Genomic DNA, 57,671 nt, shown 5'->3' with positions numbered 1-57,671 from the left:
TGGGAAGGTAGACAACGCTGAAATAGATTTTATTGCCGTTAAACAGGGAAACAAACTATACATCCAAGTAGCACAGGAGATCGGTTCCCCTGAGACAGAACGACGAGAGTACGGTAGACTGCTTGATATCCGGGACAACTACCCTAAATATGTGTTGCGCACAGACGTATTTGCAGGAGGTAATTACGAGGGAATCAAGACCATGCACATTGCAGATTTCTTGCTAAATGATGAGTATTGAAGAAATGAGCTGAACTTATGTATATTTCAAAAGTGATGATACGCAATTTTAGGATTTTTGACTATGTGGGTATTACAGCTTCATTTAAAAAGGGTATTAATGCAATTATTAGTGGAAGCAACTGTGGAAAAGGGGAATCATTTGATGCCACACTACTGATTGTTGACAATACCAAATCTTAACTCTGCTCCATTGGATAATGAACTTATGCGAATTGCTTATGTTGCTATGACAAGGCTAAGAAAAATTTTAATGGTTTCTATACCTAAACAAAAATCTACAGATAAATTGAGCAGATTTCCGTCTGACTTATGGGAGTATCAAGAATATAGGATTCCTGTTTAAAAGTTAAAAAGTCCCCTTACATAGACGACTGTCTTTGCGGTCAATCCAAGCTATGGAAAGGGGGCTTTATTTTCAGGATTGTCTGCGCAGGGTCAGAGCCAGCTGGGAAAGCATCACTTCATGTTTTTGTATAAACGCCTGATAGCCGCAGAACTGATCATCGAAGTAACAAACGTTCATCCGCCGGCATTGCCCATGGCAGATTCGCGCGTAGCGGCAGGTTTTGCATAGCGGCGTCGTCCGATGCGGTTCATGTAAAAACTGGGGCAGCGTTGGGGATTTCATCAGCTCGTTCAGTGATAAATCGCGCAGATTTCCCAGCTTGTACTGATCTAGGACATAGAAGTCGCAGGGATAGACGCTGCCGTCGCTTTCAACCACAAACTGCATGCTGCAAAAGCCAAGATAACCGCACTGCTGCGGCGGAACACCCGCAAATAGTGGAATCAGATTATCAAACAGCGTCACGCTGATATAGTGATTCTGTTTCAGCTCTTCCAGCCACAGCGTAAAGAATTCATCATAGAAATGAAAGAAAGCCTGCGGCGTCAGCGAATAGGCGTCGTTGAGTTCTTCAAACGGCGGCAGGCACGGAATAATCTGGATATAATCAAAATGATGATGCAGATAGAAATCAAACAGTTCCTTAGGATGCTGAGCCAGCTGTCGGGTTAATACCGTCAGAATGTTGAATTCTATTTTGGCCCGGCGCATTTTTTCAATGTTCTCCATAATCCGTGAAAAGGTCCCCTGACCTTCGGCGTCCGGCCGCATCGCGTCATGCTGCGCGGCATAGCCGTCTAACGAAACCCCAACCAGAAAACGATTCTGTTTCATAAAGGCAATCCATTCATCATTCAGTAAGGTGGCATTGGTCTGTAAGGCATATTGGAAATGATGAAAACGCTTCTTTTTAAGATGGACCCGGCGGATAAATCGGCGGAAATAATCCAGTCCTGCCACGGTAGGCTCTCCCCCCTGAAAGGCAAAGGTGATCGTGACTTCCTCATGGAAGAAGCCCAGCGTTTTGTCGATGAGTAAATTCATGGTTGCTTCATCCATGATTCCATATGTTGGAATTTTCCGGTTTTTGGCGACGTCGCAGTAAAAACAATATTGACAGCGCAGATTGCAGGCGCTGGAAGCCGGTTTGATCAACATCGAAAAGTATTTCATGAATGACGACTCTCTTTCTGTTTCTTAGCGTTTGCTTTTAAGGTATTATAGCATGTTCTAAGTAAAATGGCAGAAAACGCCGTCCTCAGCGAAGAAACTAAAAAAACAGGACGGGCGCCAACTTCTGCGGAAGCGGGATTCAGCGGCTGAGCTTGCAGAAAAAATGAAGATTACGCTGGCGATATTCCTCGAACGTTTTGCATTGCCGCTAGATCCATCCCGAATCGGCGGATCCGGCAAAAGCAGGATTAAAGACGCATAGTATTCATATAATGGGAACTTCTCAGAAACGTGAAGGACAAACGATAAAAAAGCTATTTAGGCAGCCGTGTATTCCAACGTTCTACTTGATTATAAAATTGTTCACTTTCCGGGCTTTGCTTCTGCAGATAAGCGTCAGTAAAGGAATGCAGGAAACGGAAGAAGACCTGAGTGTAATGAATAGGGGTCGCCGGGTCATTGCGATGCCGAAGAATCTGAAGAAGAATCCCGCCGAAAAGGATATCGGCAGCTGCAATTAAGCTGTCTACATCCTCAGCTCGGAAATAACCATCTTCAACGCAGGGAAGCAGAATATTCTGATTCTTTTTTATAAAATCAGTTTCCTGAATTTGAGCGGAAAGTTTAGGGTTAAGCTGTTCCTGGATTTCAGGAAAAACCGCAAAATAATCCGGAATGCACTGATAAATCTTGGTTTTGTCCTCCATCTGAAAAAAATACAGGAAAAGACGCGGATGCTGAAATGACTCACGGCATTGTGCCAGCCATTGTCCAAGATAGTGATATAGTGAACTGTCGCATTTTGTCTGCAGCTGGGAAGCTTCAACCCAGATCCGGCTCATCCGGTCAATCAAGGTGAAAGCGATCAGCTGATTCATATTCTGAAAATAGTTATACAGCGTTGCGCTGTTATAGCCGGCTGCATCCGCGACCTGTCTTAGCGTGATCGCATCGACAGACAGGGTATCAGCAAGAGAGATTACAGCATCGATGAAGTAGCGGTTCATTCGGGATTTTTTTAATTGGGCATTACGTTCATTCATGGTCGCGTCCTCTTTGCCTGTCATTATAGCACAAATTCATAGTTAAGAAAATTAATTGGACAATTGTAAAAATAATCAATTGATTGTTGAAAAATGGACAAAGCCTGATACAATGAAAGGGACGAGGGAGGATTTAGAAATGAAAAAGGAAATATCACGTCGAAATTTCATTAAAGGCACTGCCGCTTTAACCGCCGGAGCAGCATTAATGGGCTTGGCAGGGTGCGCCCAGGAAGAAGCGCCGACAACCCCGGAAGCACCAAAATCGAAACATGTAAAGGTTGCGGTTTTTTCACCAACGGAAGGAACGAAGAATGCGGCTGCGATGTTGGCTGCGAAGTTCTCGGATGATGTTGAATTCACTGACCTGACCAACGCCGCATCTCGGACTGAGGAAGTCACGTTTACCGCAGAGGATCTGGCGATTGTAGCCGCGCCGTCCTATGGCGGACAGATTCCAATGATCGAAGGTCTGTTTACTAATTTAAAAGGAGATAATACACCTTGCGTAGTTGTTTGTGCTTTTGGCAACCGAGCCGCGGAAAACGTCTATGCCAACATTGCCAACATTGTGTCGGCTCAGGGGTTTGTGGTTGTCGGAGCGATCGGTCTGGTTACGCCGCATGTTTTCTCCAGCAACGCCAAAGCAGGCCACAGCCGGCCCAATGTTGAGGACAATCAGACCATGGCGGAATTTGCGAAGAAAGTCATGGATAAGCTGAACAGCGGTACGATTGAGGCGATGAAGCTGGAAGGTTCCGCGGAAGTTGATTTCGCTAAGGAAATCTCCGTAGCACCGAAAGAATTCAAAGCGGAAAACTGCGTAAAGTGCGGAGCTTGTGCTACGAATTGTTCTACAGGAGCGATTGATCCGCAGACTTTAGAAATTGATGAATCAAAATGCATCAACTGCATGCGCTGTTCCTTTGTCTGTGAATTCAATGCCCGTTCTTATGACACGGCTGTTAAGCGTGAATTCATTGAAGGAAAACTGTCAACAAAGAAACCTGTTGAATATTTTGTTTAATTAGACAATAAAGAAATTGGAATTGGGTCATACAGACCATTAAAAGCCGCAGATCACCTGCGGTTTTTAAATGTTTCATTTCAAATATTTACTTTGATAGAACTGAAAAAAAGGATTAAGCTTAAAGAAAGGAAACAGCATACGAATTGTGTGGGGGTCATGATGAAATATAAAACAAACTGGTTGGGAATTATTCTTATTTCTATGGCATTGCTCGTTTTAGGCGTTGTTTTTATCTTGAATCTTGGTTGTGAAGAACAAGAATTCAGGGGATTAAAAACACTTTCGGTTTTCCAATTTGGTAATGATGTCGATGATGTGAAGCCGCAGGGAAGAATGGAACTGGAAAGTACTGTTGATTTTCTTGTGCTGGAATTGAATGGACAGACCTGCCGGATTGCTAAGCCGGAAGGTTTGGTTGGGGCATATCCAGGCGGACCTTATTTTTGTGAAAGTGATGTTTTGTGGGCAATCTATTTTGGGAAGCATTATGATACGATTGGAATTGCTGAACTGACTCATGTCTTAATTCAAGGCGATCAACGCAGTTTCCAGTATACAGGAAGCTATTTTCTATGCTTTATTCAAAATGAATCCGATAAGCAGAACAAACAAGAATGTATCCGGCGCTTTAAAAAATTAACCTCTGCTTTTGCCCTATGGGATTAAACAAAAAAAGCATAAGAAAATCCGGCAAACATAGACTCGCCGGATTATTCAATTCAATTAAAGCTCAGCCAATTCGCGGCCTAACAAATAGGACAATGTGCAGCAGACAGCCCCTAAGTTCTGTCCAGGCATAACGAAGTTGTACGAGTTGGCATAGAAATCGCCGACCATGATGCCTGTGTTGTACAAGCCCTCAATCGGCTGATCATTCGCGTCACAGACCTGCAGATGATCGTTCGTGCGCAGACCGCCGCAGACGGTTAAGAAAGTTGCGCCTGTGACTTTGGAGCCATAGAACGGAGCGGTGTCGATCGGATAGAGAACTTCCGGATTAACATGATATTCCTCATCCAGGCCAGCCTTGGCATATTCATTGTAGCGCTTGATGCTGGCGAGGGCATTGGCTTTGACTTCATCGCTGTAGCCTTCATACATCTTTTCAACCAATTCCTCTAAGGTATCCGCTTTGAAGTAGTTGGAATTGCTGTTCCACATTTCAATATATTCTTCCGGTGAATAAGCCTTAATTCCGTTTTCTTCATCGACGCAGTGGCCAAACGGTTCCCATTGATCCTGGGTGTAAGCATAGTTGACATCCCAAACCCCGAAAGCAGTCCGTTCCGGCAGCTGCAGGACAGACATGGCGCCATAGGCAAAATTGGTCACTTCATTCTGGTACCGCTGACCGCGGACATCCAGATTCAATCCCCAGAAGTTGGAAATAACCGCATGAGAAGGTCCCGGAACACCGCCGTTGATCATCGGAGCACAAGGATAAGTTTTCTGCCAGGCTGCGCCGACCCACAATCCCATTTTCTGTCCATCGCCCGGCATTAAACCGTTGTAGACTAAACCGGCATCGTAATCAACCTCATCCGACAGTGTATCCTTGAAAATTTCATACGCCCATGGTGAATACTTGGCCATCATATCCTTATTGCGGGAGAAGTCGCCGGTGGCCAGGACAATCGCCTTGCGTCCGACATATTTAACATAGCTGCCGTCTTCTTTCTGCGCGATGACCGCGGATACTCGGCCGGTATTCTCATTTTCGCGAATCAGATATTTTGCGATCGTTTTATAATGAATTTCACCGCCCATGTCAGCGATATGGCTGGCATAAGCCTGAGCCTGCAGCGGGGCGCCGAATAAAGCGCCGAACGGCTGTTCCTCATTCCAGAAATTGTGGGAAGCACTCGGTACAGTCAGGACTCCGTCAGGATCATAATAACCTGGCTCCAGGCATACATGTAAACCTTTGGCTTCCATCTTGTCAATCATCCAGTCTACAGATTCAGCACTGTTGTTGATCCAGCGTTCCCATTTCTTTTTATCCATGAAATAAGTGCCGGAAGTCTGTTCGGTTTTAACGATTTTCCGGGCAATCTCTGGTGAATAATCAATTCCCTTCGCTTTTTGATATTTGGAACCCACGGCATGATTGGAACCGCCGCGGGAATACGGCTGCGAACCGGCGGAGAACATCAGAACGTCAGCTCCCTGTTCCATCGCGGAACACATGGTACATAAACCCGCCATACCGGAACCGATGACAATGATATCATGTTCGATCGTTTCCTTAATCTCTGATTCGGGAATCGGATCAGGGGCAATTTCAAATGACCATTTTGTCTGCGTAAAGGTCTCTGCGGTTAAAACGTTGTTTCCAGCAGGGGCTGATGAAGCTTCCGGCGTTTTGACTTCGTTGTCTGAGGCACATCCGCCCAACATACCGGCTGCGGCTAAGCCGACGGCTCCGGCCGCCGCGCCTTTGATAAAGTCCCGTCGGGAGATTCCAGATGTTGCTTTGTCTGTGTTTTTCATTTCTTTCCTCCTCGTTTTATGAGCTTTGTTCGCTTATGTCAGGATTGACAATAAATGCACAATGCTCTTTAATGGTTATTGTAGGCGTTTTCTGACCAAGTAAAAAGCAGTCTTTTTTTGCGAAGGCGCAAGAGAAAATTACTTTGTTCAGAAATGATCAAGTTTAGTTTCAGTCAGAAAAGACAGGGGGAGTATGGATGGATATCCAGCATCTGCGTTATTTCTTAACCGTCAGCCGAACGCTCAACTATACCAAAGCCGCGGAGGAATTATATATCAGCCGCCAAGCCGTTGCTCAGGCTGTCCGGCAGCTGGAAACTGAGCTGCAGTCACCGTTGTTGATCAATCGCAAAAATACATTGGCACTGACGCCTTTAGGGAAAGTGTTTCAGAAGGAAGCCAGTAAAGTTGTGCGGTCATTCGGCCAGTTTGAGGCGGCAATGCTGAAACAGGCAGAGGATAAGAAAAACGAATTACGGATAGTCATGGGCGCGGGAATTGTCTTAAATCTTTCAGCGGAGATGTTTGCGAACTTTTCCACTGCGTATACTTCGATTCTATTGTCCACAAAAGAAGAAGACAATGAAGCGATTCTGCGCCATGTTGAAGAAGGCGAGGCGGACCTGGGGTTAATCGGAACAACCCCAGCGTATATTCAAGGCTTTCGTTCGTGCTTAATCAAGAAGAGTGATCTGCATGTCTGCCTGCACGTTGATCATCCCTTAGCGAAAAAGGAATCGTTGACCTTTCAGGATTTAAAAGGCGTACCGATGGTCGGCTTTGGGGAAAAGTATGATCTGCATCGCTATTATGTTCAGAAGTGTCATGAAAATGGCTTTGCGCCCACCTTTTCGATCATTACGGCCGATGTGAATATATCCCGCAATCTGGTCCTGGAAAATCGATCGGTCAGTTTCGCTTTTCCGGATTACCGCAAGGACAGCCATCCCTCTGTTTCCAAAGTGAAGGTGCTGCCGTTAAATCTGGGAGAAACCGATGCGTGGGGTATTTATGCCATTACCCGAAGTGACGAAGAGATTACCCTGCCCCAACAGCTGTTCATTGAGTTTATGCAGCGTCAGGCAGGGACGGCCCTGTCCTGTTAGGCTTTAGCGTCGGCTTTAATCTGAGTGCTGCGCTTATTTTCTAAGAGCAGGAACAGGAAGCCTTAAAGGAGCTTTGATTATGCTTCTTTGACCGTCTGACGTCTTTAATTGTGCAGTAAAAGCAGCAGCTAAATTAAAATTTGTCAGGGATTCTGTTCAGCCATCTTGCTTTTCTTGATATAATAGATCCAGAAGAACAGATTTCAGTAGAAATGCAAATGCAAATGTAAATAAATCATCGCGTTGAAAAATTTTACAATTTTTAAGAAAACATTTGTCATCATGCCGCATTTGCGGTATAACTACATTATGAAATCTTAGGGAGGGGCGAGTTTATGGCAAAAGGATTGGTAGTGATTCTCAGCGGCGTCAGCAGTATTGGTAAAGATCAGGTTCGTCAGAAGCTGCTGAATGATCCGGAATTGGGCTTAATGGATATCATATCCCTGACCACACGGCCAAAGAAGGAAACGGAACGGGATGGTTCAGATTATTATTTTGTCAATCATAAGGATTTTGCGGATGCCGTGCGGGATCATCGAATGCTGGAATATACAGAATTCAATGGGTATTATTACGGAACACCGGCAGAACATGTGGAGTTTTTGACAGCTATGGGTAAGCATGTACTGATCTCAGTGGAAGCTCAGGGTGTTGGTCAAATTCGGATTAAACATCCGGATAACAAAGCTTTTTTCCTCGTGCCGACAAGTCTGGCCGTATTGGAAAAACAGATCCGACAGCGGTATCATTCGGATGAGGCAAGTATTAATCTGCGTATGAACAAAGCGAAAACGGAATTAGAGCTGGCGAATATCTTTGGGACGTGTGTACCGCTGACCTCGGATGAAGAAGTTTTCAGCATCATTAAAAAGGAATTGTTGGAAGAATTGAAAAATCGCGAACAGAATTCATAAGAGCTGGCAGCTGCCGGCTTTTTTGTATTGCCAGACAAGCAAGGTGGATAGAAACCGGACATTTAATCCTTATTCATGGATGTAAAAATCAGCTGAATGCAGGAATGATTCTGAAGTTTAAGAATGGAGAATGGAAGGATGTTCATCATCATGGCCAGCTTAATCATAATCTATCTGGGATGGTTTATCTTTTCCAAACCGGAAAAAATGTGGGAAATGCGGTATCAGTTCTTTGTCAAAGGCGGAGAACCTACGCGGTACGCTATTTTCTGCATCAGACTCCCGGGTATTATTTTGCTTCTTGCAGGAGCGATGTTAACTGCGCTCTATATCCTTGAAATCATCAGCAATGTTTCTTCAAAAGGTTGAAATACTGCCTAAGAAGTTTCGGAAAATGAAAGTGAAGATCACGGAGAACACAGCGATCGGTTTCTGGGTGGAATCGCCGTTATGATGGCGCTGCTGTTCTTTTCTTATTCCATTTAGGAATAAAAAAGAAAGAAACAGGAGAAACACTTACAGTGAACTTAAGGTTTTCTGACTTTCCCCGTATTTTAAATAGAATATGATATTCTAACAGGGGAAAGGCAGGTGACGAAGATGAACAGAAAAAGAATTTTAATCATTTTAGGAGGCCTTTGCTTGGGGTATGCCTGCCTGACATGGATTACGGTTTCACTGCAGTTCGGCAATGCTTTTTTTCTAATTCTGGGCATGATGCTGATTGGTGAGGCCCTCATTCATGAAAAGCTGGGAAAACGCGGTCAACGGCGAGTAAATTGTCTGGGGCTGATCGGCAGCGGTATGGCTCTTATTTTAATTGTCCTGATGATCAGTGCGGCCCATGTTCGTTTCTTTTCTGCGGATGATCAGGGGTCCACTGTCATCGTCCTGGGCGCGAAGATCAATGAAGATCGTCCCAGCCTGATTCTGCAGCGTCGTCTGCAGGCCGCTTTAACGTATGCTCAGGAACATCCTGAGAGTCAGATCATTGTGACAGGCGGACAGGGCGAAGGCGAAACCTATACAGAAAGTGCTGTAATGAAAAAGTGGCTGACGGATAACGGACTGGAAGCCGAACGGATTCTTGAGGAAAATCAGGCGCGGAACACAGGCGAAAATTTGAAGTATTCGCTTAAAGTGTTAAGACAAAACGAACTGAGTGAAAAGGTTGTGATTGTTACGGACAGCTTCCATCAGCTGCGGGCGTCAATTCTGGCTAAACAGTTGGGGATCGAACAAATTGAAGCCGTGAACTCGGATACTCCGCCTTCGCTGATTCCGATGTATACCGTAAGAGAATGGTTCGGATTGGTGAAAGCCTTGGTTCTTCAAAGATAAGCAGATAAGATTTCTTGGCGAATGTCTGAGAAATCTTTTTGCAATTTCGGGGAGCATTTCCGCCTTCCGGTGAAAGAGAATTAAGAAAGAGCTTTGAAAAGCCTAAAATTTCAGCTCGCGGATAAAGTTAGAATAAGAATTAAAAACGAGAAATTAAGAATTAAAATGAAAACTTGTTTTAACCTTTAGTCAACATGGAAATTCCAGATATAATCGCGATTTATTTCGCTGAACGTCGTAAAGTTAGATTCTGTATTCTTCAATAACACTTGTATAAAAGACTTTCAACGATATATAAGTATAATTTATAGATTAGTAAATATTACTTATGGATTGGAAATGCTTATTGGACAAGCTTCTTTTCCCATGCTAAATTGAAAACGTGATAACGCTTACAAACTTTTTCTTATTTCTTTATCCGACTGCGGATAATTAAGGAATGAAAAGGGGCGGAAGCAGGGGAAGAGAGGAAAGTAAGATGAAAAAACTGTTCAGTTTTCTGGCAGCCATTGTCACAGCATTGACTGTGATCGTTCCAAGTCAGGCTGTCCCGATCTTGGCTGAGCCGACAGCGTCGCCGGTGACCCTTCGTGTCGGAACCTGGAATATTGCGGCGGGTAAATATTCCAGTCTTGGCGAAATGTCCGGTGTGATTGCGGAAAACAGCCTGGAGGTTGTTGCGGTTCAGGAAGTCGATATGTTCAATAACCGTAATAATGTGGATATGTTGGCAGGCTTAACGAGTTCCGAATTATCGCATACGGACTTTGCGAAATTCCGCAATTATGAGGGTGGGGAATTTGGGATCGGATTTGTTTCGCATTATCCGATTCTGCAATCTTCCGCAAGTCCTCTGGAAACTTACGAGTTAGAAGCAACCAAGGTTGCTCAGCGGATCGTAATTGAAAAAGAAGGCAAACAGATTGCGCTGTACAATGTCCATCTGAGCGCACAGACGCCAAAACAAATGACCGCCAGGGAACTGCGTCAGGTGCAGTTTCTGCAGCTGGCCAACATGATTGCGAAGGATCCGATCGAATACAAAGTGATCATGGGTGATTTCAATGCGGATCAGGATACCTATGAGTTTTCCCGCATGCTGGATTTCTTCAATATGGCGAATGGCCGCAATGATCAGTGGCAAAGAACTTACTGGCCTGACGATGATCCGGCAATGAAAGTGTTTGCTGTGGATAATATTCTGGCGACGAAAAATATCCAGATCGACAATTTTGAAGTGGTTCAGAATCAGCTTTCCGATCATTATCTGCTGTGTGCGGATCTGACGCTTTCCGAAGAAAAAGCTCCGGATCTGCGTAAGAATTTAGCCCTGGGAGCTGCTGTTGAGGTAAGCTCCAGTGATGAAGGGACCTCAGCCTTCAGCCTAGTTGATTATCAATATGGAAAAGGCTGGACTTCGACCGAGGCCAGTGCTGAAATTACCGTGCAGCTGGATCATGCGGTTGAAAATGCCCAGGTGAAGCTGCATTGGGGAGAGCAGAAACCATCGCATTATACGCTCAGCACTTCTATTTCAGGGAAGACCTGGACAAAAGTGGCAGAAGTGAATCAGCCGCAGGTTATGGATTCGCTTTCCGCAGGCAATGCCCGTTACATCAAGCTGGAGCTGATGGAGAAAACGACAGATCTTTACGATCTGCGGGAAATCGAAGTGTTTGGTCAGTTCAATGCGGCTTTGGATGCAACCAACGAGAATATCCTCGACAACAGTGGATTTGAAATGTGGGAACCCGTCGTAATTCCGCATCCGCAGCAGCCAGCGAAGACTTGGTGGGATAAAGATATCTGGGAAAATGATCTGAAGACCCAGCCATGGATTTATCAAATCTATGATGGCAATCAAGCCTTAACTCAATATTACATGGCTTATCAGGATAAGCAGGATAAGCATGAAGGCGAATGTTCCGTGCGTGTTGAAAAACGCGTTGGTGCGACCAATGAAGCGTATTTCAAACTTCAGAATTATCCGTTTGTCGAAGGCCAGACCTACAAGATTTCATTTTGGTACAAGACTGCAGATATGAGCTCTGAGAGCTTAAATTTGAAAATCTTTAACGTAGATCACCCGATCAAAAACAATACCGAGTGGACGCATTTTGAAGGTGAATACAAAGCGGATAAACCGACATCGTTAGTCAATCTTTACTTAAAATCTGGAAAAAGTACCGGTACTTTCTGGATTGATGATTTCCAGATCATTCCGGTATCTACATCTGAACCGCTTCCAGTTTACGCACAGTCACTGGAAGTCCAGATGAATGTTTCTCGATTAGCGGTGAATGACACAGCCCAGGCAGCAGTTCAGGTTATTCCGGAGGAGGCTGAGGATCAGGATGTCATTTGGTCTTCATCCAACTCTAAGGCAGCGACGGTTGATAAAAATGGGAAAGTAAGTGCTGTCGGGCGAGGTAAGACGTTGATTACAGCCACCTCAACATCCAATTCCTTGATGAGAGCTTCGGTTCCGCTGACAGTTTACAGCGATAAGATTGAGATTCAGGCTTTGGAAGAAGCAATTTCTGAAGCTGAAACCTTGTCTTCTGAGAATTATACGCAGGGAAGCTGGGCTCGTTTGGAAACAGCATTGACTGAAGCCAAGGCACTGCTCAGTTCATCAGAGCTGGATCAGGATGCGGTCGATGCGGCGCTGGAGTCTATAAAGCAGGCGATGAAATACCTGGTCGAAACCAGTGAAATCGATACGGCTTATGAAAAGATCATGAATTACTGGGTGAATGAATTAGTCGGTGATTCCTCAGGAACCTTCCAGGATCCTGTTTATCTGGAGAATGTTCAAAGTCTGGATCAGAAATCCCGGAATTATCTGGATACGATGAAAGATCCGATGTCCCCGGATACCAGCGAATTGTGGACAGACAAAGCGATGAATGATGCGGAAATGGGGGCAAAGGTAACGGAAGCCCTGGATCGCCTGAAGATGATCGCGACCCAGTATCAGACACCGCAGTCCGCTTTGTATCAGAAGGATGCGGTAAGAATTCAGATTTTAGAAGCCATGGAATTCATTTTGGCCAATAAATATGGACCGAATACCAAAAAAGGCTCGTCAAACTGGTGGGATTGGGAAATCGGCAGCCCGCGTTCAATGATGGATGTTTCCTTCCTGATGCGCGATGAAATGCCGGCAACGATGAAACAGTCTGTTGTGGCAACCATCGACCGGTTTGTTCCGAAAGCTGATTATCGGCTCAACAGCAGTCTGAAAGAAACCGGCGCCAATCTGATTGATAAAGTTTCCATCGTGATCAAGCGCGCCGCCTTTGAAGGCAGCAGCAGCCGTCTTGAGCATGCTCAGTCCTGCATGGCGCCGCTGTTTACTTATGTCACCTCCGGCGACGGCTTCTACAAGGACGGCAGCTTCATCCAGCATACTTCCATTCCTTATAATGGCTCCTATGGCTTTGTCCTGTTGGATGAGCTGACGAACTGCATCATCATGCTGAACTTTACCGAGCAGGCCGTCAGTCCGGAAAACGTCGCCCTGTATGAAACATTCCTGAATGATTCCTTTATCCCATTCTTATCCTACGGCGGCAACGTTCTGGATTTAGTCCGCGGCCGTGCGGTATCCCGAATGGCTCAGCAGGGCGATACCATGGGCATGAAGATGATGGGAACGATTCTGCAGTATGCGGAAACTGTCGATACGGAATCGGCAGCCCAGATCCGTGCAAAACTGAAAACAATTGCCCAGGAGAAATTCAGTCAGACGCAAACCCAGGATTTCTCATTGGTTCCTTACAGTGATTACATTCGCGTTCAGGTACTGCGGAATACTGAGGATGTCGAGGCTGCGACCCGTCAGAGCAGTTATAACGTTTACTCCTATATGGACAGAACAGTGGTTCATCGTGAAGATTTCACCTTCACCGTTTCCAACTCATCCAAGCGGATGTACAACACCGAGCAGGGAAATAATGAAAACAACAAAGGCCGTTATCAGGGAATGGGACATACCCAGATCTATACCTCCGATATCAGTCAGTATAACGACCATTACTTTGCGACTGTGGATAACTACCGTGTCAGCGGCGTGACCACGGCCCATCAGGATATCAGCTTTAACACCAGCGGTCAGTCTGCCTGGGCGGGCGGCGTCACGCTGGATGGCGTCAATGGGGTCAGCGGTCTGATTCTGACCGGCGATAAACCGTTCAGTAAGCCGAGTGCCAGCGGAACCGGGAATGATTCCAATGTCAGCGGCAGCCGTTCCGGCATCAGCGCTTATAAATCCTACTTTGTCTTTGGCGATCAGCTGATTTTCTTAGGCACAGGGATTACGAACGACGGCAGCGACCCGAAGGTTGCCACCGTTGAAACGATTGTGGATAACCGCAAGATCAAAGCGGATGGATCCAATACTTTAATTGTGGATGGAAACGCTTATCTCAATGCTAATGGCGAAGAAGTGCTGAGCAATCCTGGCTATGCCTGGCTGGAAGGCAATGCCGATGATGCCATCGGGTATGTCTTCCTGGATTCCGCGGATGTCCTGATTAAAAAGGAAACACGAACAGGAACCTGGAATGACGTCAACAAGCTTGCCAAATTTACGGATTATACAGAAAGAACCAACAACTTCTTATCGCTTGCGGTTCAGCATGGTCAAAAACCAACAGACAGCCAGTATGCTTACATCGTTCTGCCGCAGGCAAGTCAGGAAGAAACAGCCAGCTATCGTGCGGATGAACACATTGCCATTATCAAGCAGGAAGGCGGAGTTCATGCCCTGAAAGATTTGGCCAGCGGTCAGATCGCCATGAATTTCTTTGTCGCCGGTACAGCGGGGGATGTCACCGTTGACAAGCCGTCCGCTGTGATTCTGGATAAGGCGGACAATGCAGAAACGCTGCGTCTGGCTGTCAGTGATCCTACGCGGTCATTGAGTGAAATCACAATTACGATTGACAATGTCAATCCGCAGCATTTAAGCATCCTGAGCGGCGATGCTCAGATCATCCGGGCGGAAGGCAATTCTGTTTCGCTGAAGGTTCGTTTTGACATCAAGGATGGTCAGCCAAGAGGGATTGAACTCGGAACTTCCTATGACAATCAGTCGATCAACTATGCTTCGCAGGCTAACGGTGCGCATGCTGCAACGGGAACTTCACAAGTAGGTGAAAACCGTGCCCCGGCTTTCGCTAATGATGGCGATTCCTCAACCCGCTGGGCATCAAATTATACCAAAGGCAATGACGAACAGGGCAGCAATCTTGATGCGGAAACCAAAGCGAGAGAAAACGACCAGTGGCTGGATATCAACCTTGGACAAAAGCGCACGATTTCCCAAGTCGTCATTACCTGGGAAGCCGGCAACGCCCGCGAATATCTGCTGCAGGGATCCTTGGATGGGGAAACATATTTTGATCTGTACCATGCGGTCATTGCCAATGCGGGCAAGACCCCGCGTAACGATACCCTGAGCTTTGACGCCGCAGAAACACAGTATCTGCGGATGCAGGGAATTGAACGTTCGCATTATCAGGGCGGATATTCGATCTTCGAGATTGAGGCCTATGAAAAGGTTTCGTTAAGTGCCTCGATGGATAAAGCAAAAACGTTATTGGAACAGTACGGTGATGCTTCAGCATTTGTTTCAGAAGCCGTGTACAATCAACTCAGAGAAAAGGTGGAAGAAGCGCTGGCAGCCGCGGAAGCCTTAATAAAATTGGGTGCCGCCTATGAGGATGCCGAATTGGCAAGAATCGTCAATGAGTTGGAAATGGCTAGCCGTGATTTCAACGCTGCGGTACTGCACGTTGAGCAAGTGATCATCAGCGAAGGTGATTCGTACTTATTAGGCAAGAATGAAGGCGTGCAGCTGCATGCGTCGATCCTGCCGGCGAATGCCTACAATTCAGCAATTCGATGGGAAAGCAGTGATCCTGCAGTCGCTGCTGTGAATGAGAGCGGCTATGTTCAGGCAGTCAATGGCGGAACAGCTGTGATCAAGGCGATTGCTCTGGATAACGAAGTCAGTGCCCAAATTGAGATTACGGTTGAATCGAAGGTTACAGGCATCTCATTAAATCAGACAGAAGTGAAAGTGATGCGCGGGGAAACGGTGACGCTTCAGGCCAACGTTGAACCGGCAGACGCCAACAATAAGAATGTAACATGGACTTCTTCGGATGAAAGCGTAGCGACAGTCGATGAAAACGGCGTCGTGACCACCCATGCCATTGGTATCGCGACGATTACCGCGGCTGCGGAAGAGGGTGGCTATCAAGCAACTTGTACAATCAAGGCAGACGTTGATATCAAGGGTACCGAAAATCTGATGGTAGGTGCGGCGGCAACCGCTTCGTCCACTGTTAATCGGCCAAGCGCAAATCCACCGATAACACCAGCTGGCGCAGTCGATCAGAATACTAAGACCCGCTGGGCATCGAATTATGAAGGAATCACGGATGCGGAAGCTGAGGATCAATGGCTGTTGATGGAGCTGCCGGAAGCCCGGACCATCAATGAAGTTCGGATTACCTGGTTCTCAGAAACGGTTTACGGCAAAGAATATCAGATTCTGGGTTCCATGGACGGCATAAACTTTGAAGTCATGGCGGATATTACCGACGGTCAGAATCGACAGTTCGTCATCAACTGCAATGAAATGACAGTCAAATTCGTCAAATTCCAGGGAATTAAGCGCACAGCAACCAACGGCGGTTACGGCATTGTTGAATTTGAAGCGTATTACAATCCGGAAATTGTGGATCAGCTGATTGAAGCCAAAGTGCTGGCAAGCCGTTACAGTGAAGATTTGGTCGGCAGCTATGCTGGTTATCAGCAGCTGAAAAATGCCATCGCTGAAACAGAAGCGCTGATTGACAGAGAGTTCACCGGTGCTGAAATTCAACAGATGCGTGAAGCTCTGATCGCAGGCATGGAAGCCTATCGTGCGGAGATTGTTGAAGTCACAGGCGTTCAAGTATCCCAGCCGGAAATGACATTGGAGATTCAGATTCAGGCTCAGATTGAAGCTTCCGTCACGCCGGAAAAGGCAACGGATAAGCAGTTAATCTATACGTCAGGCAATGATTCTATTGCAGAAGTAGACGCGGCGGGTTTGATTACGGCGAAACAGAAAGGTCAGGCTGTGATTACCGTGACTTCCCGCGACGGCGGACATCAGGCAACGGTGAATGTGACAGTCACGGCCTTCACAGATAATCCGCCGGTGATCACCGCCAACAATGTCGCGATTGCGTTGGGAAGTGAGTTCAATCCGCTTGATTACGCTATCATCAGCGATGCGGAAGATCAGGAACTTACTCTGACTTCTGAGCATGTCATCGCCAATGATGTCGATACCACGGTTGCCGGAGTTTATCATGTCACCTACAAGGTCACGGATTCCGCCGGCAATGAAGCTGAAAAGACCATTACGGTGACTGTAATGCCGAACCCGGAAGAAATGACGCTGATCAGTGAACAGGGAATTAAAGTTATCGGCTTGTTTACCGATACGGACTCGCTGGAAGTTAAGGATGTGACTGCTGATCATGAAAACTTCGACCGTCAGGAAATTGTCAAGGCTTGGCAGTTGAAAATGGGCAGTTCCAGAAGCCGCGGCTTAACGCGGTATGAAGTCCGCATTCCATTTGCAGGAAAGAAAGACGGAATTCATTTGGTTCGTTATCATGTTTCTTATCAGCCGATCTCCGATTTCAAATTTGAAGGCGATGAGCTCGTATTCCATACGACGGTGCTCGACGGCGTCTATGTGATTACCCGCAGCCTGCCGGACCCTGTTCCCAACCCGCCGTCAGATTCCTCAGATGAGGTGAATTCCGCGAATCCGGCCGTACCGGCAGCTCCGGAAAAACCAAAATCCACCGGCAGCTTCTGGAGTTCCTTGTTTGGAAACAAGCAGCAAACAGAAGAAGAATCGACATCCGTTGAAGAATCAGAGTCCCAGGTTCAGAATGAACCGCAGCCGGAAACTGCTGCGCCAACAGCTCAGCCGGAAAAGACACCGGAAGTGAAGCCGGAAGAAAAATCCGCATCTTCCCCATGGATGTTGATCGGCGGCGCTGTTGTGATCGTGGCCGTGGGTGCAGCCTTATGGATGCTGAAGAAAAGAAAATAATCAGTGATTCAGGATTTTCTAACGCTGAAACACAAATACCAGAAAAGCAGACTTCAAAGTGAGGCCTGCTTTTCTGTTTGTTTTTATCAGCTTTCATTTTTTATGCTCAGCCGCGGTGGAGGATTGGCTGTTAAAATAGCGGCCAATGCTTCGCTGCTTTGCTTAAAGCAAAGATTTCAGGAGGTCTTCCCGGATCTCTTTTTTGTTTTTTTAGACTCTGAAATTCAGCTTGGATAGAGAGTATCTACGATGTTTCGTTCATTATAGTCAACGATCTGTTCAAAGAATTTCCGCTTAAAGCGGAATTAAGGAATGATTTCTGTTTCTGTCTGGATGCTAGAATAGGCACAGAAAGGAGAATTTTGATGAATATTCTGAACTATCGTGTGGACGACCGCCTAGTGCATGGCTGTGTCGCTACAATGTGGGTGCCGAAGCTTCACATTGAACGGGTGATTTGCATCGACGACGAAAGCGCCAATAATCCAATGCTGAAAAATGCCTTGCGCATGGCGACGCCCAACGGCGTCTTCCTGTCTGTTTTAACGCACGAAAAAGCCATTGAAAACCTCAAAGCCGACCGTTATCAAAATCAATCCGTCATGATCGTGGCCAAAAGCCCCAAAACTTTCCTTAAACTGGTGGAAAACGGAATTGCTGTGCCGCTGTTAACCATGGGGAATCTTGGAAACATTGACAAGACTGCAGATTCGGTGGCGATCAGCCGCTACATCACGGTCAACGACGAGGAAGCCGAAGTTTTAAAGCAGCTGCATGAAAAAGGGGTAGAGCTGGAGGCTAAACTGCAGCCGACGGATGATTCGATTTCCAATTTCTATCAGGTGATGATGGAAAAGCGGAAATAATGGAGAGAGGAGAGAATTGAATGTTTAACCCGATACAGATCATTTTACTGATTTTAGCCTGTCATATCATCGGAACTTTAGGTCAAAATGTTCAGTTGGTCGCAAAGTTCGGCGGTCAGCAGGTATTCCGCGGCTTGATTGCCGGCGCGATTATGGGGGACGTGAAAACCGGCCTGCTGATCGGCGGTACCTTCCAGCTGATGGCAATGGGACTCGCTGCTTACGGCGGAGCCTCCATCCCTAACTTCAATACCGCTTTGTGGATTTCCGTACCGTTTGCGATTGCCTCCGGTACCGACGCTCCGCTGGAGCTGGCGATGGCCGTCGGTGTTCCGGTCGCCACGCTGGGCATCCAGCTGGACGTCATTGCCAAGACGGTTAATTCCTATTGGTATCACCGTGCGGAAAAACATGTCGAGAAACGGGAATACAAGAAATTATACCGCGATATCCTGATTGGCGAATACGGTTTCGGCCGCGCCGCGTTAGGTCAGACCTTGCCGGTCATCATCTTCTTACTGTTCGGCGAACCGATTGTTCAGCTGATTATCAACTATATGCCGGCCTGGCTGACGACGGCGTTGGGAACGGTATCCGGGGTTCTTCCGGCTTTGGGCATGGCGCTGTTAATGCTGTACATGCCGGTGAAGGAAAACTTCCATTATCTGATTCTTGGGTTTGTTCTCTATGTCTTCTTCGGGCAGTCCATCCTGGCGATTACCTTGGTAGGCGCCGTGATCGCGGTCGTCTTGTTTAAGCGAATGGAAAAAGAATCCAAGGCGCAGGCCAATGCGTATTTGAATGTGGATGCAGGAGGAATTGGTGATGAGTGAAAATAATCAGAAATTGACAAAAAAAGAACTGCGGAAATTCTCGCTGCGCTATGCGATTACCGCTCAGGCCAGTCAGAGCTACGAAGCGATGCAGGGAATTGCCTGCGTCTATTCCATGGGGCCTTTCTTTGAAAAATGGTTTGCGGATGATCCTGACTTAATGCAGAAAAAGTTTCAGAACAACCTGAAATTCTTCAACTGTCAGACTTATTTCGGCGCCGCGATTACCGCAGCCGCTTTGGCGATTGAACAAGATCGAGATCCATCCTCGCTGCAGTTGGCAGCCTCATTAAAGACATCCTTGATGGGCCCGTTTTCGGGGATCGGCGATGCTCTGTTCAACACGATTCCGAAAGTGGTTATGGGCGCCATGACGGCCTATGCCGCGATTGAAGGCAACTGGATTACCTGTATTATCATGATTGCGATTTTTACGCCGCTGATCACCTGGGTTCGTCAGAAACTGATTGAAATCGGGTATTACGGCGGAGCGGAGCTGATCACTTCGCGCAAGGATCAGCTGAACAATATCCGCGATGCGGTTTCGGTCTTGGGCGTTATTGTCATCGGTGCGCTGATTCCATCCTTAGTTAAGGTAACAACACCGGTGGCAATCACCATCGGCGATGCTTCACAGACCATTCAATCCATTCTGGATGGAATCCTGCCGGCTCTGCTTCCATGTATCGTCACGGCTGTCACCTATTTTGGGCTGACGAAGGTCAAAGGCATGAATACGGTCAAGATGGTCTGGATTATGATCGTGGCTACGATTCTTCTGTCTTACTTCGGCATCCTGGCTTAAAAGGACGGAACTTAGTTCCATTTGAGCGAATGAGGACGTCAATGTCAAAAATCCGGCTGGCCGCTTTCGATTTCGATGGTACGTTAGTCCCCAAAGATATTCCCAACCTTGATCTGGAAACGGACATTGTGGCGCTGCTGCAGAAGCTGCGGCAGCAGGGTGTTTACATCACGGTTGCGACCGGCCGGCATCCTTCCTATATTCTTAAACGTATCCATCGATTTACCTTCGATGCGATTGTCGGCTATTCCGGCAATGTCACGCTGATTGCCAATCAGCTGCAGGCTTTTATCTTTGACCCCGCCGTTGTTCGGCAGATTGCAGCCTATGCCGGGCAGCTGCCCCAGCTGGACGTCACGGCCTATACAAGGGAAGGGATTGCCTGCTGCGGCAGCCGGAAGCATCAGGCTGAACTGAAAGCCCGGCTGGCTCAGACAGAACGCATCTGTGATCTCAACGGTGTAACCGAATTTCTGCTTTCTGAGGAGTCTTCCGTGCCGGCGATGAGGGTAAGCCGGATTTGTCTGCACTATGCTGATTCCGCGCAGGCCTCCGCAATCCAGACGGCTTTTCCAAAACAGTTTCATGATTATCGGTTGGTCAGAACCGGAAACCGGCAGATGGAAGTCCTGCATGCCGGCCGCTCTAAAGCAACGGAAACGCTGAAGCTTGCCGCCCGCTTTCAAGTAAGGGCGGATCAGGTTGCCGCCGTGGGAGATGATGAAAACGATCTGGAAATGCTGCAGCGGTTTCATCCCAGCTACTATGTCGGTTCCCATCATCCGCTTCTGCAGCAGGCCGCGACTTATACGGCTGCCAGCTGCCGCGATGTCTTAGCCGCATTGACCAACAAAGAGGGAGAAAGGAATGCTTAAAATCTTATTAGCCAGTCATGGCAATCTGTGCCTGGGTATGTTGGAAACGCTCCAGCTTTTTACCCAGGAAACTCATCACATTCAGGCGATTCCATTTTATACGGAAGACCCTGAGCGCAATCCGGAAGCGGAATTGGAGGATTTCATCCGCAGGCTTCAGGAAACCGATACCGCGATTGTCTTGACCGATATCCTGTGGGGAAGCGTGAATCAGCAGCTGATGATGAAGCTGAACGACAAACCGCAGGTTCATCTGATCACAGGGCTGAATCTGCCCCTGCTGCTGGAGCTGGTCACAATGAATCCGGAATCGATCAATCCGGAAACAATCGCTGAAAAAGTGAATGCCTGCCGTGACTCGATTGTTTATATGCGTCAATATGCCATTGAAAATCTGGATGGCGATGAATAGGAGGACTTTATGGTAAAAGTAACGACAACCACAACCGTGAATATTACGCCGGATCATCCGACCTATATAGCCGGACATGCCATGCGGACGGAGAAGTTCAAAGGAGTTCATGATGAAATTGAAGCAACGTGTTTGGGATTGGAGGTCGATGGAAAACGATTTCTCTGGATTGAAGCCGACATTTCCAATTTTGACAGCAATTTCGTCCGTTTGTTTAAATATCATCTTGTGGAATACGATCATATCCCGTATGATCATATCATTCTGAGTGCTGATCACAGTCATTCCGCTCCGCTGCTTTTGACACGGAATCCGGAAATGCCGCATGATGATGGCTGGCGGAAAGAAGTTCTTGAAAAATTGATCCACGGTGCTGAAGAAACCTTGAACAAAGAGTTCCATGAAGTCGCCCGCGTGCAGTACACGACAGGAGAATCGCAGGGTTTTTACGGCAACCGCAATGCCCGGGATAAATACGGCGATACCCAGATCGTGGTCATCGAATTCAAAGATGCGGCGGAGAAGACGATATCCGCTTTAGTCAATATGTCCTGCCATTCCACTGTATTATCGCCGGAAGAATATCAGATTTCAGGGGATTTATTAGCCGCGGTGCGGCGCGAGCTGATCCCGTATCTGAATGTGACGCCGCTTGTCTGCAACGGCAACGCCGGGGATATGTCCAACCGCCTGTATCGGCAGAACAATGATTTTGCGGAGCTGAAGCGTGTCAGCCGCGGTATTGCTGAGCAGATATCTCAGTTCACTCAGACATGCGATCTGGAATTGGCCAAGCCGGAGGTCCGGAGTTTTGTTTACAAGGTCGAATATGATCCGGACATCGCGGTGCTGAAAGAGCGGCTGGCACAGTCAAAGGCAAAACTAAAACAGGCTGAAGCTTACGATGAACGCAAGTGGCTGATTTCTGAAATCAATGGTTTTGAGCGCAAGATCAAAGCCGGGCATGTGAAACTGGAGCTGGAAACAACGATTATCCGCATGCAGGATCTGGAAATTGTCGTTTTGCCTTGCGAGCTGGTTTCCGCGTTTGGCCGTCAGATCAAGAAAAGCTCTCAGGCCAAGGCCTGCTTCGTCTGGGGTTATGCCAACGGTCAGAACGGATATGTTGTGGAAGCCAGCGAATTCGGCGGCGGTCATGACGGGATTTCCACTCAGATGCCTAAGGGCAAGGCGGAAGAATACGTCGCTCTGATCATTCAGAATTTGTTTGATAATTAAACCATGAAAGAATCCCCGTTGAAAGCGTTCTGCCTTTGATGGGGATTCTTTGTTAGAACAGGAGGGAGCTTATGGTCTACAATTTTACTTCCCGTGAGAAGAATATCCTGCACTATTTGTCAATCAGCGAGACTTATATTTTGGGAAAACAGCTGGCTGCCGTAACCGGGGTGAGCGAGCGGACGATCCGCGATGATATCAAACGCATCAATCAGGTATTGTATTCTGAAGAACTGGATGATGCCTTCAAGCTGGTCAGCTGTCATACCAAAGGTTATAAAGTTCTGATCAAGGATCCCCGGCAGTTTAAGCAGTTTATGAAGGATCTGGATTATGATGTCAACACGATGGAACGGGAGCTGATCAATTTCCGAGAGCGGGAAATCCGGCTTCTGGCGATGCTGATGAAGGACGTCACGCTATACCGGCTGTCACAAATGCTGTATTTCAGCGAATCCACGATCCGCGCACTGATCAAGAAATCCAACAGCACTTCGGTAAAAAGTCATTATACGATGAAGGTTGCCAACGGAAAGCTGAGGGTCAACGGCAATGAGATTTCAATCCGGATCGCAGCCTTGAAAACCATTTATGTCAATCCTGAATATAAAGGCATTCCTGATCATATTTACCGTGAGATTGCCAATCCTGAATTTGAGGGGAATGTGTATTCAGTCCTGCAGACGATATTTAAAAAGACTTCAACGCTGAGCGTTCCGTCGCTGTTGTTTCAGTATCTGTCCAAGTCGCTGTGGATTGCCTACCGGCGCAATCAATTTAAAAAGACTGTGAAATTCACTGAGGATGAGAAGCGGATGCTGGAGGCGTATGATGTTGAATTTGATACGGCTGAAGCCATCGTAAAACTGCTGGATCGCCGATATCATTATGAATTTCTGCGGGAGGATATTTATTTTCTGGCGATGATCCTAATTTCTTTCGGCAACCGCCGGAATTTGATGATTCAGGAAATGGATAATGAATCGTATGCGCTGTGCAAATTTGTCACTGCGGAAATAATGAAGGATTTCTTTGCCGGGAGTCATCCTGAGATGGCGGATTCCCTGATGGAAAACCTGTCTTTGTTTTTCTGGGGTTTCCGTGTGCGCAATCATTTTGACATCAGCCGGCAGACGATGGGCGTGACGCGGGTGAAGCGCAAGCTGATCACGGCGTCCGAATACAGCCGTAAGATTGCGCGCTTGCTGGAAACCAAGATTCAGGCTAAAATCTCAGACAAAGAAATGGTTTTTCTGACCGTGTGCATGGCGGAAGGGTTGGAAGCCAGTAAGGAACGGAAGCGGCAGAGTATTCTTGTGACCAGCAAGTACGGAGTGTGTGAGGCAAAACGCTACGCGGCTCAGCTGCAGCATCATTTCCACAACACCATTCAGCGGATCGGAATCTGTGAGCTGTATGAGATTGAACAGGTCTATGCGGATTATGACGTCATCTTGGTCAATGACCGCAAGCTGGCCAGCCAGGATGAAAAATTTGCTTATTACCGATCGTACAGTACGGTCAACACAATCAGCCGGCAGACCCGCTATCGGATCTGTCAGATTTGCGATGCTTATTGGTTTTATCATCAGCTCAGCGCCGACTGTTTTCTGACGAATTTAAATTTAAAATCCAAGCTTGAAGTCTTCCGATTCATTGCGAAGAAGCTGCTTCCGAAGACGCAGGATCAAAAAGAACAGGTGAATCTTCTGCTGGATAACGATAAACGGCTGACTTGTGAGTGTGGTTATCGGGTTGCGTTGATCGCCTTGGTAGAACCGGAATTTGAAAAGAATGAGATTTATTTCATGATTCTTAAAAACGCAATCTCCTGGAATCAGCGGTTTGTTCAGAATATCATCTTATTAAAAATGAAAAGTGATTTAGATCTGCAGAATGTTGAAATGGGATTGCAGGAAATGTTGATCGATCCGGATAAATGCAGCCTGCTGATCGGAGAACCGAACTTAAATACGCTGCGGAAAATATTGAAAGTGGAGGAATAAGTATGAAAATGAAAGAAGCAGATCATGCCGATGAGAAAAAGGTCAGAATCGGCGCAAAGCCCAAAATATCCTCAATCCTTTCTCTGATCTTCGCGGTGATGATGCTGGGATCCGGCAGTCCCGGATTGATGGGATTGGGGGCTGTTTTCGGCGGGATTTCCCTGATCGTCATCTTTGCGGTCCGAGATGAAATCAAGGCTGAAATTTCCGCCGGCCGCCTGCTTTTCTATCATCAAGCGGGGGAAGTTTTATGCGATGTAGCACTGGATGAGATCGTGGAATGGAATACGCTGAATAAGGGAATCGAGATTCAGACCCGGGATCAACAACGTTATTTCACGGATACCTATGATACGATCAAGGCTCATTATGTGCTGAAGAAGATTCTTCCGCAGCAGGAAACAGCGGCCTTGCTTCAACAGAAGCGTAAGCAGCGGAAGGGGTAAGTCCTGTCTGGCAGGAAAGCAGAAGCGGGAAGAGAAGTTTACAGCTGTTGAATAGGTTAGGAAAGTTTTGTGAGGAGTACGATGAAATAGAATGAACGTTGAAAACAGAAAAACTCTAGAATTGAAATCAGATCCTTTTCACAGAAAAATATATAAAAGTGTGATGAAAATCACGTTATTGTTTATCATTGTGTGATTTAAAGTGCTGAAACTGCATAACCAAGATAAAAAGAGAGCTTTTAATATAGAATCCAACAAGGAAAGAGGCCGCAGAAAGTATGCCGGGATACTGCAGAAGAAAGCGTTAATCCTCTGTATCGGCTCAGAAATAAGTCAGTCTTTTCCATTTGAAAATGGCTGTGGTATAATCAAGCTGAGGAGTATACGGTGATGAATTCTAAGGCCCTGGAGTGTTCAAAATCGATACAAAGCGGGAAATGGCTGCAGATTGAGTATGACAACACCACCGATCAGAAGCGGACATTTTTTTGGATCGCGATCGAAGATATTGAACCGCAGACCCGGAAAATGAAAGTCAAAATGTTCAATCCGGAGAAGTCGATGGATGTTCTGGACGGCACGGTCTATTTTGATAAAATTCAGTCGGCGCGGGTCATTGAAAGTACAACGTTTCCGCTGCAGGAAGCCTTGATCGATAAAATCCGCACCTGTTATCATGATTATGATTTTTTGGAATATACCGGGATTAATGAGCGGGTGCTGGGCTATTACCGCCAATGCTACCTTTTAGATCAGGATACTTCCGTTCATAGCTATTCTTTGGTGGAGGGACTGGATCCGGAGATTCTGAGGAAAAATACGATGCCGTTAGCTCCGCGGCAGTTTGATCAAATGGTGCGCCGGCTGCAGAATGAGCTGCGTTTACAGCGCCGGCGTCAGGCTCCGGCCTGGCTGAAGCTGGCGATCAACGTGCTTTCGCTGCAGCGCCGGGACGGCATGATTCCGATTGTTTACCGGGATCTGCTTTTGGATCTTGTCCACCGCAAACTGATCGTTTCTCCCGATTTGGGTTTCAACATCAAGGTCAGCGATGAGGAAGATCAGCCGCGCTTTCTGCTTCAACGATACCTGGACTGTTCAGCGGCTGAGTTTATTGACCGCTATCCGAGTCAGCCGCAGAGCATGAGCGAACAGATCGCTGTTAACTGCAGCCGTGGAGAAACCGTCGATGAACGCCCATATCTGTTTGAACTTAGACGGCGGATGAAGTTCAACATTGAAACAGAATACAATGAAATTCAGAATCAGATGCAGAATCAGACGCTCTGTGCTCCGTTAAAAGCTTTTTTTGGTATGCCGGAAAAAGCCAGCCGACGCCGGAAGCTGCCGATTCTGACGCTGGGTTCTCAGGTCAATATCAATCAATACCGCGCCATTTATAATGCGGTGAATCAGGATGTCGTCTATGTCCAGGGGCCGCCGGGCACGGGCAAAAGCGCGACGATTGTCAACGTGTTGCTTTCGTGTTTTCTCAATGATCAAACGGCTTTGATCGTTTCCAATAACAACGAAGCGATTGACAACCTTGACCGCAAGCTGAGCTCACTGGAAAGCGAACATCAGCGGATTTCATTTCCGATTCTGCGCTTAGGCTCCAATCAGCGAATTGAAGAAGCGTTCGTTCAAATTAAATTGCTTTGCGATCAAGCCCGTGCGCATCCTCCAACCCGCGAAGAACGGGAAGAACTCAAAGCGTTAACAAAGAAGCTTTCCGGCAGCCGGAAGCAGAAAAATCAACTTTTGGAACAGATCGAAACCCGCCTGGAACTCAATGAACAAATCGAATCTTTGGAAGGGGTGCTGCAGGAGCTGCGCTTAAGCGGAAAGCAGGAACCGAGCGCGCAGATGACGGCCATGGCGATCGAAACACAGCTGGCTGAACTGCAGCGGCAGCGTCAGGCACTCGCCGGCGTGAGTGAAGATGAGATCCAAGCTGCCCAATCCCCGCAGGAAGTTCTGCGTTTTCTCTATTTAAAATCCAAAGTCAGACTGCAGCATCTTCTGTGGGGTAAAAATGAACGCCTTAAAGAAATTGTATCGATGAACAATCAGGAAGATCGGTTCTTGGAATTTCGAGCGCTGATTCAGCAGCGGGAAGGTTTGCAGCAGCTGCTGGATTGTTTCCCGTTCTTGATTTCGACGAATGTTTCCTGCAGCAAGCTGGCCAAAGCGGAACCGATCTTTGATCTGATGATCATGGATGAAGCCGGACAGTGCAGCAATCCGCTCTCCCTGCTGCCGATGGCACGCTGCTGGAGGGCGCTGTTTGTCGGCGATCCCAGTCAGCTGCAGCCGGTGATCACGCTGCCTTCTTCCCGCAATACCCGTCTGGTCTGGGACTACGATATCCCTCAGGCTTATGATTATAAGATGAATTCGATTCTCAGTACGATGTTAAAGGTCGATACGCTCTCCAAATTCATTCTGCTGAAGCATCACTACCGCTGTGCGGATCCGATCATCGCGTTTTCCAATCAGAAGTATTACGGTGGAGAACTGGTGTTGAGCGGGCCGGCAGGTTCAGAGGATGCGCTGACGCTGGTTGATGTGCAGTCAACGCCGCAGACTCAGAAAAATGTAGCGATGGAAGAGGTCGCGGAAGTTGTGAGGCAGATCCGATCGCACCCGCAGAAGGAGATTGCGGTGATCACGCCGTTTCGCCGTCAGGCGCAGATGATCCAGCGGGTTCTGTCAGATCAGAAGCTGGATTATGTGAAGGTGGGAACGATCCACACCTTCCAGGGAGATGAAAAGGATACCGTGATCCTGAGCTGCGCGCTGACCGAATCCACATCACAGGGAACCTTTGATTGGGTAAAAAACAATCAGGAGCTGATCAATGTCGGGGTGACCCGGGCCAAGCAGCACTTTACGATGATTGCCGACCGCAGTCAGATCGCCCGGCTTTCCCAAGGCAAAAGCAATGATCTGCTGGAGCTGATGCAGTATGTTGGAAAGCAGGGAAAAACACAGATCAGCGCGCGTGAAAGTCAGCTATTTCAATCAAAGGTAAAGAACTTCAAATATTTCAATACCGCGGCGGAAGAGGAATTTTTAAAGACTCTGCTGCACATCAAATCGGTCTTCGGCCAGATTCTGGTTGAACAGAAGGTCAAAATTACCGATGTTTTAAACGTTGATGCCAGTGATCGACAATTGTTTACCTATGGCAATCAGGCACACTTTGATTTCGTGATCTATGACTTAAGCCATCGTCCGCTGCTGGCAGTTGAGGTTGGCGGAACTGAGCATTTCAGCGATGCTAAAGTTCGCAGCCGGGATCAGAAGAAACGTCAGATCTGCGATGCCCATCAGCTTCGGCTGATCACGATCCGCAACGACTACGTCCGCCGTTATACGTTTATTAAAGAATCAATACTGGAAGCGCTGGGCGAATAACGCAGCGTAACTCATTTGCAAATCGAGGAACAGGGGGGAAGACATGCAGGAAGAAGCTAAACGGAAGGCGGGTCTGTTGATCGGCATTCATCGCCGCCGGCGGCTTAAGGAAGATCCGGGCGGAGGCTGGACACAGGATCAGTTTATTCTGGATGCGCTGACCGGCGAGGCCATTTGTTCCCGAATGACGTTATATAAATTAGAACAGGGACAGGGGATCCAGGATGAAGATCGGCTGGAGCTGCTTTTACGAAAACTTGATGAAACACCGCTAAAACAGCCGGAACAGATCCTGGAGGATCAGGCTATAATTCAACGCTTAAAGCAGGCCTATGATGCCATGGATTTGGCGGCGCTGGCCGCCTTGTATGCAGAGATTGAAGCTTTGCCGCCTACCGATCAGGTGATCCTCAAAGAAACACAGTCCTGTCTGAGATTGATTGTCGAACATCTTGCGTTTGCCGATGTGCCGCCGGATAAGCGGCTGTATATTGAGTATCGCAAAGGGGATGCGAAGCTGAAGGAGCAGGTTTCGGCGATGCTGGATCTGGCTCAGGTGCTGGATGAGGATTTGTATGCTATGCTGATCAGCGTCTTCTGGCAGATCAATCTGAATCAGTGGTCAGACTGGAAATTGTCAGAAACACTGCTGGTTCGTTTAGAGCAGTGCCAGCGGCAGGACGGGATCTGGCTGTACCGCAAAGGGGCGTTTCTTTCAGCGCTCAACCGCAAAGCGGAAGCCTTGGATTGTTTGAATGCCGTGCTGAAGAGTTCTTATTTGCTTCCGGATGCCGTCCGTGCGATCTCGGAAATTCTGCGTTTTCGGATCTGGAAACAGTTAGACCAAAACGATGCTTTCCGCCAGAGTCCGGCTTTTGAACAGACATTACTCTCCCTGCCCAATGACCTGACAAGCCAGGGGTGGATGGAACTGGGTCTGTGTCTGTGTGAGGGCGGGGAACAAAGCGGCGTCCAGCGAATTGAACGAGCATTGCTTCAGGCTCCGTATCTGGCTCTGTTTTATCTGCCGCATCTCGATCGTTGCCCGCTGGATTTTTCTGTTGTCCTAAGCTCCGCGGCGGCCTATCTGGACGCTTGGACAAGTCCTGGAACAGGGGCGATCTATCGTTATTATCAGGCGAAGCATCAAAAAGAAGCACTAATCTCGCTGCAGCAGCGTATCCTCAAAGAAATCCTGCCGCAGATGGAAGATACCGTTTATCGTCCGCAGGAGCTGATTCCTATCCTGCATGATGAGCTCTTAACGTTGGTACAGAAAACTGGAAGTTATAAGGGATTGGCAGACTTTGAGTTAGCTGTGAAAAGACGCAAGCCAGCTTTGAATCGCAGTTTTGGCATGTCGGGATAAAACGGCGCAGACTGGCAATAACAATCAAGGAAGCAAAGGAGAAAATGATGAATAAATTACCCCCAATCGCTAAAGTTTATGAAGCGCTGAGTGCGATTGCCGACCAGCGCGTGGAAATGCATGCTGATCATGCGATCGTGACTTCCTCCGATCATACGAAGGACTACACTGTAAAATTCTTGCCGGACGGCTATTCCAGCAATGACAATGCCACGCTCTGGCAGCATTACCCGGGTTATCCCATTCTGGCGGTGATGATCATTCAGGGAAAGCTGAAGTCCAATCCAGAATGTCTGCCTTGGTTTCAGGCCGTAAATTGGAAGCAACTGAATACTCAGGCTAAAAATGATTATGACAAAGCAATTTCCGTCTTTCTTCAACCCTTTTCCAAAACCATTCAAAATCAGATTGTGGATGAAGTTCAGAACTTGTTTGATCAGCTGAGTTCGATGGAGATCACGGTGAAGGGCAATCGTGCCCCGCGCAGTCAGGAAAGCAGAACAAAATAAAAATTAGCCAAATCATGATTTACCAAATCGTACTTGACTAAATAAACTCGCTGCTTTATAGTATGATTCATCGGGAAGGGCGGTGTTCAAGTGTTTATCGGAAGAGAACGTGAGTTAGCGAAGCTGAAACAGCTTTATCAATCTGATCAATTTGAATTTGTCGTTATCTATGGCCGCAGACGAGTTGGAAAAACGGCGCTGATCAATCAGTTTATCCAAGATAAAAAAGCCATCTATTTTATGGGTGTAGAAAGTAATGCTAAGCAAAATCTGGAAAATCTTAGCTATAGTATTATGGAATTTGGAATGGGACAGGAAACTAAATCCAGTTTTCTATCCTTTCAGTCTGCTTTAGAATCAGTGTTTCAACTCGCTGAAAAACAACGTCTGATCCTGGCGATTGACGAATATCCGTATGTTGCCCGCGCTTCTTCCAGTTTAGCTTCGACCCTTCAGCTGCTGATCGATAAGTATAAAGAAAATTCTAAACTAATGCTTATCTTATGCGGATCCTCGATGTCTTATATGGAAGATCATGTGCTTGCTTACAAAGCTCCCTTATATGGCAGAAGGACAGCACAGATGAAGATTCTTCCCTTTGATTTTGAAGAAGTATGCCGATATTTTCCCCGTTTTTCATCAGAAGAAAAGGCAATGATTTATGGTCTTGTCGGAGGTACTCCGCAATATCTGATGCAGATGGACGATCGTATAAGTGTTGAAGAAAACATTAAAAATACTTTCTTAGATCCTGCTTCCGCATTGTTTGAAGAACCCGAGAATTTATTAAAACAGGAAGTACGTGAACCGGCACTGTACAATGCCATTATTTCCGCGATCGCCGGCGGAGCTGCCCGTTTATCGGAGATTTCATCAAAAGTAGGAGAGAGTACAAATGTTTGCTCAGTTTATTTAAAAAATCTGTTGGATTTGGGATTAATCCAAAAAGAATTTCCTTATGGTGATCAAGCTTCCAGAAAGGCTCTCTATTCTATCAGCGATAACCTGTTTCGGTTTTGGTATCGGTTTATTCCTGAAAACAGTTCGATTATTGCCCGGGGTGCAAAGGAGCTGGCTTATCAACGCATTGAGCCTTATTTATCTGAATATATGGGAAAAGTCTTTGAGGAGATCTGTATTCAAATGCTTTGGAAACTACTTTTAATGGGAAAGTCACCGGTCTTTTTCTCTGAACTTGGTCGCTGGTGGGGAACGGATCCGAAAGAGAAAAAACAGACTGAAATCGACATTATGGGTGTCCAGGATAAAAATACAGCCTTATTTGCGGAATGCAAGTGGACCAATGAGAAGATAGATCAAAACGTCTTGAAAACTTTGATTAGACGCAGCCAATTATTTAATTATACCCAAGTTTTTCTGTTTTGCTTTTCCAAATCGGGTTTTACACAAGGCTGTTTGGAAATGGCAGAAACGTTGGGCAATGTCCAATTAATAACCTTCGCTCAGATGATGAAATGGATAGAAACCGATACTTTGAATAAAGAATGAAGGTTCTCAATCTCATACGATAAGGATCAATGATCTGAGCTGTCACCTGGCTTTGGGCTAGAAAAGCAAAATGAATCTTAAAGTGACAAATTCAAAAAAATCATGGATCATCCACGAATTGCAGATCAATGAATAATCGGCGGATTTTTTTAATCCGCTTTTGGTATAGTCAGTGTGGGTGATAATTTCAATGAAAGAAACGAAACAAAACTTAGAAGTTCAGGAAGCCAGAAAATCCAAGAAAGGGGCACTGCTGCGCAACCGCAGCTATTTACTGCTGCTGCAGGGCAACCTGTTTTCAGGCTTCGGCGATGTCCTTTTCAGCATTGCAGCCGGAATCTGGGTTTATCAAGAAACAGGCTCCACGATGATGATGAGTCTGATGAGCTCGATTTCGATGGCAGTTTCCGTTCTGGTAACGCCGCTGTTAGGTCCTTATATTGATCGAAAAAGCAAGAAAACGATCATGGTTTCGATGGATACGCTACGCGGGATAGCCTTGCTGGCCGCAGGGCTGTGGGTTTGGGGCCAATCGCTGTCTGTTCCGGTTTTAATTCTGTGTGCTGTTTTGATGGCGCTGTGCAACGCTTTGTTCACTCCGGCGGCTACGGCGGCGTTTGCGCTGGTTGTTTCCCGCAGTGAATTCATGCAGGCACAGTCATGGAATACCGGCTTGTTTCTTCTGATCAATCTGAGCGGCAAGGGCATCAGCGGTTTGCTGGCACTGAGCTTTGGTCCGGCTGGGTTATTGATGGTAAACGGGATTCTCTATCTGCTTTCGGCAGTTTCAGAATGCTTTATCACGCTGCGCAAAACGGAATTACCGGCACCCGAATCGCACGCCTTCATCGCGGACTTTAAAGCAGGACTTCAGGTGACGTTCGGCAATTCTTCCCTGCGGACACTCTTGGCTCTGCTCGTTCTGTGGAATATTCTGATTCCGGGCTTATCTTCGGTCTTACTGCCCTTTTTGCAGCAGAAGGGCCTGACCGATGAATTTTACAGCTTATATTTGACCTGCGGCAGCATCGGTGCGGTGGCCGGAACGCTGATTCCAGGAATTCTGCCGGTTTCGGTTCGGGATAAATTATGCAGCCTGATGCCGATGGCGCTGGGGTGTTTGGCGGGAATTGTGATTGCGCTAAGCCGCAGTCCGATTGTCTTATGCCTTGCCTATCTGCTTACAAATTTGCTGAATTCGGTAGGCAACATCATCGTTTCCTCGGCGATGATCTTAGGCTGTGACGAAGCGCTGCGCGGACGGTTCCTGTCGCTGCAGACTGCTTTGTTGACAGCCGGCCGACTGATCTCCACGTTGGCGTTTGGATTTTTCGGAGAGTTTGTTCCGCTGGCGATTCTCGCCCTGATCGGTGAAGGACTCTGCTTCCTGCTCTATCTGCCGTTTCTGCGCAGCTCTTCCCTGAAAGATTTCCTCAAACTGGGAGTGAGTGACGAAGCGCAAACCTTGGAATAAATCAACTTATGACAATCAAGAAAAAGCCGCATGTCCATCCTAGGATCTGCGGCTTTTTCATCTTCGGTTTTTCTTAACAAGCTTTATCTGCGGTATACTTGATATTTCCGGTTTTTCCGTCCAGGCGGTTTTCTTGTTCGTCGACGGCTTGGGCAATGAAGAATTCGATGCCATGGGTGATAATCCTCTGGCCGCTGGCCCGGCCTTCAAGAATAGCGTTGCAGCATTCGATCACATTGCCTAACAGTTCTTTCGGTGAGGTGAAGGTTCCGTGGTTGCGCAGAATCAAATCATATTGATCCTCAATCCTCTGAATTTTTTCCAAACTTTTTTTGTATGCGGAAACCGTGGATGAGTTTTCACCGAACAACAAGACCCCGACGCCGCAGCCATCTCCGAAAATAATCGTGCGTTCCTCGCGGACTAACGGCATCATCATGCCCTGAGTATGTCCCGGACAAGCGATCATCTGGATGCTTACGCCGCCCAGATCAAAGTCTTGTCCATCCTGGATATCCCGATATTTGCCAGTAAAGTCCGGGCAGTAATCGGCCTGCGGAATCGTTTGGTTCTGCGGATCAGCAGAAAACCGTTCAAGCCGGTAACTGCGTGAGGCGTGTTGATGAACAAGCTTCAGGTCCGCATGATTCAGGTAGACTTCATCAAACCAGCAGGCTCCCGGCGCATGATCGATATGACCATGCGTCAGAATGACAAACAACGGTTTGTCCGTCAGGGTTTCCGCATATTCGCGGATGTTGCCGAAGCCGTTGCAGGTATCCAGCAGGCAGGCTTTTTCCTCTCCTTCCACCAAGTAGCAGCAGACGCCGGTGAAGTCGGTAATGCGGGTGATCGACGGGCTTAAACGTTGAGATGTATAATAGTTCATTGTACAGTTCCTCCTGTCTTCATTATAGAAAAGTTCGATGATTTTACCATGAGTTTCAGTTCACTAATATTGTGGAAAAACAGTAAACGAAAATGAAGATCGAACTTTGAATAACTCAAGATGTCCGGAAACGTCCAGATGCCCTAGCCCAAGAAGCGGATCTAAAAGGCAGCTTTAATTTGCTGAAACAGCGTGCGGATTCCGATCAGGACAATGAAAATCTCCAGTCTTCCCAAAAGCATGCCTGCCATCTCGACAATCAGAGCCAGAGGCGGTGTCAGCGGTCCGGTAATGCCGATGGACAAGCCGACGGTGCCCAAAGAGGAAGCAAAGTCAAACATGGCCTCCATCAGTGAACAGTTCGCTGTCAGCATTAGCAGGAAGGTGCCGATAAAATAGATCAGCAAGTAACTGAAAACAAAGCAGGAAGTATCCGCAAGCAGCTTTGGGTCGATTAGGGTCCGACCTTGCGGGCGGGTATAGAAGGAAAGCGATATGGCGCCGGCGGGAGCACTTTTGTTTTGCAGATGATTGTTCATGGCCCGCAGCATCAAATACACACGGGTCAGTTTGATGCCTCCAGCCGTTGAGCCGATGCCGCCGCCAATGAGCATCATCACGATCAGAACCAACACTGCTGCCTGCGGCCAGCGTACATAGCCGACGGTGGAAAAGCCCGAGGTCGATAAGGCTGAAACGACTTCGAACAAAGCGATCCGAAAGCTGTCCGAAAGGCGGGCATAAGCGGCGCTGAATAGAACCAGCGCAGTGAGCGGAACAGCCCCTGCTAAAAGAAGGCCCATAAACCGAACCTCGCTGACGGCCAGAAACTGCCGCACCTGTCTGCGCATCAACAATAACAAGGCTGCGAAGTTGGTCGTCCCGATCAACATCAGGATGATCGTGATGAATTCAATCAGCGGGCTGTTGTAATATCCGATACTTTCCACGCGTGTCGAGAAGCCGCCGGTAGACAACGCGCACATCGCGTGGATCAGGCCGTCAAACAGGCTCATGCCGGCAATTCTGTAGGCCGCGACGCCGAAGATCAGAAACGTTGTATACATCAGGACGATGACGCGGACTGTTCGTCCCAGGTTGGGGGTCAGCTGATCACTGTGGCCTTCGGCCTGGAACAAATTCATACTCTGTTTGTTTTGAATAAACAACGTCATCACCATGACGAAACCCAAACCGCCGCAATACTGCATAAAACCTCGGTGAAACAGGAACAAGGGTGAAGTCTGAGCGATGTCCATCACAGATAATCCGGTCGTTGTCCAGCCGCTGACCGATTCAAACAAACTCTGAACCCAGGAAAGCTGACCGGCCAGAACAAACGGCAGCGCCCCGATAACAACGCCGTAACTCCAGGCAAACAAAACGAAGAAGCTGCCTTTTTTGATCCGCTGCGGACGCGGCGCTTCGTTATCCTGCGGCTGATTCTTCAGGCAAACAACAGCTCCAGCGATCAGCGAACTCAGCGCAGGAATCGCAAAGGCGGCCAGATCGGAAAGCGTTTCCGGATAAAAACAAGCAGTGAGCATCGGGATCGCAGTCAGAGCTCCACAGAGCATCATCAGCTTTCCTTCAATGCAGCCGGATTGGATCCGTTTTAATCCAAAGTGTTTCATCGTCCGGTCAGCACCTTGACGGCTTCCGCCTCTTTCTGAGCGGCGGCGATCAGGATCAAAATATCCTGAGCCCACAGCACGGTGTCTCCATGAGGAACCAGATGCTGATCCTGGCGCAGAATCGCGGCAATGATGACCTCGTGGCTTAAACCAATCGCACTCAGTGTTTTGCCAATGACCGGAGAACTGGCGTTTAACCGCAGCTCAGAAATGCGCAGCTCGCCATGGCCCAGCGGCAAAAGTGTTGTAAATTCATCAAGAAACGCCTGTTGTTCGACAATCTGGGTAATCGTTGATAAAGCACAGACGACAGAGTCGATTCCCATGCTGTAGAAGAAGCTGATTTTTTCCGGATCCGCGGCTAATGAAACCGTTTTTCGGACATGAAACCGCTTCTTGCACAGCTGGCAAATGACCAGGTTATCTTCATCAAACGGGGTGAGCGCAATCGCAATATCGGCCTTTTCGGCTCCGGCGTCTTCCAGAACAAAGGGTTTCGAGCCATCTCCGATCAAAACAGTCAGCTCCGCGATTTGTGCCAGCGTATGACAATGTTCGGGGTTTTTATTGATCACGGTAACGGCATATCCCCGATGAAGAAAGGATTTGGCCAGCGACTCGGCCTTGTGATAACCACCGATAATTAAAATACGTTTTTTCATAACGTATCGCTTCCTTTCTGATCCGCTGCGGCTTTTGCTTGGAGCCGTTGTTCAATTGCCTGGGAAGACAGTGTCGTCGGACAGATCGTCTGAATGCCAAACTCCCGATAAACACATTCCCGCTGCGGATCATACAGACGGCAGATGACATGCGGAACCTGAAATATTTCCCGGGCCAGCTGGGCAATCAGGATGTTGGTATTGTCATGATTTGTGACGATGACCAGATGATCGGCTTTTTCAATCTGGGCTTGTTTGAGAACTTCCACGTTGGCTGCATCACCGACCAAGGTCAGGCCGGCGTAGGATGGAGATAACTTCCGGAAGGCTTCGGCCTGCCGGTCAATTAATATGACATTCTGACTTTCATTGGACAGGGTGCTGGCTAATGTTGAACCCAGCCGTCCGCACCCAATGATCAAAGTCAGTTCCGGCTTGCCCAGCCAGTCGTGACGGATACTCATCATTGCCGCTTCCTCCTTACTAAATGACCCACGCCTTTTTCATCCCAAATCACCTTCCACGGATTGACGGGCTGCGTCAGGGAACAATCTTGTTCTTCATAGGCAAAGCTTCCCGAGCTGTTCAAGGAGGTACACAGCTCCAGATTGCATCGGGCGGGGATATAAGTCGGCTCCAGCGCGGCGGCGGCCCGAAAATGCTTCATTGCCCTCAAAGGTTCGTTTTGTTGGCTGAGAAGAATTCCCATCAGGTTGTGCGGAACGGGGGAATGGGGATACTGCTGCATCGCCTGAGCGATCCTCTGTTCGCAATCGGCGGTCTGACAAAGCTGAATTTGGTCACGGATTTGATGGATTAACACCTGCATGTCCAGGTTTTCTGCGATTTGATTCATAGGAACACCTCCGCTTCCTTGGACATCATCAGCATAACGCACAGGCTGTGAGGATGGTGTGAGAAACCCGGCGTCAGGTGTGAGAATGGTGTGAGAATTAAAATGGACGGAGGCAAGATTCTTTTCGCAGACTGTGTGTAAAATAAAAAAATCAGTCCGCTTCCGGTTGGCGGCCAGACGCTTCCTGACTCTGATGAATAAACGCTGAAAAGCGGAAGGGATGAAGCTTATGGGCAGAGAAGGCCGCCAGGAAATCTTCTTCCAATGCCTTCTGCAAAACCGCCGGAATTAGACCTTTGCCTTCCGTCTATTTATGGTTCCAGCCATAATACTCCGCATCTTTTTCCGGGGAAATTTCTGCGGATTCAGCCGGCTCGTAAATCCAGAATTGAGCGCCGGCAAACAACGACTGCCATTCCTCAACGCTCAGCGTATAGCGGCTCTGCGCATTCTGAACCCGAATCCGATCCCGCACATAAGCATAGAACTGCGGCTGATTGTCTTGAAGCGTCATGAGGATTTCGCCGTTTTTTAACGCCGGCAGCCCTTCCTGAGTTTGGATTTTCTGCATCGTGAGTTATCCTTTCCGTGATTCCTGATCAACCAATCGGTAGCCAACCCCGATTTCGGTGACAATGTAGCGAGGTTTGGCCGGATTTTCTTCAATCTTGCGCCGCAGTCCGGCCATTAATGCCCGCAGTGCCTGAGTATCCTCACCATAACCGCTGCCCCAGATGTGGGTGATGAGATAGCGCGTAGTCAGCACTTTTCCGCTGTTGCGCAGAAACAGGCTCAACAAGTTGTATTCCATCGGCGTCAAATGCAGCGCTTCCCCGCGCAGCGTGACCTGATGTTTTTCCAGATCCAGAGATAAATCCTGAACTGTCAGTTTCTTTGGCGTTGTTTTGGCGTTCTGTTTAAAAGCATGCCGAATCGCAACGCGGATGCGGGCCATCAGCTCGGTGGTGGAAAACGGCTTGGTCAGATAATCGTCAGCCCCTGAATCCAGAGCCTGAGCCTTTTCCTGATCCTGATCGCGCGCGGAAACGACGATGATCGGAATCTCCGACCATTCGCGAACCTTGCGGATGACGTCCATCCCATCATAATCCGGCAGTCCTAAATCCAGCAGCATTAAGTCATAGAGATTGGCTGTCAACAGCGCCATGGCGCTTTGCGCTGTTGCGGCATTGTCGCTGGCAAATCCTTCGGCGCTTAAAACATAGCTGATAAAATTGCGGATCTGCGGATCATCTTCGACAATTAAAATCCGCTGGGTAAAAGAGTTCATAATCAATCCTCCAATGGCAGTCGAAATGTAAATTCGGCGCCGTGCTGATCGGTACGGTTGCGCGCGCTGATCGATCCATGATGAGCTTTGACGATGGATTCACAGATGGATAAGCCCAGTCCGATCCCATGCTGGGCATCCGGCTGGCGGGTGCGCGTAGTATAAAAGGTCTGAAAGATATGCGCAAGATCTTTTTCAGCGATGCCTTCGCCGCCATCCCGGACAGTAAACACGGCTTCCGTCTGTTCCCGCCGCAGCGTCAGAGAAATCTCATCCTGGGGGTGGGTATGCTTTAAGGCATTATCCAATAAATTGATCAGCACCTGCTGGATCAGCTTGCCGTCCATGGGAATCATCAGCACTTCCGGCGGAATGGAAACGTTGATCTGCCGCTGCGGAGCCCGTTTGGCGATATGTTCTAGGGCAGAGGCAATAATTTCTTCCGCGGCTTCTTTTTCCAGATGCAGATTCAGATGCCCATCCTGAATCCGGGTCAGACTGAGAATGTTCTCGACTAGCGAATGCAGCCAGTCGGCATCCTGATAAATATCCTGAGCTAAAGCATGCCGAGGATCGTGTTCTTCGCTCATGTCCAGAATCATTTCTGAGGTGCCCATAATGGCGGAGAGCGGCGTGCGCAGATCGTGGGAAATGGCCCGAAGCAGATTGCTTCGATACCGTTCCTGCGCTGCTTCTTCTTCCGAGCGGATTTTCTGCTTTGCGCTGCGGAAGCGGTCCAGCGCCAGTGTGAGCGTTTCACATAAGGACTGAAGCAGCTGATGATCGGATTCACTGAAAGCGGTCATCGCCGCCGCGGGAAGTTTCAGCCTGGCCAGCTGCACGCCGTTGTTTTGCAGCGGCAGGCAGGTGAAGGGGGCTGCTGAGTTCAACGCAGTATCTGAATTGAACTGATCGCAGGGCAGGGCTTGGGCCGCTTGGCAGGGCTGGGCAGCATACAGTACAGCCGGCTGTTCTTTTTCATCCAGACACAGACAGCTGACTTCGCAATGGAAAGCGGAAGACAGCACTTCGGTAGCCAGCCTGGCAATTTGGCGAATCTCAATCTGTTCGTTCAATCCGCGGCTGAGCGCGTACATCGTTTTGATTTCCTGTTCCCGCTGCAAGGCGTTCTGCGCGTTTAATTTGGCTTTGGATGTCAGGGCACTGGTAATAAAGGCGGTTGCGGTCATAATGATAAATGTGATCCAATAGCTCGGATCATCGACCGACAGCGACCAGTACGGTGCGGTAAAAAAATAATTGAAGATCAGCGTAGCCAACAGGGAAGCAAAGACACCGTAGCCATAACCACGGGTCATCCAGGCTGTCAGCAGGACTGCCAATAAATAAAGCAGGACAATGTTGGTTTCAGGAAAGCCCAGCTGTCTGAACAACAGTCCGCCCGCTGTGGCCGCGGCCAACAAGCCAGCCATCTGTAATCCATGCCTCAAAGTCGTCCAGGAAACTGAAATTCGGGAATTGGACATCGCGCTCATCTCCTGGTACTGATTGTAGCCTAAAATGCGGAAACTGTCCATTTTAGATGCAGATCCTTTCAGCACTTTCAAACCGAAATGGCATCGGCCCTAATGTCTGTTCTTTGAATGGGATGATCAAGTCGGGATCGGGAAAGCTGGATGTTTCCGGTGCTTATGCAGACAGGGTGGCAATTTCGAAAACCTCATTAAAGACATTTGGCGCGAAGTCCGATATAATAGAAGCAATGAATTCGTCTGCTGCCCAGACAGGCTGTCCGATAGGCAAGGTTTAAAGCCTGGGTCGATCAGCGGCGGAAGGCTTGAATTTCACTGGCAGACAAGGAGAAATCAAAATGACAAATTTAAAGAATCCGGAAAATTTTTGCCAATTTCTCTGGCATGAGTATTTGGAAAATCAGAACTACGCGATGCTGGGCGAATGCTTTGTCCCGGAAACCTCAGTGATTGGAACCGGTGAGCATGAAGTCAGCGCCAATCTGGCGGAGTTTGAAAATAAAATTGCAGCGGAAATCCAAGGCCGCAACGTTATCTTTAAAATTGAGGAACAATGGTACCAGACCCAGTCGATCAGCGAGGATTGTGTGATTGTGATCGGTGAGCTGCGGGTAAAGGAACAATCCGGCAATCCGCTTGAATTTGAAAGCCGGTTCCGCTTTACCTTTGTCCTGCAGCGCCAAAAGGGACAGTGGAAGGTGCTGCACGTTCATCATTCTGTGCCGGATCCGGAACAAGGCGCGGATGAATTTTTCCCGCACCGCTTAATGGAACAATCCAACCGGCAGCTGATTCAGCTGGTAGAAGAGAAGACCAAGGCCTTGGAACAATCCTATCGTCAGATGGAATACAATGCTCACCATGATTCATTGACGCAGCTGCTGAACCGTCGCTCGGCAGAAGCTCAGATCAGTGAAGTCATGCGGAAGGAGCTGACGGGTGTCATGGTGATGCTGGACGTCGACTGCTTTAAACAAATCAATGATACGTATGGACATCCGGCCGGTGATCAGGCTCTGGAAACCTTGGGCGAAGCCATTCGGCGAACCTTTCCGCAGGGACTCAACGGCCGCATCGGCGGGGATGAATTTATCGTGTATCAGATCCATTCTCAGAAATCACAGGCTGAACTTCGGAATGAACTGGAATCACTGCAGCACCTCTGGGATCAGATCAGAGCGGAGAAGGGCCTGGAACTGCCGGTTACGGTCAGCTCCGGCATCGCGTTCTTCCCACAGCATGGTCAGCGTTTTGATCAGCTCTGGTCCCATGCCGATCAGGCCTTGTACCAAGCAAAAGCAGAAGGACGGCAGCGTCTGTGTTTCTGGGAAGAGGAAGATTGAGATTCAGGCTAACAGTCAGGCAGGATTGAATTGAAAATCCAGGAGGAAAGCATGATGAAACTGCAGGAACAGATTGAGCTCTGGAACGAAACGGATCAGTATGAAGCGATTATCGAAGCGATTGAGGCCTTGCCGGAAGCTGAACAGACTCCCGAGCTGATCAGTGAGCTGGCGCGGGCTTATAACAATACGGCTGGACTGGACGATACACAGAATTATGAAAAAGCAATTGCCTTGCTGAAATCGGTGGAAGAAGAGCTGGGGGAAGAACACAGCTGGAATTTCAGAATCGCCTACGCGTATTATTATCTTGATCAGGAAGGGCCGGCGCTGACCTATTTTGAAAGAGCATTGGACGCTCGTCCGAAGGATGAAGATACGCTGGCTTTTATTGAAGATTGCCGCAAACGGTTAGCCCTGCCGCGCTTTGAGAGACCGTTCAAACAAAGAGTTCAGGAATGCTGGAGTCAGTTTGAGAAGGAGGAACAGGTCCTGCGGGTGCGGATGCGCAATCGCTTGGAGAGTGAAGTGATTGTGGATCAGACGCATCGGCTGCTTCACACCGCCTTCACCAATATCGCCTACGAAATGGGGTGTGCTCAAGATCATTACGATTTGATTCTGACACCGGAAGGCAATCGTGTTTCGCTGTTTGCCCTCGATTATTTTTGCCGACAGATGCCGGACCGCCTGAAAAAGTGGTGGCATGTGATGGCAGGACGTCAGCCGTCGCGGCAAACTTCACTGCGGATTGCCGGACAGGAATTGAGTGCAGAAGAGGTTCAGGTGTGGATTGAGGAGCAGGGGGAAAAGTCCGTCAAGCTGGCTGTTCATTGTGCTTCATTCGACGCGCTGATGCCGGAAAATGAGAACCAGGTCTGGTGGATGCTTTCCATTCTGATCGATCAGACATTGGGAGAGATCGCTGCTATGGCGGTGATCGATGATGTCACTTTGCTTGCGCAGCCGCGGCAAGAAGGCGGCCTTTCACTAGCTCAGCTGCCGGATCAGCTCGTCGATCTGGGCCTGGATCTGAGCCGGGATCCGGCACGCATTTTAGAGGGCTATACAGCGTATCGCATGGAACCCACAGAAGCGAGCCTGGAACAGGTACGCGGGGATGTAACGGTGGGAGTCACCTGCTGCCCTGCTTTGATCCAGCAATATCTGCGGGGAATGACGCAGGCGGTAGACGATCTGCATCAGGATGGCATCGCGGCAGGATACTTTTATTACCCCCTGGATTGTTTCACCGGTGAAGATCGGGCGAAAGCGATGCTGGATTTCCGCGATGCTCTGTCTGAAAAGATCAGCGAACAGGCCGGCACCGATACGGTGACCTGGATCGGCGGGGCTTCGGGCCTGAACTGCGGATATCTGGACTTTATCGCTTGGGATATTCAGGCGGTCATGGACAGTGCCGTCAAGGTGTTCGCTCAGCAGCCGGTGGCGTGGGCAGCCTTTCAGACCTTCCGCACTTCGGTTGGCGGCATCTTGTTAAAAAGCGATGAAGAATCATTGCAGACTGAAATAAAATAAGCGAGTTTACGACATAAAAAAACGATGGACTTCTTCCGCTGCTGGGAATAAGAAAATCGTTTTTTTTTTGTGTTTTGGGACGGGAGAAGGAAGAAAAATGATTGATTCCGCGCAGATCCGTTGCAGCTTTCCAGGATTTTTGTTTCTTTGCTTATCGAAGGGAATTTTTAGGATCGCTGATCGAGATGATTTTGCCGTAGGAGGAATAATCCAGATCTTCTAAAAGACGTTCTGTAATGATCACTGCATCTTCTTTTTCCGCAAACTTAATGTTGCTGATCTGATTGAATTTACTGCTGTCGGCAAGAATATAGGCATTTTCTGTTTTAGAGATAATCATTTTTTTAAGCATGGCTTCAATTTCATTGGTTGTTGAAAATCCGAACAAAGAATGGATCCCATTGCAGCCGAGAAAGGAGATGTTGAAATTCATGTTTGCCATTTTTTCAATCGTATCGTTATCAATAATAATATTTGTGGAAAATTTGACATAACCGCCTAAGGTATAACATCGAATCTGTCTTTCATAGAGCCGGTCTAAGATAGAAAGCGCCTGTGTAACGACGAGAATATTTTTGGCATGGATATAATCAATCATCATTTCTGTTGTCGTGCCGGCATCGATATAAACGATGTCATTATCCTTGATCAATGCGGCGGCATACTTCGCGATCTGGCTTTTTTTTGACATGTTGACCAGATGTTTTGCATTCATCGTTGGTTCGATTTCCATATCTTTATTCATCACCGCACCGCCGTAAAAACGATGGACTAATTTCATGTCTTCCATCTTCTGCAAGTCTCTGCGGATGGTGGCGCAGGAAACATTCAATGCCTCAGCGAGATCTTCAACCAGAACCTCTCGAGTTTGCTGACAAAGCTCATAAATCATCGCAATACGATCTTTTTTCATGTAAATTCCCTCTTCAAGTTAAGGTCATTATAGCAAATAAGGAAGAAAAAAGAAGCGGATAAACAAAAGGAATGTAATAAAAAAAACAGGAAATAAATGGAAGTCTCGATCAACCTGGACGAATAGATAAAAATCAAAATATTCAAAACGCGCAGTAATTTTGCGCGTTTATTCAAAAGGCTTGTAATGATTAATCGATAAATTAGACCAGTTCAGCAATCGTCTGTGATTGGCTTGAGATGCCGATTTGGCCATGGTATAAGTGAATCAGTGAAGGAGCTGCGGAGCAATGATATATACCATAACTTTTAATCCATCGTTAGACTACTTTGTATATCTGGATCAGGAACTGACGGAAGGCAGTATCATCAAAACGAAGAACACGGCAATCCGCGCCGGCGGCAAGGGTGTTAATATTTCGATCGTTTTGTCGCATATGGGGATACAGTCAAAAGCGATTCTGTTCTTGGGCGGCGGCATCGGCGAGCTGATTGACCGGGAGATATCAGAAAAACAGGGAATCGAGGTGATTCCAATCAGAATTGCTGAGGAAAATCGAATTAATGTAAAAATCAAAAATCAAACAGAAACCGCCATCAATGCTCTTGGCCCTCGTGTTTCAGCCGAGCAGCAGGAAGCGCTCCTAGCGGCTCTGAACGGTCTTACAAAAGAAGATTACGTCTTAATCTCCGGCAGTTTCTGTCAGGGAGTAAATGCAGAGCTGGTTGAGCGCATCGCTGAGCGGGTTCATCGAGCAGAAGCAAGATTGATTACCGATATCCCCAATCTGACTCTGGCCCATTATCGAAAAATCAAACCCTATCTGATCAAACCCAACCTGGAAGAATTGGCGATGATCTTCTCAGAAAAGATCGACGAAGTCAATTATCCACGATATGCTCAGGCGCTGATTGAAGCGGGGGTTGAAAATGTCCTGGTATCGCTGGGCAGGGAAGGAGCTTATTTTGCCAGTAAATGTAAGCGCTATCAGCTGTTTGGACCGGATGTTGAAGTCATCAATACTGTTGGCTGCGGCGATTCCATGCTGGCCTGCATGGTCGCTTCGCTTGCATCCCGGCACAGTTTAACGGAGGCTTTAAAATATGGCGAAGCTGCCGGAAGAGCGAAAGCGGCAGCCCGCGGTTTGCCTACCTGCGAGGACGTGGAGAGCTTGGTTGAGAAAGTGACAGTGGTTGAGGTACAGAGAAAGGAGGAACGTGAAAGACTCAATGAATGAATTATCTGAAGGATATTGAGTTCAGAAAGGGGGCGTTATTGAAAGTTTTTAACCGACACGGGTCAGCCATGAAATGACTTAGCCGAAACAAATCACGAAGGAGGGAGAAAATATGACCTTAGTTCATCTCAATGTCAGAAGCTGGTGTTTAAATACAAATACGGACATTGCGATCATCCTGCCCTCGATCAAACAGGGTGAGGATGCAAAAACATTCTATCAATCATCAAAAAAGTATCCGGTTTTATGGCTGCTTCATGGAACCTTAGGCTGTTATAACGATTACCTCAGAAGAACAAACATTGAATTGTATGCAACCGAAAATGATCTGATTGTCGTGATGCCTTCAGCCATGAACAGTAATTATTCCAACTGGAGCCAGGTGATTCCGCCGTTTAATATGTTCGATTACCTGACGGAAGAATTAATGCCGCTGATTTACGGGTGGTTTCCGGCTTCAGACAAACGGGAGGACAACTTCATCTGCGGATTATCAATGGGAGCCCGCGGCGGAGCGAGCAAGTTCGGCTTCAATTATCCGGAAAGGTTTGCGGGCGTAGCGTGTATGTCGGGTGTGCCGTCAGACATTCGTGAAATCTTGAAGAACCCAAATCATCCGATGTATGAAAGAGAGAAAATGACGATTGATCAAGCCGGAGGCTTAGAAAAATTCCTGAATTCTTATGAGAATGTCTGGGATAAAGTTGCCGACGTAGCAAAGCTGGAAAATCCGCCGCGGTTCTATTTCTGCTGCGGAACCCAAGACGGCGTCTATCCCAACTATCTGCATTTTAAAGAATATGCCCAAAGCGTCGGCTTAAAAGCAACCTTTGATGAACGTGAAGGCTATGCCCATGAATGGCGGTTCTGGGAACTAGAAATTCAGGAGATTCTGAAGTTCTTTGGTTTTGACAAGGGAATTGTTCATGGCCAATATGATCCGCGGGAAGAAGTCAAAATGGAAGGACGTTTGATTTAATTCTCAGTTTGAAAATAGAAGATCCGAAAGGGTAGAAAGCGAGGCAAAACAGAAATGATTGTACAACTTAGAATCGATGATCGATTGATCCATGGGCAGGTGGCCTTAGTGTGGTCTAAAGAATTGGGAACTCCCGGCATTCTTGTTGCCAACGATCAGGCCGCAGTCAACAATACCGTTAAAATGACTTTGAAAATGGCTTGTCCTCCTGGAATTAAACTGATTGTAAAGGGTGTTGATGATGCCGTTGGAGTGATTCAGGATCCACGGGCTGAAAAAATGCGGATCTTCGCACTGACGCGAAATGTAAAAGACGCATTGAAGCTGGTTAAAGCCTGCCAGGAGAAGATCTGCGAGGTTAACCTGGCGAATGCCGGAAAATTTGATTCCGACATGGGTGAAAAAATCAATTTCCCAGGGAATCGTGTTTCGCTGACTCCCTCAGAATTGGAAGCAGCCCGGGAATTGGCGGCAATCATGGGCGATAGATTCTTCAGTCAGCTGATTCCAACAACCTCGAAAGTGACGGTTACGGAAATGCTTCAATCATTGAAAAAGTAAAGGAGAGAAAAAATGTCAAATTTAATGATTGCCTGTATGGCAACTCTGGCGTATTTCATTTGTTATGGTGGAAACTGGCTGTTTGGTCAGTGCATGATCGAACGTCCGATCGTCGTCGGTACCATTACCGGCTTGTTTCTGGGAGATTTAACAACCGGAATTATTATCGGCGGTGCTTTAGAAGCGATTTATATGGGAGCTGTCAATATCGGCGGCGCCACTTCTGCCGAACCGGTTTCAGCGACCGTCATGTCGGTCACCTTTGCGATTACCGCAGGTCTAAGCATGGAGGAAGCGATTACGCTGGCTGTCCCGGTCGGTCTGATTTTTAATAGCTTATCGATGGTTTGGATCATGCTGACCAATATTTTTCAGCCGGCATATCAGAAGGTCTGTGACAATGGAGATGGCAAGGGACTGACACGAGTCATTCTGACAAGCTGGTTCACGATCTATTTCACCCGCGCGATCATTATCTTCTGCTGCGTCTATTTAGGCTCGGAAGCAGTTCAGGCGTTTATGAGTCAGCTGCCGGACAGCGTCATTCACGGTTTAGCGGTTGCGGCCGGTATGCTGGGGGCTGTCGGTATGGCTGTGCTGATGAAAATGCTGGTTAGCACCGAGAATATTGGTTGGCTGTTCGTCGGCTTTGTCCTTGCAAAATATCTGAGCTTGCCGGCAATCGTCATCGCGATCATCGCCGTTGTTATTGCCATTACGATTGGTTTAACAGATAAGAAGATTCATGACTTGAAACAGATGATGACCGAAGGGACGCCGATGGCGTTGACAGAAGAGGAGGAATTCTTTAATGAGTAAGTTATTCAACAATATTTCAGATGCCGACAAGAAGATGCTTACGAAGATTTACTGGCGGTCCTTCGCCGTCTTCGCTGGCCCTTGCGGGGCGGCTTACCGTCAGGCTCCAGGCTTTACGATGTCGATCATGCCGGCATTGGAACGGTACTATCCGGAACAGGAAAAACGGGCGGAAGCGATGCAGCGGCATATGACACCGTACAACATTACACAGAATGTCGGAACCTTCGCCATGGGACTGGCCGCTTCAATGGAACATGAGAATGCGGTTCATTATGGTGATTATGATCCAAGTTCGATCGTTTCGATTAAAACCGCTTTAATGGGTCCGCTCTCCGGAATTGGCGATTCCATTTACTGGGGCATCGTCCGATGCATCGCAGCCGGCGTTGGAATCGGCTTTGCGGCATCCGGATCGATTCTGGGACCAATTCTGTTCTTAGTCATCTATAACCTGCCAGGCATGCTGGGCCGTTATTATCTGACATTCCTGGGCTTCTCGATGGGTGAAAACTTCATCACCAAGGCGTATGAATCTGGAATGATCACGATTCTGACGAAGTGCGCGGGGATTATCGGTTTAATGATGGTTGGCTTTATGATCTCATCCAATGTCAGCCTCAGCCTTGCCTTAACCATGCCGGTGTCCGGCGCGGAACCGATTGCCGTGCAGCCGTATTTGGACAGCCTGCTTATGGGCGTGCTGCCGTTATCTCTGACGATGCTTTGCTACTGGGCGCTGAAAAAGAAAATGAATCAGAATACATTGTTATTTGTCGTCCTGGGCATCGGCTTTGTGCTCGGCCTGCTCGGCATTTGTTAAGCCGCAATGCGGACTCAGCATTTGCAGCGGGCCCAAGTGGAAGTGTCTCAGCTGACGCTTGGAACCTGGGCTTTAAGCGGAAGAAATAATTTTGGTCCTGTCGATCGACAGGAAGCGATTCAAGCCATCCGCACGGCGATAGAACTCGGTGTGAATCATATTGATACAGCGCCGGTCTATGGCAATGGATATTCTGAACAGCTGATCGCAGAAGCACTGGAGGGTGGATATCGGGATAAGGTTCTGATATCCACCAAATTCGGTCTTTCTCCTCATGCACTGCAGAAAATGACTCATGATGCCAGCTTTAAAACCGTTATCCGGGAAGTGGAAAGCTCACTCATGAATCTGAAAACGGATGTGATTGATTTTTACTTCATCCACTGGCCGGATCCCCATACTCCGATCGCGGAAACGATGAGTGCTTTGAATTTGCTGAAAAGTCTAGGCAAAATACGCTTCCTCGGCGTCTCCAATTTTACTCAGGAACAAATTGAGGAGGCCGAGAAATATGCCAGGATTGACGTCATGCAGCTGCAATATTCGATGGTTCATCAAAAGCATAAAGCGTTAATCGAATGGGGCAGCCAACGAGGCATTGACACCTTTACCTATGGCTCTTTAGGCGCCGGCATTTTATCCGGAAAATTCAGAACTTTGCCGCCATTGAAGCCAGGCGATACCCGAATTACTTTCTATGATTATTTTAAGGAACCTAAGTTTTCAAAAATTCAAAATGTACTGCAGGTTATGGATGAAATTGCAGCGTGTCATCAGGCATCGGTCAGTCAGGTCGCGATTAACTGGTGTACGCAAAGTCCGGGTGTTTCCACTGCCCTGATCGGCATGTCGAAACCCGCACATGTCCGGCAGAATTGTGATGCATTTGCGTGGCAGCTGAGCGATGATGAAATGACACGTTTGGATGCCGCGATGGAAAGAGAAAAAATTGCAGATTAATTAAGTCAAAACCGGAGGTTTTGGCTGGAAAGGAGTGTGAGTTATGCTTGTAACAATGAAAGAAATTCTGGATCGGGCCAGTGAACAGGGTTATGCCGTAGCAGCTCCCAACGTCGACAATGAACTGAACGCAAGAGCCTGTATTGAAGCCGCTGAGGAAACCCATGCCCCGCTGATTTTGGATGTTGCCTATCGGGCTGTTGCGGATCTGTATTTCTTTGGACAGCAGTTGAGAGTGTTGGCTCAGCAGTCGAATGTACCGATCGCGATTAATTTGGATCACGGCTCGGATTTAAGTCAGATTCAAAAAGCCATTCAGGCTGGTTTTACATCCGTGATGATCGACCGTTCGGCTTGCCCGGAGGCGGTCAATATCCGGGAAGTCAGTGAAATTGTCAAGCTTGCCCATGCCGCAGGCGTTTCCGTGGAGGCGGAATTCGGTCATGTCGGAGATGCGCAGCAAGACATGCAGGAGGCCGAAGCTGGTTTTACCGATCCTGCGCGCGTCAAACAGTATATTGATAAAACGCAGATTGACTGCCTGGCGGTTGCGATCGGGACTGCGCACGGTGCCTATCCATGCAATGTTGTTCCCAAGCTGGATTTAAAGCGCTTAGTTCAAATTAAAGAGGCATCCGGAAACTTTCCGCTGGTGCTGCATGGTTCCTCAGGCTGTGACATCGCGTCTTTGAAAGAAGCCTGCCGCTTAGGAATCAATAAAGTCAATATCAATCATGATTTATGCAAAGCCGCAGCTGAGGCCGTAAAGCAGGAATCGTTTGAAGGGAATCGAGCCTATATGATCTTTCGAACAGCCCAAATGGGACTGAAGCAGAAGCTCATTGAAATGATTCATGTCTATGGTTCTTCGGACAAAGCCTGGGATATTCCATCCCGCGGACTTCCGAAAACACAGCTGCCGCAGAGATGAAAAAAGTGCTGAAAGACAAGGGACAGTCCATGAATAAAGATAAAAATCAACTGTGGACACTGCCGTTTATACTGGTTCTCGCGGTCAATGCGCTGAATGGAATTTCCTCATATATGGTCAATCCATCGATGCCGCAGTTTCTGACGGCAAAAGGAATTCCGTTTGCCTTAACCGGCTTTATATCCAGCCTGCTTTCATGGGTCGCCTTGGGAATGAGACCGTTTTCCGGAGCGATGAGCGATCGGCTGAATAAGAAAAAAATTATGTTTGTCTCGTATTTGGCAACCGCAGTCTGTATGCTTGGTTATGCTTGGGTTCAGAAGATTCCGGCAGTGATTGGCATCCGTGTTTTGCATGGCATGGCCTTCGCGGTCAGCGGGACCATCAGCATGGCGTTTGCGACCTCCTTTGTGCCGGAAAAAAGAATTGCGGAAGGAATCAGTTATATCGGCATTGCAACCCTGTTGGGAACGATGATCGGTCCGCAGCTGGGCAGCACGATCAGTCAGCAGGCGGGAATGGACAAGCTGTTTTTGACCGCAGGTCTGCTTTGTTTAATCTGTCTGCTGATCATTGTTCTGATTCCCTACCCTGTCCAGGTTCCGGATTTTAAATCATCCGGTGCGAAGATCAAGCTGAGTGATTTATTCGCAAAAGAATTGTTGGTCTATGTCTTTCTGATCGGTTTATTCTCCTTTGGCAACGGAATTATTTCGTATTATTTGATTGATTTTGGACAGGTTCGCGGGATCAGCAGCATCGCTTATTTCTTTACTGTTTATTCTGTGGCCATGCTTCTGATGAAACCCTTTGTCGGTAAACTGCAGGATGCCCGCGGAATTCGGGTGATTCTGATTCCGGCCTTTCTAATCTATGCCTTAGGCATGGTGCTCTTGGCCAAGGCATTCAGTTTAACGCCAGTCTTGATCGCCGCGGTGTTCAAGGCCGTGGGTCAGGGCAATGGTTCGCCGGCAATTCAGGCGGAGTCGGTGAAAAAGTTGGGGATCCAGCGCAGCGGAGTGGCCATCTCTACCTGTTTGATCGGCCAGGATCTGGGCAATGCGATCGGCCCGATCTTTGCCAGCTATGTTGTGAATTTCAGTAATTACGGCACAATGTTCATGCTTTATGCAATGATGCTGTTGGCGGGATTGGGTGTTTATTGCCTCTCGCTGAAACGAGAGAATGAGAAGAGGAAAGCGGTATTCGCAAAGGAAGGGTAATCAATGATTGGAATTTTATTAATGAGCCATGGAAAAATGGCGGAAGGCATGCTGGATTCCAGCCAGCTGTTCTTCGGTGAAGAGATAGAGCAGCTCAAGACGCTTTGTTTAGCCAAAGAAGAAACGGTAGAAGGTTTCGATCTTCGGATTCGTCAAACTCTGGCAAGTCTGGATGAAGGTCAAGGCGTGCTTGTTCTATGTGATTTATTGGGTGGAACTCCGGCCAATCGATGCGTGAGTTTGTTGAGTGAGGGTCAGAAGATCCGCGTGATCACCGGAATGAATTTAGGCATGTTGATTGAAATTTTGGGAATTCGGCCCGCGCTGAGCTCTGTTGATCAGCTGGATCTGAATGAATTAGCCGAAGCCGCAAAAGGCGGTATTGTCGATCTCGCGGCCATGATGGAAGATCTGGAATCGAGTTTTCTTCAGGAATAAGGAAAATGGAAAAGAAGGAGGATACACAATGAAGAATAATCAGGCTTTGAATATGACACTGCTTTGCTTTGATCCCATTCATTATCCAAAAAATGAAGGAGTTATGCGCAGAATTCATTACGGTGGTTCAGAAGAAACCTTTCCTGTGGAAAACTGTGCAGTTTATAACGAGGATGGAAGTGTTTCCCTGAAGTATTATAATCCAACAGCGAAGAAGGTAGAATTACGTTACCGTCTGCACAATTATCAGCATTCCAAAAGCGAGTACCGCAAAGATCCTGATTTTTACAGTCGAGATTTTATTGTGGAACCCATGACACTGGAGCCGGATGGATATTGGCATATTACCATTGACCCGGGCGCAGGGTTTCACAGCGTTTATTTTATAGCTGATGGAGTACGGGTCATCAATACACGCGGACCCTATGGTTATGATGGCTTTGATATCCGTAATTTTGTGGATTTGCCGGATGATGAAGACACGCAGCTGCACGATGTGCCGCATGGGGCTATAACCCGGGAGATTTACTGGTCGAAAGAAACTCAGCGGTATCGCGCCTGCTGGGTTTATACACCCGCCTCGTATGCTTTCTCTGACCGCAAATACCCGATATTGTATTTGCAGCATGGTGGTTCACAGGATGAAGTTTGTTGGTTCCAATCCGGTAAGATCGACATGTTGATGGATAATCTGACTGCCCGTAAGGAAGCGGAAGAAATGATTATCGTCTGCAACAATGGTTATGTTTTAAAAGAAACGGAAAATGGGGAAGCACGGGAAGGACGGCTGGATCAGGTTATTATCCAGGACTGCATGCCGTTTATCGAAAAGAAATATCGCGTGATCGCTGACCGCAGAAAACGTGCTGCTGCTGGATTGTCGATGGGCGGCGGACATGTTCGCCGACTGGTTTTCGGTCATCCGGAACTGTTTGCCAACGTTGGCATTTTCTCTTCTGGTGAGTGTTTCCCGATCAAAACGGAAGACATGGACTTCTCAGAACTGTTTTCTGATGCGAAGCGGTTTAATGCAGCCATGGACGTGGTTTATATCACCTGCGGTGAAGCTGATTCCCGTTATGATCAAACCGTCGCTGACCTGAAGCCGCTGCAGGATCAAGGCTTTCATATTCAATTTCAAGGCTATCTGGGACAGCATGAATGGAACGTCTGGCGCTATAGTGCAAAAGACTATGTTAAAAAGTTGTTTCATGATGAGGTGAAAAACGATGAATTTTGAACATGGAAGAAAGACGACAGTCAAAACAGAGAAAGGCTGGATCCGCGGCTTCCGTTATCGGGATGTCTATCATTTCTACGGTGTTGAATACGCCCAGGCTCAGCGCTTTATGCCGCCGGAAGAAATTCCTGCCTGGGAAGGTGTGAAAGAAGCGGTCAATTATGGTTTTACCTGTTATCCTTTTCGCCCGGATCGGATCGGAAATAACCTGAAAAATCCGCATCGATTTTGGCCGCAGTCGGAAAATTGTCAGAATTTGAATGTCTGGACGAAGTCCATAGAAAAAGGTGTGAAAAAACCGGTTGTCGTTTGGTTTCACGGCGGTGGATTTTATTATGGTTCAGCCTTGGAACAAACTGCTTACGACGGCTTTAATTTATGTGCGTTCGGCGATGTTGTCGTTGTCACGGTGAACCATCGTATTAATGTGCTGGGTTATCTGGATCTGGCGCCGTTTTCGAATCGGTATTCACATTCGGCCAATGCCGGAAATCTGGATTTGATTGCCGCGTTGAAATGGGTTCACCGCAATATTGAAAATTTTGGCGGAGATCCGGATCAGGTCACGATTTTCGGCCAGTCCGGCGGCGGAGTAAAGGTGATATCGGTCATGAATATGCCGGATTCAGCCGGATTATATTGCCGGGCGATGATTATGAGCGGGACAATGGGAAAACATCTGAGCGATGCCGGCCGGGATATGACGCAAAATGTTAAACGAATGCTGAAAATCCTAAATATAGAAGAACAGGAGATCGAAAAATTAGAAGAAGTGAGTCATCGTGAGCTAGCGGAGGCCTATCTGAAAGCCCATCACGAATTAGGCGGCAAAGGACTGCCGTATATCGGACCGATTAAAAATCAGGATTATTTGGGTGATCCTGTGGTTTATGGTTTTTCAAAACAAGCTAAGAAAACACCGATGATTGTCGGATCTGTCTTCGCTGAGTTCTTTACTTTGCCGGCTTCGATTCAGCGGTATGCCTTGACCGATGAAGAAATGCGGGCGGAAGTGGAAGCAGAATTCGGCAGCGCGAAAAAAGATCGGCTGATTGATCTATTTCAACAGGCTTTCCCAGAGAAAAAAATCATTGATTTGTTAACGTATGACTGCGGAGCTGCCAGAGGTGCAGCCAAGGAGTTCATCCAAGCCAGAATTAAGGCAGGCTGTGCCGAAACCTATAACTATTTCTTTACTCCCGTTTTCGGGATCAATGAAGGACAAACCGCACTGCATAGTTCGGATATCCCCTTCATCTTTCACAATACCGATAAGGTGCCTTCATCGGATTTAGGTTCAGCTACAACGCTGCTGGAAAATGAGATGTCAGGCCGATTCATTGCTTTTGCCAAAACCGGAAAGCCGCAGCTGGAAAAGGGTATCGAGTGGCCGGCTTGTACCGCAGAAAAGGAAGCGACCATGGTCTTTGATTGTTCGACGGCAGTGAAATATGATTTTGATACAGAGCTGCTGGAAGAAATGCGCAAGCTTAAAACTTTTTCATTTGAATTGTCATGATTGGAGAAACGCAAAATATAGGTGTAAAAAAGGATTGATCAAGCGACCAATCCTTTTCTCATGCAGCAATCAGCGCGGCTTTCGCTGCGGCCGTCTGCCCATGAATAAAGCGAGGATGAACATCACCAGGGCGATTGTAATCCAGCCTAACGACTGTGAAGCCAGCGGCAGAGCATTGAGCAGGCTGGATAAGCCGGGAATTCTAAAACCCATGCTGTCCAGCTGGGAAAGAACACTGACAATGCCGGTGCTGAAAATCGTCAGCGGATAGACAAGCCGATTGGCTTTATACAGCGGATCGCCCAGCCCCAGCAAAATCAAAACTAACGCCATCGGATAAAGCATGCTCAATACCGGAACCGAAATGGACAGAATCGTTGAAAGTCCGAAGTTGGAAACAGCCAGCGCAAACAGCGTCAGAAACAGCAGCCATTTGGAATAGTTGATCTTCGGCGTCAGCGAAGAGAAAAATTCGCTGCAGCTGGTCAGAAGCCCCACGCAGGTCGTCATGCAGGCTAGTAAGAAGATGAAGGCCATGACCCAGCGCCCGCTCTCGCCAAACAGCAGGGTGACGGCCAGCGTTAAGGTCTGCGCGCCGTTAGCCCCGATCGGCATTGAGGATAACGAAGTTCCTAACAAGGTCAGCATGATATAAATCACAGCCAGAATGATTCCTGCCAGACAGCCGGCTTTCATACTGGTGGACATAACTTCCTGATCATCCGTAATTCCTAACGCTCGGATATTCAAAGAAACAACGATACCGAAATTCAGCGCTGCCAGCGCATCCATCGTCAGATAACCTTCAAGAAATCCCTGGATCAGCGGTGCTGAGGCATAGGCCGGCTGCGGCAGGGCCGCCTCACCGAGGGGATGAAGCATAGCCGCGGCGAAGACCGCCAGGATCAGAAGCAGAAGCACTGGGGTTAAAATTTTGCCTAAATGATCGACAAGCTTGCTTGGATTGCGCGACAAGAGCCAGGCGATCAGAAAAAAGCCAGCGGTGAACAACAACAGGGAAAGCTGCACGGAGGCGCCGTCAGGAAGCAGCGGCAAAATCGCCATTTCAAACGGCAGCGTTGCCGTGCGCGGTGTAGCCAGCAAAGGACCGATGGACAAATAGATCAAAACCGCGAAGAATAGACCAAATTTCGCATGAACCTTCTGCGCCAGTACGTCCAATCCGTTAAACCGGGAAACCACGGCGATCCCCAGGACTGGAAATCCCACCGCGGTGATCAGAAAGCCAATCAGCGCCGGCAGACTCTGCACCCCGGCATTCTGGCCAAGAAAAGGTGGGAAAATCAGATTGCCGGCCCCGAAAAACATCGAAAACAACGTCAGGCTCAACAGGATTAAATTCTTTTTGGAACATTTTTTCATAAAGCTCTCCTTTCTTCGATTGCACAAAAAAACCGTCGCACAAAGGACGGTTTGACCGCGGTACCACCTTGATTCCGGAATGTTTCCGGCACTCTTCCCATCCAACAATGGGCTGTGTCTTTAACGGGATCAGCGTCCGGCGCTTCCTACTGTCAGTTCAGAAGGCTTCTTCAAGAGGACTTCGGCTGGAATTCTGCCTGCCGGCTTGCACCTGGTCCGGCTCTCTGCAAGGTTCAGAAATTTCCGTCTACTTATTCTTGTCATCGAATCTATACCCTGATTGTATTCGAAAATGAATAAATGTCAATTCTTTTATGAAAGCGCGTCCAATTTTTACTGCGATTGTGATGAATTAGGAGTTTTCAGCTGACAAAGCTTTTCACTGAGTGCCGCTGGTTCCTGTAAGACAATGGCGGCGGCAGCCAAGGCCGGATGAAGACAATGCTCGATCGGCTTATCCTGACTTAAGCCCAGAAGCAGGCCGCTTAAAAACGCATCTCCGCAGCCTAACGGATAAGCTCCGTCCTGCAGCGCAGGGTAAGGGCGAATCCCCTCCATCGTGACCAACAAGGCTCCGTCTTTATCTAAGGTAATGATGATCCAGCTGACGCCTTTTTTTAACAAGGCTTTGGCCGCCTGAGCCATCGGCACAGCACCGGCATAAGCGTTCATTTCATCCCGGTTCACAACGATGCCTTCCCATTTTTCAAGCGTAGCTTCCGGCGGAATCTGACCGCTGAAAATCCACCGTGTCTGCAAAGTTTTGGACAAAAGTGTTTTCAAAAAAGCCGGATCGGTTTGATCGGTAATTCCCCAGGCACATTCGCTGATGACGCAGTAGGGCAGATCTTCCGCTTCGCCCTGAAACAGAAATTCCGGCTGGATTGAGGAAAAGTAAAGTCCCTTTTCCGAGTCGGATGCCGAGATGAACACCGGCGTGTTCTGATTGACAACCGGGCCGTAAACAAAGCAGGTTTTTTTCTGCAGCTCGTTAATGATGGCCAGTCCGGTATCATCCCGTCCGAACTTGCTGATAAAATGCGTTTCCAAGCCTAAACAGCCGCAGTTATAGGCCACATTATGCATGGATCCGCCAAAGCTGCGGACAATCTGCGCTTTGTTGCAGCGCTCCATTTCCATGGCCTGGCGGCAGAGGACAACCAGATCCATCATGGAAGTTCCGATCACGGCAATTCCGTTCATCACACTCACATCCTTTTCCTTCATGATAACAGAAATAACTGTGAAAGAAAACTGTCAATCCTTGCGGGAATTGCTCAGAATCTGATGGAAAAAGAGAATTCTAAATCTGAATCGAAATTGAGTTGTAAGCGGAGGCAATCCGAAAGCAGTTT

49 protein-coding genes and 1 other annotated feature (1 of these 50 only partly in view) are annotated in these 57,671 nt (G+C 47.8%); of the genes, 35 read left to right on the top strand and 14 right to left on the bottom strand.

Annotation, left to right across the window (positions count from 1 at the left end; all coding sequences use genetic code 11):
* Positions 1-241: the 3' portion of an ATP-binding protein gene (locus BN162_RS11850; RefSeq protein WP_020225328.1), read on the top strand. It extends 971 nt beyond the left edge of the window; the window shows 241 of its 1,212 coding nt (coding positions 972-1,212); its start codon lies off the left edge, out of view; it ends in the stop codon at positions 239-241.
* A gap of 417 nt (positions 242-658) precedes the next feature.
* On the opposite strand, the gene BN162_RS11845 is transcribed toward BN162_RS11850, so the two are convergent.
* Complete coding sequence (locus BN162_RS11845) at positions 659-1,762, bottom strand: radical SAM/SPASM domain-containing protein (protein WP_020225327.1); 1,104 nt, start codon at positions 1,760-1,762, stop codon at positions 659-661.
* A gap of 314 nt (positions 1,763-2,076) precedes the next feature.
* Positions 2,077-2,805 (bottom strand): TetR/AcrR family transcriptional regulator, encoded by a 729-nt coding sequence (locus BN162_RS11840; protein WP_020225326.1) that lies wholly within the window; start codon positions 2,803-2,805, stop codon positions 2,077-2,079.
* 139 nt (positions 2,806-2,944) lie between these two features.
* Here BN162_RS11840 and BN162_RS11835 point away from each other — a divergent pair, with 139 nt between their 5' ends.
* Together BN162_RS11835 and BN162_RS11830 are read left to right on the top strand one after the other, a co-directional pair.
* Positions 2,945-3,832, top strand: a complete 888-nt coding sequence (locus BN162_RS11835; protein WP_020225325.1) for a 4Fe-4S binding protein — start codon at positions 2,945-2,947, stop codon at positions 3,830-3,832.
* A gap of 162 nt (positions 3,833-3,994) precedes the next feature.
* Positions 3,995-4,501: a hypothetical protein gene (locus tag BN162_RS11830; RefSeq protein ID WP_020225324.1), complete on the top strand. Its 507-nt coding sequence runs from the start codon at positions 3,995-3,997 to the stop codon at positions 4,499-4,501.
* A gap of 57 nt (positions 4,502-4,558) precedes the next feature.
* On the opposite strand, the gene BN162_RS11825 is transcribed toward BN162_RS11830, so the two are convergent.
* A complete protein-coding gene (locus BN162_RS11825) occupies positions 4,559-6,325 on the bottom strand; it encodes an FAD-dependent oxidoreductase (RefSeq protein WP_020225323.1) in 1,767 nt (588 codons plus the stop codon).
* 197 nt (positions 6,326-6,522) lie between these two features.
* Here BN162_RS11825 and BN162_RS11820 point away from each other — a divergent pair, with 197 nt between their 5' ends.
* From BN162_RS11820 to BN162_RS11730, 19 genes are all read left to right on the top strand, one after another.
* Positions 6,523-7,431 (top strand): LysR family transcriptional regulator, encoded by a 909-nt coding sequence (locus BN162_RS11820; protein ID WP_020225322.1) that lies wholly within the window; start codon positions 6,523-6,525, stop codon positions 7,429-7,431.
* Between the two features lie 335 nt (positions 7,432-7,766).
* Positions 7,767-8,348: a guanylate kinase gene (locus tag BN162_RS11815; protein ID WP_020225321.1), complete on the top strand. Its 582-nt coding sequence runs from the start codon at positions 7,767-7,769 to the stop codon at positions 8,346-8,348.
* 123 nt (positions 8,349-8,471) lie between these two features.
* Complete coding sequence (locus BN162_RS19320) at positions 8,472-8,717, top strand: DUF6199 family natural product biosynthesis protein (protein WP_154651816.1); 246 nt, start codon at positions 8,472-8,474, stop codon at positions 8,715-8,717.
* 231 nt (positions 8,718-8,948) lie between these two features.
* Entirely contained in the window at positions 8,949-9,689 is a 741-nt protein-coding gene (locus tag BN162_RS11805) for a YdcF family protein (RefSeq protein WP_081587907.1), read from the top strand.
* A 478-nt stretch (positions 9,690-10,167) separates the two neighbouring features.
* Positions 10,168-17,820: a polysaccharide lyase family 8 super-sandwich domain-containing protein gene (locus BN162_RS11800; protein ID WP_020225318.1), complete on the top strand. Its 7,653-nt coding sequence runs from the start codon at positions 10,168-10,170 to the stop codon at positions 17,818-17,820.
* A 3-nt stretch (positions 17,821-17,823) separates the two neighbouring features.
* Positions 17,824-18,057, top strand: a complete 234-nt coding sequence (locus tag BN162_RS11795) for a hypothetical protein (RefSeq protein WP_020225317.1) — start codon at positions 17,824-17,826, stop codon at positions 18,055-18,057.
* A 128-nt stretch (positions 18,058-18,185) separates the two neighbouring features.
* Complete coding sequence (locus tag BN162_RS11790) at positions 18,186-18,686, top strand: PTS sugar transporter subunit IIB (RefSeq protein WP_020225316.1); 501 nt, start codon at positions 18,186-18,188, stop codon at positions 18,684-18,686.
* A gap of 20 nt (positions 18,687-18,706) precedes the next feature.
* The gene (locus BN162_RS11785) at positions 18,707-19,519 is read left to right on the top strand and encodes a PTS mannose/fructose/sorbose/N-acetylgalactosamine transporter subunit IIC (RefSeq protein WP_020225315.1); all 813 of its coding nucleotides are present in this window, start codon (positions 18,707-18,709) and stop codon (positions 19,517-19,519) included.
* Entirely contained in the window at positions 19,512-20,324 is an 813-nt protein-coding gene (locus tag BN162_RS11780) for a PTS system mannose/fructose/sorbose family transporter subunit IID (protein WP_020225314.1), read from the top strand. The genes BN162_RS11785 and BN162_RS11780 overlap by 8 nt, the downstream gene beginning before the upstream one ends.
* A 41-nt stretch (positions 20,325-20,365) precedes the next feature.
* Complete coding sequence (locus BN162_RS11775) at positions 20,366-21,199, top strand: HAD-IIB family hydrolase (protein WP_020225313.1); 834 nt, start codon at positions 20,366-20,368, stop codon at positions 21,197-21,199.
* Positions 21,192-21,611 carry a PTS sugar transporter subunit IIA gene (locus BN162_RS11770; protein ID WP_020225312.1) on the top strand — a complete coding sequence of 140 codons (420 nt, stop codon included), beginning with the start codon at positions 21,192-21,194 and terminating at the stop codon, positions 21,609-21,611. Before BN162_RS11775 ends, BN162_RS11770 begins: the two co-directional genes overlap by 8 nt.
* 9 nt (positions 21,612-21,620) lie before the next feature.
* On the top strand, positions 21,621-22,850 hold the full coding sequence (locus tag BN162_RS11765) for a hypothetical protein (protein WP_020225311.1): 1,230 nt from the start codon (positions 21,621-21,623) through the stop codon (positions 22,848-22,850).
* Positions 22,851-22,921: 71 nt separating this feature from the next.
* Positions 22,922-24,856: a BglG family transcription antiterminator gene (locus BN162_RS11760; protein WP_020225310.1), complete on the top strand. Its 1,935-nt coding sequence runs from the start codon at positions 22,922-22,924 to the stop codon at positions 24,854-24,856.
* Positions 24,857-24,858: 2 nt separating this feature from the next.
* The gene (locus BN162_RS11755) at positions 24,859-25,302 is read left to right on the top strand and encodes a hypothetical protein (protein WP_020225309.1); all 444 of its coding nucleotides are present in this window, start codon (positions 24,859-24,861) and stop codon (positions 25,300-25,302) included.
* A gap of 390 nt (positions 25,303-25,692) precedes the next feature.
* A complete protein-coding gene (locus BN162_RS11750) occupies positions 25,693-28,722 on the top strand; it encodes an AAA domain-containing protein (RefSeq protein WP_020225308.1) in 3,030 nt (1,009 codons plus the stop codon).
* A gap of 43 nt (positions 28,723-28,765) precedes the next feature.
* A complete protein-coding gene (locus BN162_RS11745) occupies positions 28,766-30,091 on the top strand; it encodes a hypothetical protein (protein ID WP_020225307.1) in 1,326 nt (441 codons plus the stop codon).
* A gap of 47 nt (positions 30,092-30,138) precedes the next feature.
* Positions 30,139-30,600, top strand: a complete 462-nt coding sequence (locus BN162_RS11740; RefSeq protein WP_020225306.1) for a hypothetical protein — start codon at positions 30,139-30,141, stop codon at positions 30,598-30,600.
* 90 nt (positions 30,601-30,690) lie between these two features.
* Positions 30,691-32,109, top strand: coding sequence for an ATP-binding protein (locus BN162_RS11735; protein WP_020225305.1), 1,419 nt, complete (start codon positions 30,691-30,693; stop codon positions 32,107-32,109).
* 190 nt (positions 32,110-32,299) lie between these two features.
* Positions 32,300-33,583, top strand: a complete 1,284-nt coding sequence (locus tag BN162_RS11730) for an MFS transporter (RefSeq protein ID WP_020225304.1) — start codon at positions 32,300-32,302, stop codon at positions 33,581-33,583.
* Positions 33,584-33,656: 73 nt separating this feature from the next.
* On the opposite strand, the gene BN162_RS11725 is transcribed toward BN162_RS11730, so the two are convergent.
* From BN162_RS11725 to BN162_RS11690, 8 genes are all read right to left on the bottom strand, one after another.
* Positions 33,657-34,472, bottom strand: a complete 816-nt coding sequence (locus tag BN162_RS11725; protein ID WP_020225303.1) for an MBL fold metallo-hydrolase — start codon at positions 34,470-34,472, stop codon at positions 33,657-33,659.
* Positions 34,473-34,633: 161 nt separating this feature from the next.
* Positions 34,634-36,106 (bottom strand): TrkH family potassium uptake protein, encoded by a 1,473-nt coding sequence (locus BN162_RS11720; RefSeq protein ID WP_020225302.1) that lies wholly within the window; start codon positions 36,104-36,106, stop codon positions 34,634-34,636.
* A complete protein-coding gene (locus BN162_RS11715) occupies positions 36,103-36,768 on the bottom strand; it encodes a potassium channel family protein (RefSeq protein ID WP_020225301.1) in 666 nt (221 codons plus the stop codon). Before BN162_RS11715 ends, BN162_RS11720 begins: the two co-directional genes overlap by 4 nt.
* Positions 36,765-37,235, bottom strand: coding sequence for a potassium channel family protein (locus tag BN162_RS11710; protein ID WP_020225300.1), 471 nt, complete (start codon positions 37,233-37,235; stop codon positions 36,765-36,767). Before BN162_RS11710 ends, BN162_RS11715 begins: the two co-directional genes overlap by 4 nt.
* Complete coding sequence (locus BN162_RS11705; protein ID WP_020225299.1) at positions 37,232-37,624, bottom strand: hypothetical protein; 393 nt, start codon at positions 37,622-37,624, stop codon at positions 37,232-37,234. Before BN162_RS11705 ends, BN162_RS11710 begins: the two co-directional genes overlap by 4 nt.
* A 307-nt stretch (positions 37,625-37,931) precedes the next feature.
* Positions 37,932-38,195, bottom strand: coding sequence for a hypothetical protein (locus tag BN162_RS11700; RefSeq protein ID WP_020225297.1), 264 nt, complete (start codon positions 38,193-38,195; stop codon positions 37,932-37,934).
* Positions 38,196-38,201: 6 nt separating this feature from the next.
* Positions 38,202-38,915, bottom strand: a complete 714-nt coding sequence (locus BN162_RS11695; RefSeq protein ID WP_020225296.1) for a response regulator — start codon at positions 38,913-38,915, stop codon at positions 38,202-38,204.
* A gap of 2 nt (positions 38,916-38,917) precedes the next feature.
* Positions 38,918-40,453: a sensor histidine kinase gene (locus BN162_RS11690; RefSeq protein WP_051032538.1), complete on the bottom strand. Its 1,536-nt coding sequence runs from the start codon at positions 40,451-40,453 to the stop codon at positions 38,918-38,920.
* Positions 40,454-40,746: 293 nt separating this feature from the next.
* Between BN162_RS11690 and BN162_RS11685 the strand changes: the two genes are divergently transcribed.
* Complete coding sequence (locus tag BN162_RS11685) at positions 40,747-41,751, top strand: diguanylate cyclase domain-containing protein (protein ID WP_020225294.1); 1,005 nt, start codon at positions 40,747-40,749, stop codon at positions 41,749-41,751.
* A gap of 51 nt (positions 41,752-41,802) precedes the next feature.
* The gene (locus BN162_RS11680; RefSeq protein WP_147612181.1) at positions 41,803-43,290 is read left to right on the top strand and encodes a tetratricopeptide repeat protein; all 1,488 of its coding nucleotides are present in this window, start codon (positions 41,803-41,805) and stop codon (positions 43,288-43,290) included.
* Between the two features lie 151 nt (positions 43,291-43,441).
* On the opposite strand, the gene BN162_RS11675 is transcribed toward BN162_RS11680, so the two are convergent.
* Positions 43,442-44,203, bottom strand: a complete 762-nt coding sequence (locus tag BN162_RS11675) for a DeoR/GlpR family DNA-binding transcription regulator (protein ID WP_020225292.1) — start codon at positions 44,201-44,203, stop codon at positions 43,442-43,444.
* A gap of 289 nt (positions 44,204-44,492) precedes the next feature.
* Between BN162_RS11675 and BN162_RS11670 the strand changes: the two genes are divergently transcribed.
* The 11 genes from BN162_RS11670 (at position 44,493) to BN162_RS11620 (ending at position 54,933) form a co-directional block, all read left to right on the top strand.
* Positions 44,493-45,440, top strand: coding sequence for a 1-phosphofructokinase family hexose kinase (locus BN162_RS11670; RefSeq protein ID WP_020225291.1), 948 nt, complete (start codon positions 44,493-44,495; stop codon positions 45,438-45,440).
* Between the two features lie 112 nt (positions 45,441-45,552).
* A complete protein-coding gene (locus tag BN162_RS11665) occupies positions 45,553-46,419 on the top strand; it encodes an alpha/beta hydrolase (protein WP_020225290.1) in 867 nt (288 codons plus the stop codon).
* Between the two features lie 54 nt (positions 46,420-46,473).
* Positions 46,474-46,980 carry a PTS sugar transporter subunit IIB gene (locus BN162_RS11660; protein ID WP_040451825.1) on the top strand — a complete coding sequence of 169 codons (507 nt, stop codon included), beginning with the start codon at positions 46,474-46,476 and terminating at the stop codon, positions 46,978-46,980.
* Between the two features lie 12 nt (positions 46,981-46,992).
* On the top strand, positions 46,993-47,799 hold the full coding sequence (locus BN162_RS11655; RefSeq protein WP_020225288.1) for a PTS mannose/fructose/sorbose/N-acetylgalactosamine transporter subunit IIC: 807 nt from the start codon (positions 46,993-46,995) through the stop codon (positions 47,797-47,799).
* Entirely contained in the window at positions 47,792-48,622 is an 831-nt protein-coding gene (locus tag BN162_RS11650; protein ID WP_020225287.1) for a PTS system mannose/fructose/sorbose family transporter subunit IID, read from the top strand. The genes BN162_RS11655 and BN162_RS11650 overlap by 8 nt, the downstream gene beginning before the upstream one ends.
* Positions 48,623-48,658: 36 nt before the next feature.
* Positions 48,659-49,582 (top strand): aldo/keto reductase, encoded by a 924-nt coding sequence (locus BN162_RS11645; RefSeq protein WP_020225286.1) that lies wholly within the window; start codon positions 48,659-48,661, stop codon positions 49,580-49,582.
* A 43-nt stretch (positions 49,583-49,625) separates the two neighbouring features.
* Entirely contained in the window at positions 49,626-50,513 is an 888-nt protein-coding gene (locus BN162_RS11640; protein ID WP_020225285.1) for a class II fructose-bisphosphate aldolase, read from the top strand.
* A 29-nt stretch (positions 50,514-50,542) separates the two neighbouring features.
* Complete coding sequence (locus tag BN162_RS11635; protein WP_167540021.1) at positions 50,543-51,736, top strand: MFS transporter; 1,194 nt, start codon at positions 50,543-50,545, stop codon at positions 51,734-51,736.
* A 3-nt stretch (positions 51,737-51,739) separates the two neighbouring features.
* The gene (locus tag BN162_RS11630) at positions 51,740-52,174 is read left to right on the top strand and encodes a PTS sugar transporter subunit IIA (RefSeq protein WP_020225283.1); all 435 of its coding nucleotides are present in this window, start codon (positions 51,740-51,742) and stop codon (positions 52,172-52,174) included.
* 28 nt (positions 52,175-52,202) lie between these two features.
* On the top strand, positions 52,203-53,414 hold the full coding sequence (locus BN162_RS11625; RefSeq protein WP_020225282.1) for an alpha/beta hydrolase-fold protein: 1,212 nt from the start codon (positions 52,203-52,205) through the stop codon (positions 53,412-53,414).
* Positions 53,404-54,933, top strand: a complete 1,530-nt coding sequence (locus BN162_RS11620) for a carboxylesterase/lipase family protein (RefSeq protein WP_020225281.1) — start codon at positions 53,404-53,406, stop codon at positions 54,931-54,933. The genes BN162_RS11625 and BN162_RS11620 overlap by 11 nt, the downstream gene beginning before the upstream one ends.
* Positions 54,934-55,002: 69 nt before the next feature.
* On the opposite strand, the gene brnQ is transcribed toward BN162_RS11620, so the two are convergent.
* Both brnQ and BN162_RS11610 read right to left on the bottom strand, forming a co-directional pair.
* On the bottom strand, positions 55,003-56,316 hold the full coding sequence (gene brnQ / locus BN162_RS11615; RefSeq protein ID WP_020225280.1) for a branched-chain amino acid transport system II carrier protein: 1,314 nt from the start codon (positions 56,314-56,316) through the stop codon (positions 55,003-55,005).
* 39 nt (positions 56,317-56,355) lie between these two features.
* Positions 56,356-56,589: a binding site (T-box leader), on the bottom strand.
* A 60-nt stretch (positions 56,590-56,649) separates the two neighbouring features.
* Positions 56,650-57,519 carry a carbohydrate kinase family protein gene (locus BN162_RS11610; RefSeq protein ID WP_020225279.1) on the bottom strand — a complete coding sequence of 290 codons (870 nt, stop codon included), beginning with the start codon at positions 57,517-57,519 and terminating at the stop codon, positions 56,650-56,652.
* Positions 57,520-57,671 lie beyond the last annotated feature (152 nt).

Origin of the sequence: Holdemania massiliensis AP2 (genome assembly GCF_000327285.1) — a bacterium.
In the GTDB taxonomy this organism is placed as follows: Bacteria; Bacillota_I; Bacilli_A; order Erysipelotrichales; family Erysipelotrichaceae; genus Holdemania; species Holdemania massiliensis.
Note: the sequence above shows the minus strand (reverse complement) of the source record. Positions and strands in the feature narration are given on the sequence as shown.

Excerpts from the sequence above, each read along its gene's own strand:
- BN162_RS11845 (WP_020225327.1), bottom strand. The coding sequence starts at position 1,762 with ATGAAATACTTTTCGATGTTGATCAAACCGGCTTCCAGCGCCTGCAAT.
- BN162_RS11840 (WP_020225326.1), bottom strand. The coding sequence starts at position 2,805 with ATGAATGAACGTAATGCCCAATTAAAAAAATCCCGAATGAACCGCTAC.
- BN162_RS11835 (WP_020225325.1), top strand. The coding sequence starts at position 2,945 with ATGAAAAAGGAAATATCACGTCGAAATTTCATTAAAGGCACTGCCGCT.
- BN162_RS11830 (WP_020225324.1), top strand. The coding sequence starts at position 3,995 with ATGAAATATAAAACAAACTGGTTGGGAATTATTCTTATTTCTATGGCA.
- BN162_RS11825 (WP_020225323.1), bottom strand. The coding sequence starts at position 6,325 with ATGAAAAACACAGACAAAGCAACATCTGGAATCTCCCGACGGGACTTT.
- BN162_RS11820 (WP_020225322.1), top strand. The coding sequence starts at position 6,523 with ATGGATATCCAGCATCTGCGTTATTTCTTAACCGTCAGCCGAACGCTC.
- BN162_RS11815 (WP_020225321.1), top strand. The coding sequence starts at position 7,767 with ATGGCAAAAGGATTGGTAGTGATTCTCAGCGGCGTCAGCAGTATTGGT.
- BN162_RS19320 (WP_154651816.1), top strand. The coding sequence starts at position 8,472 with ATGGAGAATGGAAGGATGTTCATCATCATGGCCAGCTTAATCATAATC.
- BN162_RS11805 (WP_081587907.1), top strand. The coding sequence starts at position 8,949 with ATGAACAGAAAAAGAATTTTAATCATTTTAGGAGGCCTTTGCTTGGGG.
- BN162_RS11800 (WP_020225318.1), top strand. The coding sequence starts at position 10,168 with ATGAAAAAACTGTTCAGTTTTCTGGCAGCCATTGTCACAGCATTGACT.
- BN162_RS11790 (WP_020225316.1), top strand. The coding sequence starts at position 18,186 with ATGAATATTCTGAACTATCGTGTGGACGACCGCCTAGTGCATGGCTGT.
- BN162_RS11785 (WP_020225315.1), top strand. The coding sequence starts at position 18,707 with ATGTTTAACCCGATACAGATCATTTTACTGATTTTAGCCTGTCATATC.
- BN162_RS11780 (WP_020225314.1), top strand. The coding sequence starts at position 19,512 with ATGAGTGAAAATAATCAGAAATTGACAAAAAAAGAACTGCGGAAATTC.
- BN162_RS11775 (WP_020225313.1), top strand. The coding sequence starts at position 20,366 with ATGTCAAAAATCCGGCTGGCCGCTTTCGATTTCGATGGTACGTTAGTC.
- BN162_RS11770 (WP_020225312.1), top strand. The coding sequence starts at position 21,192 with ATGCTTAAAATCTTATTAGCCAGTCATGGCAATCTGTGCCTGGGTATG.
- BN162_RS11765 (WP_020225311.1), top strand. The coding sequence starts at position 21,621 with ATGGTAAAAGTAACGACAACCACAACCGTGAATATTACGCCGGATCAT.
- BN162_RS11760 (WP_020225310.1), top strand. The coding sequence starts at position 22,922 with ATGGTCTACAATTTTACTTCCCGTGAGAAGAATATCCTGCACTATTTG.
- BN162_RS11755 (WP_020225309.1), top strand. The coding sequence starts at position 24,859 with ATGAAAATGAAAGAAGCAGATCATGCCGATGAGAAAAAGGTCAGAATC.
- BN162_RS11750 (WP_020225308.1), top strand. The coding sequence starts at position 25,693 with ATGAATTCTAAGGCCCTGGAGTGTTCAAAATCGATACAAAGCGGGAAA.
- BN162_RS11745 (WP_020225307.1), top strand. The coding sequence starts at position 28,766 with ATGCAGGAAGAAGCTAAACGGAAGGCGGGTCTGTTGATCGGCATTCAT.
- BN162_RS11740 (WP_020225306.1), top strand. The coding sequence starts at position 30,139 with ATGAATAAATTACCCCCAATCGCTAAAGTTTATGAAGCGCTGAGTGCG.
- BN162_RS11730 (WP_020225304.1), top strand. The coding sequence starts at position 32,300 with ATGAAAGAAACGAAACAAAACTTAGAAGTTCAGGAAGCCAGAAAATCC.
- BN162_RS11725 (WP_020225303.1), bottom strand. The coding sequence starts at position 34,472 with ATGAACTATTATACATCTCAACGTTTAAGCCCGTCGATCACCCGCATT.
- BN162_RS11720 (WP_020225302.1), bottom strand. The coding sequence starts at position 36,106 with ATGAAACACTTTGGATTAAAACGGATCCAATCCGGCTGCATTGAAGGA.
- BN162_RS11715 (WP_020225301.1), bottom strand. The coding sequence starts at position 36,768 with ATGAAAAAACGTATTTTAATTATCGGTGGTTATCACAAGGCCGAGTCG.
- BN162_RS11710 (WP_020225300.1), bottom strand. The coding sequence starts at position 37,235 with ATGATGAGTATCCGTCACGACTGGCTGGGCAAGCCGGAACTGACTTTG.
- BN162_RS11705 (WP_020225299.1), bottom strand. The coding sequence starts at position 37,624 with ATGAATCAAATCGCAGAAAACCTGGACATGCAGGTGTTAATCCATCAA.
- BN162_RS11700 (WP_020225297.1), bottom strand. The coding sequence starts at position 38,195 with ATGCAGAAAATCCAAACTCAGGAAGGGCTGCCGGCGTTAAAAAACGGC.
- BN162_RS11695 (WP_020225296.1), bottom strand. The coding sequence starts at position 38,915 with ATGAACTCTTTTACCCAGCGGATTTTAATTGTCGAAGATGATCCGCAG.
- BN162_RS11690 (WP_051032538.1), bottom strand. The coding sequence starts at position 40,453 with ATGGACAGTTTCCGCATTTTAGGCTACAATCAGTACCAGGAGATGAGC.
- BN162_RS11685 (WP_020225294.1), top strand. The coding sequence starts at position 40,747 with ATGACAAATTTAAAGAATCCGGAAAATTTTTGCCAATTTCTCTGGCAT.
- BN162_RS11680 (WP_147612181.1), top strand. The coding sequence starts at position 41,803 with ATGATGAAACTGCAGGAACAGATTGAGCTCTGGAACGAAACGGATCAG.
- BN162_RS11675 (WP_020225292.1), bottom strand. The coding sequence starts at position 44,203 with ATGAAAAAAGATCGTATTGCGATGATTTATGAGCTTTGTCAGCAAACT.
- BN162_RS11670 (WP_020225291.1), top strand. The coding sequence starts at position 44,493 with ATGATATATACCATAACTTTTAATCCATCGTTAGACTACTTTGTATAT.
- BN162_RS11665 (WP_020225290.1), top strand. The coding sequence starts at position 45,553 with ATGACCTTAGTTCATCTCAATGTCAGAAGCTGGTGTTTAAATACAAAT.
- BN162_RS11660 (WP_040451825.1), top strand. The coding sequence starts at position 46,474 with ATGATTGTACAACTTAGAATCGATGATCGATTGATCCATGGGCAGGTG.
- BN162_RS11655 (WP_020225288.1), top strand. The coding sequence starts at position 46,993 with ATGTCAAATTTAATGATTGCCTGTATGGCAACTCTGGCGTATTTCATT.
- BN162_RS11650 (WP_020225287.1), top strand. The coding sequence starts at position 47,792 with ATGAGTAAGTTATTCAACAATATTTCAGATGCCGACAAGAAGATGCTT.
- BN162_RS11640 (WP_020225285.1), top strand. The coding sequence starts at position 49,626 with ATGCTTGTAACAATGAAAGAAATTCTGGATCGGGCCAGTGAACAGGGT.
- BN162_RS11635 (WP_167540021.1), top strand. The coding sequence starts at position 50,543 with ATGAATAAAGATAAAAATCAACTGTGGACACTGCCGTTTATACTGGTT.
- BN162_RS11630 (WP_020225283.1), top strand. The coding sequence starts at position 51,740 with ATGATTGGAATTTTATTAATGAGCCATGGAAAAATGGCGGAAGGCATG.
- BN162_RS11625 (WP_020225282.1), top strand. The coding sequence starts at position 52,203 with ATGAAGAATAATCAGGCTTTGAATATGACACTGCTTTGCTTTGATCCC.
- BN162_RS11620 (WP_020225281.1), top strand. The coding sequence starts at position 53,404 with ATGAATTTTGAACATGGAAGAAAGACGACAGTCAAAACAGAGAAAGGC.
- brnQ (WP_020225280.1), bottom strand. The coding sequence starts at position 56,316 with ATGAAAAAATGTTCCAAAAAGAATTTAATCCTGTTGAGCCTGACGTTG.
- BN162_RS11610 (WP_020225279.1), bottom strand. The coding sequence starts at position 57,519 with ATGAACGGAATTGCCGTGATCGGAACTTCCATGATGGATCTGGTTGTC.